Consider the following 41,161-nt stretch of genomic DNA (forward strand, 5'->3'; position numbering starts at 1 on the left):
AGCTTCTTTAAAGGAAAAATAAAGGTTTATAAAGAGAATATAAAAAACTATAAACAGCTAAAAAACAAAGTTAAAGGCTGTTGCCTGGGTATTGACACCCGGCAGCAGCCTTTAACTTTGTTGTAAAAGAAGATATGCAAAAATAAAGTCAGCGTTGTGCCGCCCGGGGAAGGCTGAATCTTATCCCCAAACCGCCATATTCGGAAGAGTAGGCAATAATTTCGCCCCCGTGATGTTCAATAATCGATTTACAGCTTGCAAGCCCCAGCCCCAGCCCGCCCTTTTGGATTTGCCGCGATTTATCCACAGTGAAAAATTTGAGGAACAGAGAAGAAATATCCTTATCCGGCACTCCCATTCCATTATCTTCGATTTGGAAATAGGCATAACGTTCTAGCGGGTATCCGGTCATATACACTTTCAGCTTATTCTTCCCTCCATATCTTACAGCATTGCTAAAGAGGTTGCCGAAAACCCGGCGGATCATCGGTTCATTGACCATTAGCAATATATTTTCCGTGAATGAATGACGGCAAGTCAGCTCGTAGTCAAGTCCCGCCAACTCGTACTCATATTCAAGAGCAATTTTTTCAAATAATATTGATGCTTGTACAGGTTTAGCTACCATGGATTCCAACTCCAGTTTTTCTTTGGTGAAGCTGGAGAAATCATTGATGAGTTCGACCATATATTCTGACTTCCCTTGAATCAAATCATAATATTCCTGCTTTTCAGTTTCCGGTAGGTCCTTGTGTGTAGCCAGCAGTTCAGTAAAACCGTTAATAGATGTCAGGGGTGTTTTCAAATCGTGGGCGATTGCCGCAATCATATCGGCTTGCTCTCTGTGGGCGAGTTGAAGCCTATGCTCCATCTTATTGAAGTGCTTATAAAGTTCTCCGATCTCGTCATTACTCCTCAATGCTAACGGAGGCATGGGATGTACAATATTTACTTCTTCCAGCCTGGTATTCAGAAGCCGAATGGGCTTCTCTATGCAAAAATAAATATAGATAATCAGAATAATAAATATACAACAAGCGATGGCGAATATGGGCAAAAGCAATGCTATATATCGTGAGTCCAACAATGTACCGCGTATAGGGGAATATACTGCAAAGACAAACTTTAAGTACATTCCAATGGAAAACATAAGAATTAGAAGCATCAGCAGGAATAAGAGGGGAAGTTTTATTTTCAGTTTCATACTATTGCTCTCTTTCCGTATATTTATATCCTATGCCCCATATGGTTTTAATAAAGTTATGATCAGGCCCTAGTTTCTTACGGATATTTTTGATATGGACCGTTACGGTATTTATTTCTCCGTATTCGTCTCCCCAGACCTTCTCATAGATCTGCTCACGACTCAATACCTGATTGGGGTGACACATAAGAATAGACAAAATTTGAAATTCTTTCGTTGATAAGTCGAGCTTCCTGCTATGCAGGAATACTTCAAACGTCTTATCGTTCAAAATGAGCGGAGCATCCGCCTTTTCGCTACTGGGACTAAGTTCATCCCACTCTTTAAACAGTCTGTCCATTTTTCTGAAGTGGGCCTTTATCCTGGAGGCAAGCTCCTGAATACTGAAAGGTTTGGTCATGTAATCGTCTGCTCCTATTTCGAGCCCAACGATTTTATCAATGTCCTGATCACGCGCACTTAAAAACAGAATTGGAACATTATAAGATTTTCGGATACATCTGCAGACATCAAATCCATCCATATCAGGCATCACTATATCAAGAACGATGAAATCAATATGGTTTTCTTCCAATGCAGATAGGGCTTCTTTCCCAGAACATGCCGAAATTATTACAAATTGCTCGTACCTTAAACTCTTTGTGATGAGTTTTACAATTTCTTCATCGTCGTCTACAACTAATATCGTTTTTGGCATCTTTATACCTCCCAACCTCTTTAAATAGACTTCATTTATAACACAAGAGCCGTATGGACTTGAATTGACAAAAAAATGGAGCTCAAAGCGCCTTCCAGTTCCGGATACGCTTGAATAAGAGCTTGAGCAACGCCATTTCAAGTTCCAGGATTCTTTGGTACCGGCTATTGTAGGCTATTCTTAAACACTTGATGATCAGAATTACGCAAACGAATCTGGTATAAATAATATTCTCTTCATCTTGTTGATGCAATCGTCCACTTCGTAAATAGAATCAAAGCATAAATATTGAATTACCAAGATTTTATTTCTCCTTGTTAATCTATCCAGAGTGTCTCTGTGCTCTGTATACACATACTCCATTAACGAGATCTCATTTAGTATTATTAGGTCAGCCAGATTACAGGGATGAAATTTTGTATACTTGGAGAGGAATTAATTCAATAAATGGTGTTTAGGGACCAATCAGAATGGATAGAAATAGGGGGAATTTTGATCATTATTTAGAGGAATAAAGCCTAGTTTAAATAATTCGAACAAAAAAACCCTTATTAATCAAGGGTTTTAGCATTTTAGTATGGTCGAGACGACAGGATTTGAACCTGCGACCTCTTGCTCCCGAAGCAAGCGCTCTACCAAGCTGAGCCACGTCTCGTCATTCCAGGTTAACTGGTTGTTAACCGCAGGGTTGTTCTAAACAATCCACATTATACGCCTGCAAGTAAGCGCTGTAAATAATCATTTTGCTGCTTCATTTCGTCCTATTCTCTACCCGAGATTGACAGAAATAGGGGCGCTGGCTATACTTGAAATGTTAAAATGCAAATCGGAAAAAACGTTGATGAAATGAAGTACGCCGGAGATTGGCTTGGATCAGAGAAGAGGTTCCTTTACGATAGTTTTCGTAATTGGCTGTGAGAACCTTGAAGACAGGCCGGCAGAAAGCTGATTTCGGAGTGCGGGGACAATCCCGCCGGGGGCGCCCGTTAACAGCCGCACAAGGCGATCGTCTGATCATGGTCCGTGACTTCACGGATATTGGCGATAACCAGGGTGGTACCGCGATAATCATCGTCCCTGAATTTATTCAGGGGCGTTTTTTTGTTTTTAATAACTATGAGACAGGGGCTGTACATGATGAAAGCAAGTGAAATCCGTTCCAAATGGCTGCAGTTTTTTGAGAGCAAAGGCCACCGTATCGAGCCGAGCGCATCGCTCGTGCCGCATAATGACCCGTCGCTGTTGTGGATCAACGCCGGGATGGCTCCGCTGAAGGCGTATTTTGACGGCCGGGAAATCCCGGAGAATCCGCGTCTGACCAATTCGCAAAAATGCATTCGTACCAACGATATTGAGAATGTAGGCAAAACGCGCCGCCACCATACATTCTTTGAAATGCTGGGTAACTTTTCCATTGGTGATTATTTCAAGGAAGAGGCTATAACCTGGGCTTGGGAGTTTCTGACCGGCAAGGAATGGATTGGCTTTGATCCGGAACGTATTTCCGTAACGGTATATGCTGAGGATGAAGAAGCCTTCAAGCTGTGGAATGAAAAGGTCGGCCTGCCCGCAGAGCGCATCATTAAGCTGGGTGACGACAACTTCTGGGATATCGGTGAAGGCCCTTGCGGCCCCTGCTCGGAAATCTTTTATGACCGCGGCGAAGCCTACGGCAGCGACATGTCCGATCCAGAAATGTATCCGGGCGGGGAAAATGAACGCTGGCTCGAAGTGTGGAACCTCGTATTCTCGCAGTTCAACCATAACAAGGACGGCAGCTATACGCCGCTTCCGAACAAGAACATTGATACCGGTGCAGGTCTGGAACGCTTCGCGTCCATTCTGCAGGATGTGGATTCCAACTTTGACACCGATCTGTTCCAGCCGATCATCCAGAAGACGGCCAAGCTTGCAGGTGTAACCTACAAGGACAACCTGGAACAGGATATTGCACTGAAAGTAATCGCCGACCACATCCGGACTGTAACGTTTGCTGTAGGGGATGGCGTGCTTCCTTCCAATGAAGGCCGCGGCTACATTATCCGCCGTCTGCTCCGCCGCGCGGTGCGATACGGGAAGACACTTGGTCTAGACCGTCCATTCCTGTTCGACCTTACGGAGACTGTGGGCGAAGTGATGGGTGTCTACTATCCATCCGTTGTCGAGAACCGAGAATACATCGCCAAAATCATCCGTACTGAGGAAGAGCGTTTCCATGAAACGCTGTCTGACGGTCTGGCCATCCTGGGCGAGATCAGCGCCAAAGCAAAGGCTGACGGGCTCAGTTCCATTGCCGGCGCCGATGCGTTCAAACTGTATGATACTTATGGCTTCCCGTTTGATCTGACTGAGGATTTCGCCTCCGAGCAGGGCCTCACCGTGGACCGCGAAGGCTTCGACGCCGCCATGCAGGAGCAGCGCGACCGTGCCAGAGCCGCCCGTCAGGACGGCGGTAGCATGAAGGTTCAAGGCGGACCGCTGGCTGAGCTGACGGTTAAAAGTGAATTTGTTGGTTATACTGACACCGTAGCAGAGTCTAAAATATTGGCTATTGTTGCAGGCGGTACATTGGTGGACATCGCAGGCGAAGGTACCGATTGCCAGGTTATCCTGGAGTCCACGCCATTCTATGCTGAAAGCGGCGGCCAGGTCAGCGACACCGGTCTTCTGACCGGAGGTTCGGTGACAGCCAAGGTAACAGGACTGTTCAAAGCTCCGCACGGTCAGCATGTTCATATGGTTACTGTGGAAGCCGGGGAGCTGAGAGTGGGCGACAGTGTCCGCGCCGAAGTGAACCGGGAGCAGCGTGAAGATATTGTTAAGAACCATACGGCAACTCACCTGCTGCATAAAGCACTCAAAGAAGTGCTTGGCGGTCACGTGAATCAAGCCGGCTCTTTAGTAGAAGGCGCACGTTTGCGTTTTGACTTCTCACACTTCGGCGCAATTACGCCGGAAGAGCTGAGCGACATTGAACACCGGGTGAATGCGCAAATCTGGCGCGGCCTGGATGTAGTCATTGAGAACAAGCCGATTGACGAGGCCAAGGCTATGGGTGCCATGGCACTCTTCGGCGAAAAATACGGCAACATCGTGCGCGTGGTTCAGGTTGGCGATTACAGCCTTGAGCTGTGCGGCGGTATCCATGTTTCGAACACCTCGCAGATCGGGATCTTCAAGCTGGTCAGCGAGAGCGGCATTGGCTCCGGGGTCCGCCGGATCGAAGCGGTAACCGGACGTTATGCGTACCAGTTCACCGAAAGCCAGCTGGATCTGCTGAAGCAATCGGCAGGACTGCTGAAGTCTTCGCTGAACGATGTGCCAAAACGGATTGAAGCGCTGCATGCCCAGGTCCGTGAGCTGTCCCGTGAGAATGAATCCCTGCAATCTAAGCTGAGCGCAACCTTTGCTGCCGAACTGACCAGCAGTGTGAAAACGGTAGGCGGCGGTACACAGCTGCTCGCGGTTGCCGTTCAAGCTGGTAATATGGACGCGCTTCGCTCGACTGCCGATGAATTGAAATCTAAGCTGCCGGATGCTGTACTTGTGCTGGGTGCGGCTATGGACGACAAAGTCAACTTTGTTGTATCGGTTCCGCAGGACCTCGTCAAAAAAGGCTTCCACGCCGGTAAGCTGGTGAAGGAAATCGCAGCGGTATGCGGCGGCGGGGGCGGTGGACGTCCGGATATGGCGCAAGCCGGAGGCAAGGATGCATCCAAGCTGGGCGAAGCTCTTCTGAAAGCCGAGGAGCTTGTAGCCGCTCAAGGTTAAGCGGTAAAAGTGACGGAGCAGGTTTCGGGTCTGCTGCATAACGCCAGGAATCACTGGATTTTGCAGCTGCAGACAGATGGATATGGAAATCGGAAATGAGGGTTACCGCAGCGGTACTGAGAGCAATATATCAGTACCGCTGCTTTATTCACGCAAAGCTGGAAAATGTATATTTTTTGTCAATATTCACTTTCAGCGAACATCTGCAATAGCTTAAAACCCAAAAAAATCTCTATTTTTGTAGATGAAATACCAAAAAAAGCGTTACCATGATGGCAGGATTTCCTCGTTGGGCCATGAATATGTTATGATGAGGGCAGCAAGTCAGCTGTACAGCAGCAACTTTGCGAAGCCGCCCAATAAGCGGGTGATTTTGCAGAAGGAAGGTGTCACAAATGGACTCCATGGACAAAACGGTCAAATTCAATGTAAAGGGCGATGAGAAGGAAGCCTCCTCCCAGGAAATACTGCTCGCAGTATACGATGCGCTGGTGGAGAAGGAATACCATCCCATCAACCAGATCGTAGGGTATCTTATTTCTGGAGATCCGGCTTACATTCCGCGCCACAACAATGCGAGAAGTTTGGTCCGGAGGAAAGAACGTGATGAGCTGATTGAGGAACTGGTTCGTTTCTACCTCGCCAATCATCGGGTGGATCATCCGAAATGATGAAGAAGCTGGGTCTGGATTACGGCGACCGCAGAATCGGAGTTGCCACAAGTGATATTTTTGGATGGACAGCACAAGCTCTAGAGACGATTGAGCGGCGCGGCAACGGAAATGAGTTCCTGCGTATCCGCGAACTGGTCAAGGAACATGAGATTGGAGAGATTGTAGTTGGCCTTCCGAAGAATATGAACGGCTCAGTAGGACCCCGTGGTGAAATCTGCATCGAATTTGCCGATAGGCTTCGGGAAGAACTCGAAATGCCCGTACACCTTTGGGATGAGCGTCTGACGACGGTATCTGCTGAGCGGATGCTGATTGAAGGGGACGTCAGCCGGAAGAAACGCAAAGGGATTGTAGACAAAATGGCTGCAGCCCTGATTTTGCAAAATTTTTTGGATGCTAACAGTAAAAGGTGAGGGGTGTGTTAGATTGACAAACGAGCAGATTGGCCAAGAAGAAGAACCGGAAATTATCTACATTCCTGATGAGGAAGGTAATGAAGAGGAATTTGAGGTCATTATGAAATTTGAAGTCGACGGTTCGGATGCCAAGTATATGATGGTGGTTCCGCTGGATTCCGAGGATGAAGAGAGCGATGAGGTGTATGCGTTCCGTTATGAAGAAGACGGTGATGATCTTCAGCTCTTTATGATCGAGAATGATGAGGAATGGGCAATTGTTGAAGAGACCTTCAATACGTTGGTAGATGAGCTAGACGGAGGAGCGGAGAATGACTGATTTTTCCGCCGATCAGGTAGTTTGGACTTCAAAGCTCAAAGAAGTATATGGAGAAACAGTGGAACTGGAAGACGAGCAGGGTAAATCTTCCGTTTACGATATTATTGCCGAATTTGAAGTTGGTGACCGCGCGTATGCGGTGCTTACCGGTTCCGGGAGAGCCGCCGAACAGGAGATTCTGCGGATTGTGGTTTCGCCTGACGGGCTTCCCGAACTGGAGAGCATCGTGGATGACGAGGAATGGGAAAATGTCAACGAGCTGTATGACGAGCTGACTTTTCCCGCTGACGTGAGCGAATAAGCTTCCATATGTACGCTATAGCAAGGAGTGGCACGGAAGAGGGCGGGGATTTTTCCGCGCTCTTTTTGCTTGAAATAGAAGTTTTGGAGAAAAGGAAGCCGCTTCTTTCGGAGGACGGTGAAGCCGTTTCCACTTGTGCAATGCATATGTCCGCAAAAATATATGTTGAATTTGAGACAATACAATTTTATACTTTATAGTCGGAAAGTGAGGAGTGACATTTGAAAGCTGCAATCCGCACCTTGGCTCTTATTATCCTTTTGCTGGCTGCAATCGGCGGGGGAGGAGTCTGGTACATCTGGAATGGCATGCAGCCGGTGAAGCCGGCAGGCCCGCCGGTAACCTTTACGATTGAGAAGGGTATGGGCAGCGCGAAAATTGCCGACCTGCTCGAACAAAACGGCATTATACGCAAAGGATTATTTTTTAGAGGCTATCTGAAATGGGTCAAGGAAGGGTCCAGCTTCAAGGCAGGCACATATACCGCCAGTCCAGGCGACACCTATGATTCACTCATTGCCCGCCTGAATGCAGGGGATGTGGTGAAGAAGGATACTGTTTCATTTACGATTCCGGAGGGATATACGGCCAAGCAGGTTGCTAAAAAGCTTGCTGCAGCCTGGAATCAGAAACCCGAAGTATTCCTGAAAATTATAGATTCTGGAGCGGGTCTTGAAGCCGTGGGCAGACTGGGTATTCCTGAAGACAGCAAGCTTCGCCACCGCCTGGAGGGATACTTGTTTCCGGAGACGTATGAGCTTGTGAAGGAGAGTACACCGGAGCAGGTTGTTGAAGCGATGCTGGAGCAGCTTGAGAAGAAGCTGGACAGTATTAAAGGCTGGCAAGGCAAGCTGAAGAACCGCGGACTCTCCTTGCATGAACTGCTGACAGTGGCCTCGCTTGTAGAGCGTGAGGTCGTAGTGGACAGTGAACGTCCGATTGTGGCCGGAGTGATCTATAACAGGCTGGATAAAGGGCAGAAACTGGAGATCGATGCGACTGTTCAATACCTGCTGGACAAACAGAAGCAACGGCTGTATGAGAAGGATCTGAAGGTCAATAGTCCTTATAATACCTATAAAAACGAAGGTCTGCCGCCTGGGCCGATCAGCAGTCCCGGTCTTGCATCCATTGAGGCGGCCCTGACGCCGGAAGCTTCGGATTATTATTTCTACGTAACCAAAAAGGATGGCTCACAGGGTCATTTATTCGGCAGGACCTATAAGGAACATTTAGCCAATATCAAAAAAAGTGAACAAAATTCGCAGTAACCTATTAAAATAGAGTGTGATGCGGTTTGAACCGCGAAGTAGGAGGGTGCAACATGAATAACAAACCGGAGCTGCTGGCGACAGCCGCTTCCTTGGAAGAAGCAGCGGTGCTGCTGGAGGCCGGGGCAGATGCGCTGTTGATTGGCGATGACCGCTTTGGCATGCGTCTGGCAGGCCATTTCTCGCTGGAGGATACCGCGAAGGTCGTCAAGCTGGCTCACGCCAAAGGCTGCAAAGTCTACGCAGGCCTGGGCGGTCTAATGTCGAACCGGCTGCTGGACGAGCTTCCCACTTATGTAAAAGCCATTGGGGTACTGGGTGTAGATGGCATCGAATTTGGTGATCCGGCTGTGCTCGCCGCAGTGAAGACGGAAGCGCCGGGACTGAAGCTGCACTGGAATGCAGAAATGACTTCAACCAACTATGCAACCGCCAATTACTGGGGCCGCAAGGGTGCTTCGCGGGTTGTTCTAGCCCGTGAGCTGAACATGGATGAAATGACAGAAATGGTGCCCCTGCTGGAAGTTGAAGCCCAGGTGCAGGTACACGGCATGACGAATATTTATCATTCCAAGCGCAAGCTGGTCGCAAGCTACATGGCCCACCAGGGCCGTCCGAGCGACGGCGGAAGCCTTGGCAAGGAGCGCGGACTGTTTCTGATCGAAGCTGAACGCCCCAATGAAAAGTTTCCGATATACGAGGATGAGAATGGCACGCATATTATGAGCTCCGATGATATTTGCATCCTGGAGGATGTTCATTTTCTCCTGAAGGCAGGAGTGCAGAGTCTGAAGATTGAAGGACTCCTGAAGCCGGTTGCCTACAACGCAGCCGTCGTTAAGGCTTATCGACATGCGATTGACCTCTACACTGCCAATCCTGAAGGCTATGCCTTCCAAGAGGATTGGATGGACGGCATACGTGCGCTGCAGGACCCTGAGCGTGAGCTGTCCTTCGGCTTTTTCTACAAGGAACAGGTATATTGAAAAATAATAAAAAAGTCAATGACTCAGCTTTTTAAAATAGATCTATAAGCAACATTCAGGTGTAGCAGCGGAGGGGAAGTTTGGAACTGTAGGAGCGTCAGAGCCCGCCTTTAGGTTTGGATTTCTACTGCGGCCAGCGGTTAAATTCAGGAAATCCAAACCTAACAGCGGCCGGAGGTCCAAACATTCCCCGCAGCTGCGTTCAACACCAAAATGTAAGGTTTTTAGCTATTTTAACTGGTGAGACAATGGAGGGGAGAACAGGAATGGGAACCATGACCAAGCCGCAGCACAAGGGCAAACGTTACCGTCTGGACAAACCGGAGCTCCTTGCTCCGGCGGGCAATCTGGAGAAATTGAAATTCGCCGTGCATTATGGTGCGGATGCAGTATATATTGGGGGACAGAAATACGGCCTGCGCTCGGGAGCGGATAATTTCAGCTTCGAGGAGATGCGCGAGGGTGTGGAATTTGCCAAAAAATACGGCGCCAAGGTCTTTGTCGCTACGAATATTTATGCCCACAATGAAGATATCGCAGGGATTGAAGAATACCTGCGTAACCTATATGAAGCGGGGATCGCTGCCATTATCGTGGCCGACCCTGCCATCGTCGATACCGCCCGCCGCCTGGTGCCGGGCCTTGAAGTTCATCTGAGCACCCAGCAGTCCACACTCAACTGGCAAGCCGTATCTTTCTGGAAGGAAGAAGGGCTTCCGCGTGTCGTCCTCGGCCGCGAAACGAGCCTTGAGGAAATCGCCGAAATCAAACAGCATGTCGATATTGAAATCGAGAGCTTCATCCATGGAGCGATGTGCTCCTCGTACTCCGGCCGTTGCGTGCTGTCTAACCACTTCACGGACCGCGATTCGAACCGTGGGGGCTGCTGCCAGTCCTGCCGCTGGAAATACGATCTGTTCGAGGATGCCCGCCCTGAAGGCACTTGGGTATCCGAGGAGGAACAGGCCCAGGCACAGCAGTCTCCTCTGCCGCTGCAGCCGGGAGTAACCCAGCTTCCCCTGCATCAGCCGGAGGATAACCCGTTCTCGATGGGTTCCAAGGATTTGTGTATGCTGGAGAGTATTCCCGAGCTGATCGAAGTCGGCATAGACAGCTTCAAGATTGAAGGACGGATGAAGTCGATCCACTACGTGGCGACGGTTGTCAATGCCTACCGCAAAGCCATCGATTCCTATATGGCTGACCCTGAAGGGTACGTACTGAAGCCGGAATGGCTGGAAGAGCTGCAAAAGGCGGCGAACCGTCCGCTGAACACCGGATTTTTCTACGATACGCCGGATCATGAGGATCATATTTATGAGCCGGAAGAAAAGGCTGCGCCTTATGACTTCGCCGGACTGGTGCTGGAGTACGATGCGGTTAGCGGAACCGCGCTGATTCAGCAGCGCAATCACTTCAAGCCAGGGCAGGAAGTGGAGTTCTTCGGACCTGACAATACGTTCTTCAAACAAACAGTAGGCGAGCTGTGGGACGAGGAAGGTCAGCCGCTTGATGCGGCACGTCACCCGCTGCAGCGGGTACGAATGAAGGTCGATCAGCCTGTGGCTTATTTCGACATGATGCGCAAGAAGAAATAGTGTGTTTGTGAGTTTGTTTTGTGTTCTTTACAGGAATGCACCTCATATTGAGGGGCATTCCTTTTTGGTATATAGAATAAAATGGAAAATGACTAAAATATATAAAGATTCTGTGGTAATTTCTAAAGAAAACTAAGAAATTGTACCTACACTGCCGATATAAATAAGAGCGAACGCTTACATATGTCTTCTAATCTAACTGGCAGGTGATTATGATGGTTGCTCCTAAACGGGAGAGCAATGGGGAAGAGCGGAAAGAGAGAAGGATGAAATTGACAAAGAAGAATAAGACCAACAAGAAACAACCGTCGAACGTCCAGAAATCTGATACAAACCTTACAGATGAAGTACAGGAAACAGTAAAGAAGGCTGCCCCAACTAATAAACGTATAGGCTCAGGTCTTTCTGCTAAGGGAATGCTGCATGGTTCCGTAAGTCAGATCAAGAGGGTCAATCCTAATAAGTCGGTTGGGGTCAAGCTGTTCTTGATCTTTTTATCCTCCATTGTGGTAGTTGTACTGGCTCTGGGGCTATTGTCCTATAGTAAAGCTAAGAACACGATTAAGAATAATGTGTCGGAAGCTAACCGCCAGACGATTATTCAGACCTCGGAGAAGCTTGATATTACACTGAAGCAATATGAAAATTTGGCCATGCAGCTCTTTTTTGATCCGCAAATGCAGAACAATCTGACAGATCTGGCCTCTGCAGAATCCAGTTACGATAAATTCGTGGCTACGGATGCGATGAATAAAAAGCTTTCCAGCCAGACGACTACAGACTCTAATATTGTAGCGATTACACTGATTCCGACTTCCAAAGATTTTGATATTGTTTCAAGTGGAAGCTCCAGCATGAAGCTGGACAGTGTCAGAGATCAGGCATGGTTCAAAACAGTGGTTGCAAATGCCGAGAGCTACAAGAGCTATTATTCCGGTGAGGAAAAATCGGCACAGAACTATTGGTTCCCTACATCCGTAGCAGGAGAAAACGGGAAGAATATTGCGATGGTCAGATCACTAAAAAATCTTGGAGCCAATTCAGGATATGTGATTATGCTTGAACTGAAGAATACACTGCTGGAGGAAGCCTTCAAGAGCGTAACACTTGGAGACGGCTCACGGATTCAGCTCGTTGCACCTGACGGGACCGTAGTGGCTTCCTCCATTCCTGAAGAGGATGGCAAGGTATCGGAGCTTGGATTTATTAAAGAGAGCAAGACCAACAGTAAGAGCCAGGATGCCACGGACGCAAAAGGCGAAGATGTTCTGGCTGTCTACAGTCCTATGGCCAAAGCGGACTGGAAGCTGACAGGTATTGTCCCTACCGGTGAACTGGTGAAGGCTGCAACTCCAATTCTGTTCACAACCTTTCTGGCTGCTGCTGCTGCTGCGCTACTGGCCGTGCTGGTCGGTATTGGGATGGTACGGATGATTGCCCGCCCGCTGGCCCGGTTGAAGGATCTTATGGTCGAAGGTGCAAAGGGCGACCTGAGCGTACGCACCGAATATGTATCCAAGGATGAAATTGGTGAACTGTCGGCATCCTTTAATACGATGATGGAGCGGATCACCGAACTGGTTGCCCAGACAACGGATACCGCACGTGAAGTGCTGGAAACCGCTGGTGAACTTGGTGATGCTTCACGCAAGACAGCGATTTCCGCGAAGGAAATTGCGGCAGCTACGGAAGAGATTGCCGGTGGCGCAGGAAGCCTTGCACAGGAGGCTGAACGTGGCAATGAGCTTACGGATCTGATCGGAACTCAGATGCAGAGCGTCATCGCAGCGAACGCCGAGATGGATGAAGCAGCCCGCGGAGTGGGAGAAGCCAGCGGTCAAGGTGCGAAGCAACTGGAAGAGTTGCTGACGCAGACCAGCCGTACTGGTGAGATGACTACTGCACTGGTTGATCGGGTCAACAATTTGAAAGAAACGGTATTCTCGGTCATCAAGGTGCTGGATGTGATGAAGAATATTACACAGCAGACGAACATCCTCTCGCTCAATGCGACGATCGAGGCAGCAAGAGCTGGTGAAGCAGGACGCGGATTTATGGTTGTAGCTGATGAGGTCCGGCAGCTGGCTGACCAATCCAAACAGTCCATCGCCGTTGTAGCCGGCATTACCGATAAGATTATTACGGAAATGAATGAGACAGTGGCAGTGTTGTCCGAGGTTGCACCACTCTTTAAACAGCAGATGAGTTCGGTGAAGAGCACCAGTGATATCTTCGTATCCGTACAAGGGCAAATGGAAGATTTCATCTCCAGTCTGGAGTCGGTTACCGGAGCCATTGACAGTCTGAATCATTCGCAGGGCGTCTTGTCGGATGCCATGGGTAATGTAAGCGCAGTGGCCCAGCAGTCCTCGGCCACTTCGGAAGAGGTTGCTTCCCTAAGCAATGAACAGCAGAATGTCAGCGATCAGCTCGTTGCACTCTCCGGCAAACTGGAAAGCGTCTCAACCCAGCTGAAAGATAAGCTCTCCCTGTTTACGATTTAATAAAGATTAAGAGTTTCTAACCTCTAGTGAACAAGCGTTCCGCAAGCCGGCAATCGGCAGCGGGGCGCTTTTTTTTGCAAGATATTCAACGCTTGGTAATGTAATTTCCTTGTACATCAGGGAACTAACACGTATAATTATTTTGTTAGGGGATTGTTATTTTTTCTTGAATTGTTAGGTGAAGCTGGAACAAGGAGAAGGACCGAATGAAAGTAAAACGCAGTCACACCTGGTGGTCCTATGTGGGGGACATGAGCATGGAACGTAAGCTACTCCTCGTCTTCCTGATTATTATTACACTTCCGCTTTCGTTCATCAGTGTGATCAGCTTCAAGAGCTACTCCGAATCGATTCAGGCGAACACAGTTGCCTATTCAGAGAAGCTGATTGATCAGATGATGGATTCTATTGATGACTATATTGAGGATATGAAACGGATTTCGTCCATGCCTGCCTATGTTAACGATATCAAGCAGAATTTGATCCGCTCGAACCGCTATTATGAACAACAACAGATGATGGAGAGCAAAGGGAGCAGCACACAGGTTGCTCCTGGCGATTTTGATTTGCTGCTGTCCATTCAGCGGGGCATTGAAGGGAATATCTCTTTCATTAACAATATTAAGCGGGGAACCAACTCGGTATATATTTTCGACGGCTACGGCAATGGATATTATTCTGCCAAGGATGGCGGTGTACGTCTGGACCTGAAACAGAGCTACAAATTTTGGAGCGAGAAGGCCAAGAATTCCAGTGGCGAGGCGCTGCTCTTTGGCACCCAGGCGTATACGAGCAATCTGCAGAGCACCCGCTATGCTTTTACTGTGGTCCGCAAAATTGTTGACGGGCTGTGGAATCCGATTGGACTGATTGCAGTGGAAGCCAACATCAGCAATCTGGAAAATCAGGTGGCCGAACTGGATACCGTAACCCACGGGAAGTCAATCATAGTGGATGAGGACGGCAAAGTGATTTTTGACAGCGAACAGAGACTACTCACGACCGATATTTCCCATACCAGCCTGTTCCGTCAGGCTTCAGGCAATGCCGGGAGTTTTTATGATACCGTGTCAGGCAAGGAACGGCTTAATATTTATTCAAGCTCTTCCAAGACCAATTGGAAGGTCATCATTTCTATTCCTGTGGATGAGCTAACGCGCGGGGTGAAGCTGACCCGTAACGCTACCTTTGCCGCTACCCTGATTATTATCGTGCTGGCGCTGATCATTTCGATTATTCTGTCGTTTGCCTTAACCAAACCGCTAACCCAAATGATCGAGCTGATGAAAAAGGTGCAGAACGGCGATCTGGATGTGACTTTCCGCGTCAGACGGCGGGATGAGATTGGCCTGCTCGGCCATCAATTCAACCGGATGCTGGCCCGTATCCGGCAGCTGATTCAGGATATATACCGGATTGAGGAACAGAAGAAAGAGGCAGAGCTGCAGGCGCTGCAGAGCCAGATCAATCCGCATTTTATATACAATACATTGGAATCCATCCGTATGACTGCAGAGATCAATGATGACGTGGAAGCCGCGGATATGATCTCCATTCTGGGCAAGCTCCTGCGTTACAGTACCAGTGAGTTGTCCGGTATAACGACCATGAAGCAAGAGCTGCTGTATGTCCGTAATTATGTCGAGCTGCTGGGCTGCCGGTATCCCGGAAGGTTCGTGCTGCAGATCGATGTTCCCGAGACGCTGGACAACTACTCCATGATTAAGCTGGTTTTTCAGCCGATCATTGAGAATGCCGCCTACCATGGATTGGATGATACCAAGGACCAGATGCATCTGAGCATTAAGTGTGAAGTCACAGAGCAGAAGCTTCTGTTCCATATCCGGGATGACGGCTGCGGGATGGAACAGGCTACACTCGATAAGCTGAGCGACAGTCTGAAGCGTGAAATGCCTCCGAAGAAAAGCATCAATGGGGGCATTGGGATGAAAAATGTTCATCAACGGATTCAGCTTCATTATGGAGCAGCCTATGGCATTGAGGTCTTTAGCAAGCTGGGGGAAGGGACGGATGTGATTTTATCCCTGCCGCTTCTGAGTCCGCTCGACCAGGAAATGAAGGGAAGAGAATAGAGGAGGAGTCCGCTTGAAACGGATGAAATTACGTTGGCCCATGCACACCATTCTGCTGCTATTCCTGCTGTCTGCCGGCTGTGACGGCCGAGGCAATCCACAGGCCCTGCCCTCGCCAACCCCTGCCGGAGGTGAGAGACCATCGGAATTGTCCGGTACCATCGTAATGCTGACGAACCGGATTGATTTGATTGAGAATGGGACGTTCAAAGGCTACGCCGATAAGTTCAAAAAGAAATATCCGGGAGCTAATGTGGAATTTGAGGGGTTGTCCAATTATGCCACTGACATTCTGGTCCGTCTGTCCACCAAGGATGCGGGGGATGTGCTGCTGCTTCCGGTGAACCTGCCGGCTAAAGAGCTGGGACTTTTTTTTGAACCCCTGACCGATGAATTGGCTGCACAGGAGAAGTTCACCACCTTCGCCACGTATGACGGCAAAAGATATGGGTTGTCCACCGGCACCACTACGAGCGGAATTGTCTACAACAAGCAGGCTTTTAAAAAAGCCGGGATTGAGAAGGTGCCTCAAACGCTTAATGAATTCTATGCAGCCAGCGCCAAGCTGAAGCAGGCAGGCATTATCCCGCTCTATATGAATTACGGTGCTGTCTGGCCGCTGCGGGATTGGGGCGACAACCTGGTTAATTATATGTCAGGCAATCCTGATTACCTGAACAATATGGTGCATGAGGACAGTCCCTGGAGGATCGGTAATGAATGGGGCCGGGCGCTTGAGATTGCCAGGACGATGCTTGCCAAAGGTTATGTGGAGGATCAGCTGTTCTCGAATAACTGGGAGATCTCCAAGACCATGCTGGCCAAGGGGGAGGCAGGGATGTATCTTCAGGGCAACTGGACGATCCGCCAGATTCTGGATGCCGGTGCGAAGTCTGAGGATATTGGCTTTTTCCCGTTCCCTTATGATAATAATACCAGCCATAACGCCTTGTTGAATCCCGATTGGTTCATAGGAGTAAGCAGGTACAGCAACAACAAGGAGCTTGCGATGGCCTGGGTGAAGTTTTTTGTAACCGAAACCTCTTATACCACGAAATCAGGGTTTCTGCCGGCTGACGATACGGAGGAGCCCTCGATGCCGCAATACAGCGAGTTTCTCTCCTATCATCCCAAGCTGATCGAGGCTACTGTGCAGTCAGACGCCTTCATCGACATGTCGAACCGGGCGAAGCTGTCCTTCTGGTCGGGAGATTATATCCAGGAGCTGCTTGCCGCACCGGATTTACAGAAGGCTTTTGACGAATTAAATGAGAAATGGAAAGAAGCACGGGCAGGCCAGCAGGCTTCTCCCGGACCGCAGGCGGCGGCTGTACAATAAAGATAATCTGGAGGTATTTTCCTATGGCAAAAAAAGTGACCATGCAAAAAATCGCTGACCACCTCGGTGTATCCAAGTTCGTAGTCTCCAAATCGCTCTCCGGCAAAGGCGGCGTGAATGAAACCACCCGGGAGCGGGTCATTCAAGCCGCATCACAGCTGGGGTATTTTACCCAGAAGAATGCATATGTGCAAAATGTCAAACGTCCGTCTCCGGCGTCCGGCAGTGACCGGGGGAAGCAATCTGTGCTCGTGCTGATGCCGAATATCCGGGCGCAGACCCAGGACTCCCTTTATTGGGGGAAAATTATCGATGGCATCGCGCTGGCTCTCGATCAGGAGGGTCTCGGCATGGTCATTGTCTCGGAGCACCGCGCCGATAACTTTATCCATATTCTCAATCCGGGTGGTCTGCTCGGTCTGGTGGGGGTGGGGCAGATTTCCACTTCACTCCTGCTGGAGGTGCACCGCATCGGTCTTCCGATGGTGCTGATTGACCATGAGGACCCGCTGATTCCCAGCGATACTGTGTTCGCCAACAACATTGATTCTATGACCCGGCTCAGCAACCATCTGATGGGCATCGGACATACGCTGTTTCATTTTATCGGCAATATCCGTTATTCCCGGAGTTTCCGTGACCGCTGGATCGGCTTCCGCAGTGCCCTTGAGGAGAATGATATGAGAACGCCAGCCGGTGACGACGAGATGCTGCTCCTGGAGGGCATGGATGACGGCTCGTTCCGTGATGAATTCAAGCTCTGGATCACAAAACGCAAAAAAGCCAAAAGCCTGCCGACCGCACTTATCTGTGCCAATGACTCCACGGCCCTGGCCGTGTGTGAAGTCCTTAGAGAAGAAGGGATATCCATCCCCGCTGATATTTCAGTTACGGGTTTTGATAATATTGAGGATGCCATGCGCGGCGTTCCGCCGCTCACAACGGTACATGTACCCAAGGAAGCTATGGGCCGGGCCGCGGTAGAGAAGCTGCTGGGCCGTATCCACAACCCTTCTGCGCCACTGGAAAAAATTCTGATCTCCGCTGATATTGTCCACCGGGATTCGGTGACAGGACCGCGGGAGTAGCAGGTGCGGAATATGGAATTCGAGAAAATAAAGGAGGGGTGGATATGAGTTATGATGTACATATCACCAGGGCGGATCATTGGACCAATAGTGAGGCTAAGCCGATTTCTATAGAAGAATCCAAAGTCTATTTTGCCGCAAAAGCGGATTTCGAGTATATGAATAAGTTCTCGCACCAGACCCCCTTCGGAACTTTGACTATGGGCGGAGAGTTTTTCGTCTGGAATAGTAAGGATGGGAAGGTTCCATTTAGCTACCACGAGGGACGAATTACGGTTTCGCGAGCAGATGATTTTATTATCGGTAGGATGAAGCAGGTGGCACAAGAGCTGGATGCGATCGTTCAGGGTGATGAGGGGGAACTATACTAATTAGGATATTGAATAGTCCATCTGCTGCAGAAAGTACAATAGAACCGCCCCATTTTACCGCTAAAAGTGAATCTATTGTATTCTTTACATTATTCCGAAATCTGTTGTAAGAAATACAGCAGAAGTTGCTTAAGCATCGCTTGAAGCGCCTGTAGGATGCAAGCTTGCTATTTATCGTTCATGCACAGGGAGGTTGATAGAATGACAGCAGCACTTATAGACCCGACAACACACAAAGACTGGATGATGCCGCATTCGTTCCAGTGGTATGCCGGGCTGGGAAGTCTCACCGGGAAGTACGCCTATCCCTGGAATTCAACGATCACGGGGCCGGATGCAGAGCAGATATTTGCGCAGGAGGTCGCCGGAATGGTTCCGGGGAAAAAAGTGCTCGACGTTGGTTGCGGCCATGGCGATTTTACGGTTGGGTGGAGTCCTGTTGTCCAGCGCATAGTCGGCCTTGATGTTACAGCCGATTTTATACATACCGCTAACAGCACTGCCCCTGCCAATGTGTCCTTTGTTACGGCTAATACCAAGATCAGGCTCCCTTTTGAGCAGAATGAGTTCGATTGTGCTTATAACCGTAAAGGGCCTACATCCGCATACCCTGAGCTAACCAGAATTATTCGAAAAGGAGGACAGCTGATCGCCCTCCACCCCGGTGACCGGTTGTCTCCTGAATTGTCAATCCTGTTCCCTGGGTTGTATGGTCCACGGCAGGAAGGGACTCCCGTATTGGACAAGATTAAGCAGCGGCTTGATGCGAGCGGATTTGCTGAAGCTGAAATAGAGACGGTGCTCAGTACACAGTACCTGCATGGGCCTATAGACCTTGTACGCCTTCGCTGCTTTGGGCAAACGTCTGCCGTACATGAAATGGTTATGGAGAGCAGTCTGCCAGAGATCAGCCGGATCTTCGCTCAGCATCAGACTGCCCATGGCCTGCCGACCACGGTAGAATATTACATCGTGCGGGCTACAGTTTAGAGTAGTCGATGGCCGGGAAACGCTGCTGAAGCAGGATGGCAAATGGAGGGGGGAGATTATGAAACCGAAGTTAGTTCTGGTTGAGGGGCTACCAGGTTCCGGGAAAACAACAACGGCTCAAGTGGTTCATGAAATCCTTACGGAAATGAATCTTAAATCCCAACTGTTTTTAGAAGGGGATCTGGAGCATCCGGCTGATTATGATGGAGTCGCCTGTTTTACGAAAAGTGAATTTGATGAGCTATTGAGTACCCATGAAAAGTATAGGGATTTGTTGAGTAAACATGTGAATATACAAGGTAATAATTACTTCCTGGAATATCGGAAAATGAAAAATAAATTCGGGTCAACTTTCCCGGATGAATTACTGGATACAGTCGCCAAAACTGATGTGTATGAATTGCCGCTGGATCAGCACAGGAAAATCATAGCAGAGCGATGGGAGAAGTTTGCGGCAAATGTGATGAATGGCTCAGACACCTATATTTTTGATTGTTGTTTTATACAAAACCCTGTAACCATGGGGATGATTAAATATGGCACAAGGAGGCAAGACGTTATTAGTTATGTTACAGAACTGGCTACGATTGTTGAACGTCTGAATCCACTGTTGATTTACGTGAAGCAGAGCGATCCTGATTATTCATTCAGAAAAGCTGTTGAGGAAAGGCCGAAAGAATGGTCTGAGGGATTTATTGAATATTATACAAGCCAAGGGTATGGGAAAAAACAGGGTTGCACAGGGTTAGAAGGAACTTTACAGGTCCTGAAGGCAAGAAGTGGATTGGAAGAAGAAATAGTGAACAGCATCAAAATGGCCACGGAAATAGTGGATAACTCTTCTTATGATAAAAATGAATATAAGCAAATTTTAATGGGGATTGTATCACAACATTTCACTAACTTATAACAAAGGCGGCCCAGTGGAATTCCACGGGGGCCGCCTTTTACCTCTTCTTACTCTCTTATAAAAGAACTTCAGAAAACAACATTAAGGGTGAAGTAACGGAGGGGAAGTTTGGAACTGCAGGAGCGATAGCGACCGGAAGTCCAAACATTTCCCCGCAGTTACGTTCAACACCCGATATGCTAGGCTTTCAGGTTCATTTTAACATTCCGGTCAATCATTGCAATCCGCTGCTGCACGCACGCATAGGAGCGAAGCGGGTCTTCAGGTGTATTCAGCACATAATCCAGCATCTGGTCAACCGTTGTGGTAGCCACGTGGATGCGGGTGTCGGAGGATGCATAATAGATGTAGATGTCTCCGTTATCCCGTGCGATCACGCCGTTGCAGAATACAACGTTGGATACATCGCCAACACGTTCTTCGCCATCGGGAGCGATGAAATGTCCGCCTGGTGCATGCGTGACTTTATTAGGCTCTTCCAGATCGGACAGGAAGGCATACAGCACATAGCGCAGCCCTGCGGCGGTGTTACGGACACCGTGAGCAATGTGCAGCCAGCCGCGTGCTGTTTTGATTGGCGCCGGGCCTTGGCCGTTCTTCACTTCTTTGATCGTATGGTAATAACGCTGGTCCATGATGGACTCGCTGGTAATTACAGCGTTCTCGATGGTATCTGACAATCCCCAGCCAATGCCGCCGCCGGAACCGGCGTCGATGAATCCATCCTGCGGACGGGTGTAGAAGGCATACTTGCCGTCAACAAACTCAGGGTGCAGCACCACATTGCGCTGCTGTGCAGAGCCGGTCTTCAGGTCAGCAAGGCGTTCCCAGGTCTTAAGATCCTTGGTACGGGTAATACCGCATTGGGCGACTGCGCTGGACAGATCACCATGAGGGGCATCCGGGTCTTTGCGTTCGGTGCAGAACAAGCCGTAAATCCATCCGTCCGCATGCTTCACGAGGCGCATGTCATAGACGTTGATATCCGGGTCTTCCGTTTCAGGCAGCACTACCGGGTGATCCCAGAAGCGGAAGCCGTCCACGCCACTGTCGCTTTCGGCTACAGCGAAGAAGGATTTGCGGTCATTGCCTTCTACACGGGCAACAATATAAAATTTGCCGCTGAGCTCAATGGCTCCGGGATTGAAAATACCGTTAACCCCGATTCTTTCTGCGAAATAGGGGTTGGTCTCCGGATTGAAGTCGTAGCGCCAGATCAGCGGTGCGTGTTCAGCAGTGAGCAGCGGGTGCTGGTAGCGGTCATAGATGCCGTTGCCGTAAGGAACCTTCTCATTTTTGCGGCCAATCAATGCCTCGTAGCGCTCCGTAAGCTTCTGTTTGCGTTCTTGAAAGTTTGCAGTCATTTTATTTTGTCTCCTTTATAGTGGATGTTGAGGTAAGGCGTCCGATCATTTCAAAGCAGGCTCTGCTGTTATGATATGGACATTTCCAGGCGCTGACCTTGGGTGCATGGGCCAGCGGCTGTAGGGCTTCGTCAATCCCCCAATACCATTCGCCATACTTGTGGTCGACGATATATTTGTCAGTGAACGCCCAGGCATTCTCGGCAGCTTCCAGGAAGCGTTGATCACCCGTCAACTGGTACGCATTATAAAAGCCCACAATGGCTTCAGCCTGCGGCCACCAGTCTCTGGACTCTTCAGACTTGTCAATGAATCCGCTCTTGTCCGCTTCATTCCAGATTCCGCCATCCTCAGCAATGCCCTCGGCAAGCACGGCGTCGGCCATGGAAATAGCTACCTTGCGCACACGCTGAAGCAGATCTTCATCTCCAAGCACTTCTGCGGCTTCAACCAGCAGCCAGCTGCCTTCGATATCGTGGCCAAAAGATATGCTCTCGGATTTGACATGCCACTCTTCGTCCAGGAATAGGTGGAAATGTTTGCCGTCAGCATCAATGATGTGCTCCAGCATCGTTTCAATCAGTTCAGCCAGCTTGCTCTTCAGCTCTTCCGATTTCCATACCCGGTACAGGCCGGTGTAGCCCTCCAGCACATGCAGATGGGTATTCATAGATTTCTTCTCGTTCATATCCTTCGAGCTGAGACTCAGATTATCTGTCATTTGCCATTCACGGGACAATGCTTCAATATAACCTTTATAAATGGGATCATAGCCGTACTTCTCTACCATATGGAACAGGTCAACTGCTTGCTGCAGCGCATCAGCACGTCCCGTTGCATGATGGAATTCAGCAAGCGCATAAATGGCAAAAGAATGGCCGTAGATTTGTTTTTTCGGCTGGGAAGGGACTCCATACGCATCTACCATCCAGAACAAACCGCCGTGTTCTTTATCTATGAAATGCTGGTTCAGATAGTCGAAGGCACGTTCAGCCATCTTTAAGTATTCTGCTGTGCCATACAGGCGGTAAGCGCTCGCAAATGTCCATAGAATCCGCGCATTGAGCACAAGGCTTTTCTCGGCACCGGCAATGACATTCATCTGGTTGTCGATCTCGCCCACAAAGCCGCCATGTGCTTCATCCAGTGTGTGTTCCATCCAGAAGCGCAAAATATTGCCCTTCAGCTCTTCCTCCAGCTCGTTCAGCCATACCTGAGGTGAATTCTTCATTTTGTGGTTCACTCCTTAAAGTTTTGTAAGCATCTGCTTACAGCATTACTTCGTACAAAACCCGCTTCGGAAGCAAAAACTTAAGTGGTGGTCTTGGAGCTGTAATACTCCTTAATAACACCTGCCGCCGATTTCCCGTACATGCAGTAGTCATCGTTCTCTGCTGCAGCCTCCAGTGGATACAGGCGTGCCGGCCAATCCCAGAGCATAAAGCCCTGGACCCAATCCCGGCCCTCGCAGCTGCGGAACATGGCCTCATAAAATCGCTTTTGTTCCTCCTCGCTCGGTTCACCCTTAAGTGACCAGTCGTTCGGGATGGCTGCACTGCCGGTGCGGCTTGGGCAGCCTGCTTCCATGAAGAAGAAGGGCTTGCCGCAGCGTTTCACCACTGCCTCAATCCGGTCAAGCTGTACTTCCCAGTCCAACTCGGGGTAATAGCCACTGGAGGAAATTACATCAAGGGCATCCCACCAGGTCACATTGTCCTCTTGATACTTGTCGCAATTATAAGTAAGGATTCCGCTGTACACTGTGCGGACTTCTGCAATCAAGGCCCGCCACTCCGCAGCCCGTCTGTCAGACATGACCAGCTCGCAGCCGATGCAGAACATCTCGCAACCGCTTTCTTCTGCAATCGCGGCAAAATGCAAAATAAAGGCAGTGTAAGAACTGAACCAGTCCGACCATTTGGGCTCGCAGGGAACATCCTTATCGAAGAAATTGATGTGAGCGCGCCAAGTGCCGTCTGCACAATTCACAATCGGTTTCAGGCATACCTTCAGACCAAGCGACTGCGCCTTGCGGATTGCCCATAAGACCTCATCGTCGGTAACCGTGGGGTTCTCCGCATAAGGAATTTCCGTGGATTGCGGAGTAGCCTGAACCGCACTGAAGGCGATAGCCGTCCAGTTCGCTCCAGTGACCGATTTCATAAGCTCCATTGAAGCTTCAGCTTCTTCATTTGCCCAGGTCCCGCGTGTGCCCATGAAACCCCAGGTAACGCCTCCGACATATTCATTCTGCAGTGACATCTCAGTAACCTCGCTTTGTCAGAATAGTAGGATAAAGGGATCGAAACATTTAGGCGTTTTGTTATCTTGTTATTACTAATTTGTTATTTAACAATAACAAGAATATAATTTAGTTATAACCCTTTTCGGGAGTGATTTCAAGGGTAAAATGGGTAAAGTAAATTCAAGACTAGAAAAGTACAATAGAGCACATATGCTAATGAGAAAATGAAGCTTATAATTGATAATGATAGCGCAAACATTTGTGGATGCAACTAGACTGGAGGCGATTTGTGGTGATCAGGGTCATGATTGCGGACGATGAGGAAGTGATTCGCCGCGGGCTTGAGAAAATCACTTCCAGAATGGATTTGGAAGTTGAGGTTATCGGTTCCTACGGCAATGGGCTGGAGGCCTGGAATCATCTCCGGGATCTTAGCCAGAATGATATAGACCTTCTTATTACAGATATTAAGATGCCGAGAATGGATGGCTTCAAGCTGATTGAAGAAGTGAGAGGGCATCTGAAGCAACTCCCCATAGCGGTATTGAGCGGGTTCAGTGAATTCGAATATGCCCGCCGGGCTATGCGGCACGGAGTACTCGATTATTTGCTTAAGCCCATTGAGAAGGCCCAGTTGTATGATTTGCTAAAAAGTGTGGAAGAGAACAAAAAGCTTCAGCTTGCAGAGGTAGAGCCGGAAAGTGAAGTGCAACTGGCCCCCGAGGGTGGGGAGCATTATGTGGTTGAACAGACCAAAAGCATTCTGGAGAAGGAATACGGCCATAACTTTGAACTTGAACGGTTGGCGGAGACGGTGGGTATGAACGCGAGCTATATCAGCCGGTTGTTCAAATACAAGACAGGCCAGACGATTACAGATTATCTGATAGGCATTCGCATCGCCAAGGCCAAGGAACTGCTGATCGGTCAGCCGGATTTGAAGAATTACGAAATTGCTGAACGGGTCGGCTACAGTGATCCGGTATATTTTAATAAGCTGTTCAAGAAAATGTGCGGCATGACGCCGAAGGATTATAAGAGCCGCTGCAGATAGTGAGGAGTGGCCGAGATAATCATGGCAGAGAAAATCTTATATTATAAACTAGCTCCGCAGCAAAGCGGGGCTATTCTGCGTGCACCGAGTGAAGGGGGACTCCCTGCAATGGGGAGACTTCCTTTTTCTTCATATAATGATAGATAACAAATTTTATATATAAAAAACAAAAATAACAAATTGAAGACCAGAAAAAACAATTGAAACCATCGTTTTGGGGTTGGTAACGATTTATAATGTGTTTGTAAGCGATAACATCATCACTTTTCAAACGAAATGGAGAATTAACTGATTTTTCTGGAGTATAATCGTTAATCTGTGGTGCTTGTTGTTATTGTTTTGTTATTATTCGGTTCAAGGTTCAAAATGAAGAGAGGGGTCAAAAAAACAATGAAGAAGACCAAAGCAGTTACTAGTCTGGCAGCACTGACACTGATGGCGGGTTTGTTCGCAGGTTGTTCATCGAACAACAATAACTCAGACAATGCTGCAGCAACCAATGCAGGCAATACTGGAACAAATACCGAGGCGACAGCAGCGCCTGAAGGTGACGCAGCCAAGGATATCAAAGGGGATATTACGGTCATCACACAAAGAACGGATATTGTTGATACCGTATTCAAAGACTATGCAGCCAAATTCAATGAGAAATATCCGAATGTCAAAGTAAACTTCGAAGCGCTGTCCAGCTACGAGGATCAGATTAAAATCCGCATGAGCACAAATGATTACGGCGATGTTCTGCTGTTGCCTACAAGTGTAGCCATTAAAGATCTGCCGGACTTTTTTGAACCGCTGGGTAAAATGTCCGATCTGGAGAAGCAATATACCGGGCTGGAAGAACGCAGTGTAGATGGTATTTCTTACGGGATTCCGATCACGGTTAACTTCTCCGGTGTCATCTACAACAAACAAGTATTCAAGGATGCCGGAATTACTGAGATTCCAAGAACTTTTGACCAGTTCTCTGCTGCACTGAAGAGCATCAAGGACAAGACGGACGCGGTTCCTCTCTACACGAACTATGCTGCCGGCTGGACACTGACACAATGGGAAGCGGATCTGGCTACCGTAGCCGGAAATCGTGATTATGTGAATATCGGCCAAGTGGCATCGGATGATAACTTCGTTAAAGGACAGCCGCACTATGACTTGTACAAAGTATTGTATGACGCTGCCAAGAATGGCCTGATTGAAGAAGACCCTACAACTACGGACTGGGAATCTTCCAAGGCTGACCTGGCTAACGGCAAAATCGGTACCATGATGCTGGGATCTTGGGCAATCGGTCAAATCAAAGGCCTGGCAACTAACCCTGACGATGTAGGCTTCATGCCTTTCCCGACCAACGCCGACAAGGTTCTGGTTCCACTGTCTGACGACTATAACCTGGGTGTAAGCATCCACAGTAAAAATAAAGAAGCTGCAAGAGCTTGGGTGGACTGGTTCATCAACGAATCCGGCTATCCTACCACTGAAGGCGGCGGCATGAGCCCGGTTAAAGGCGCTGAGCTTCCGGAAATCCTGAAACAATTTAATGGCACAGATGTAACGTTTGATACGATTGCCCCTGCAAAAGCCGGTGAAGAGGGCTGGGTTGATGCCATCGACAAAGAAGCTGAAATCGGCCTCTGGCAGCCTGACTTCAAGAAAGTGATCATCGAAGCGGCGATTGGCAACAGAAGAGATTCCTATGACGACATTATGAAAGACCTGAACGATAAATGGAAAGCTGCAAGAGCCAAAGTAACGGCAGCTAAGTAAATTTTGATTAAACGCAGGAGTGAAGACAGATTGAAGAGAACGGGGGGATGCCGGCAGCGGCGTTTTCCCCTTCACTTTTGCGGTGTGGAGAAGGATTTGGAGTGCTAAGCAGTCTTCTTAGGAGGTGTGGAGAGATTGTCCAACTTAAGTTATAAAAATCAGCGGATATTGATCATTGTTTTATTCTCATTAGTTCCCGTAGTTCTGTTGCTGACGTTCTCATATTTGCCTGTATTCAAAATGTTCCAGTACAGTTTCACAAGCTGGAATGGTCTAAGCAAAAACATGGAGTATATCGGCTTTGACAACTACAAGACCATTTTCACCAAACCGGAGTATTTCGCCGTATTCAAGGTGAGCTTGTATTATTTCTTCGCCACCTTCGTCCAAATGGGGCTGGCGCTGTATTTTGCCACGATCTTAAGCTTTAATGTCCGTATGAAGAACTGGTTCAAAGGAATTCTGTTCTTTCCGACACTCTTGAACGGTGTGGCCATCGGATTTATTTTCCTGTTTTTCTTCAAGCCGGAAGGCACCCTGAACACCATCCTTGATCTCGTCGGACTTGGAGCCTGGCAGCAGAAGTGGCTGCTTAACCCCCATCTGATCAATATCTCCCTCGCCTTTGCATCGGTATGGAGATACATGGGAATGAACTTTATCATCTTCCTTGGAGCGATATCCTCCATCGGCAGTGATATTTACGAAGCCTCTGAAATTGACGGAGCCAACCGCTGGCACCAGTTCAGACACATTATTATTCCGAGCATCAAACGGATTCTGCAGCTCAATCTGATCCTCGCGGTAAGCGGAGCGATCGGTGTATTCGAAATTCCGTATGTCATGACCGGTGGTTCCAATGGCAGCGGTACATTTGTCATCCAGACCGTCGATGTGGCCTTCAAATACAGCAAGCTGGGTCTTGCTTCGGCAATGGCCGTAGTGCTCCTGGGTATTGTTGTTCTTGTCACCATTCTGCAGCGTGTTCTGATTAAGGAGGAGAAGTAAGAACTATGCATACTTTAAAATACAACGTAGCCTCTTTCTTCAAATACCTCAGTTTGATTTTGGGAGCGCTGATGGCCCTTATTCCGATCGCTGTCGTCTTTTTCGCTTCATTAAAAACGAATGAAGAGTATGCGACAACGGGTCCGCTTACCCTGCCGGAGAACTGGCTGAATTTCGCTAACTATACCAAAGCTTTTGTGGACGGGAATATGCTCCTGGGCTTCTTGAACACTCTTATTATTGTAGTCATTTCTATTGCCGGTGCTACACTTACCGGATCGATGATGGCATACATTCTGGCACGTTTCCGGTTCAGGGGCAGCAAGCTACTGATGGGCGCTTTTCTGCTCGCGACGCTGATTCCCGGAGTTACGACACAAGTAGCCACCTTCCAGATCATCAACTCGCTGGAATTGTTCAACACCCGCTGGGCACCGATTCTGATGTACCTGGGTACGGATATTATCGCCGTCTATATATTCATGCAGTTCCTGGACTCTATATCCGAATCGCTTGATGAATCGGCAATGCTGGATGGAGCTTCATACTGGACGATTTACTGGAGAATTATCCTTCCGCTCCTGAGTCCGGCCATTGTAACGGTAATTATTGTGAAGGGCGTAAACATCTACAACGACTTCTACACCCCTTTCCTGTATATGCCAAAAAGCAGCCTGCAGGTGGTCTCCACCGCGCTGTTTAAATTTAAAGGTCCGTATGGTTCACAGTGGGAGGTTATCTGCGCCGCTATTATGATCGCCATTATCCCTACACTGATAGCCTTCATAGCTTTGCAGAAGTATATTTACAACGGTTTTGCCCAAGGGTCGGTAAAATAAAATCGGTTCTTCATTTAAAATAATCGCAGCACTGCTGCGCTCACGGAGGGAATTTTACTTATGAAAGAAGTTAAGTTGATAGCAAGTCAGAATATTCCGAATATACCTTGGCAGGACAGACCGGCAGGCAATGATAGTCCGGTATGGAGACACAGTGATAACCCGGTGATCAAACGCAACCCGGCTAAAGGCGTGGCACGTATTTTCAACAGTGCGGTTATTGCCTATGACGGCAGCTTTCTGGGGGTATTCCGTGTAGAGGATAACACTACCCGTCCTCATCTGCGCATGGGCCACAGTGCAGACGGCCTGGACTGGAAAATTGACGATGCACCGATTCAGTTTATAGATGAAGCAGGCAATCCGTACATGCCTCGTTATGCATACGACCCGCGTCTGGTCAAAGTCGAAGATACCTATTACATCATCTGGTGTACGGATTTCTACGGTGCCGCGATCGGTGTTGCCAAAACCCAGGATTTCAAAACCTTCATCAGCCTGGAAAATCCGTTCCTGCCGTTCAACCGCAATGGCGTGCTGTTCCCAAGAAAAATAAACGGCAACTTCGTGATGCTGTCCCGTCCGAGCGACAGCGGCCATACGCCTTTTGGCGATGTGTTCCTGAGCGAAAGCCCTGACTTTGTATACTGGGGCAAACACCGTCATGTCATGACCAAAGGCGGTCAAGGCTGGTGGCAGAGTACCAAAATCGGCGGCGGCCCTGCCCCTATCGAGACCACCGAAGGCTGGTTGATGTTCTATCACGGCGTTACCGGAACCTGCAACGGCCTCGTATACAGCATGGGTGCTGTCATCCTGGACAAGGATGAGCCATCCAAGGTCAAATACCGCTCCAAGAACTTCGTGCTGACACCGGAGGAATGGTACGAAGAAAGAGGCTTCGTGAACAACGTGCTCTTCCCTTGCGCTACCCTGAATGATGCTGAAACCGGCCGGATCGCCATCTATTATGGCGCAGCAGACACCTATGTTGGCGTTGCTTACACCACTGTTGAAGAAATCGTCAACTACGTAATCGAAACCCATGAGGAAGTCGGCGACGACGCCGGTTTGGGCAAGATCTAAATTGTCAGTTGCAGTTGAAGCAGATGAATCTATAAATGTCTGCGAAGCGGTATTAAGGAATCTATGAGGTAGTTGAATCTGTGAGATGCAGGGCGTGAAGAACCCTGTGTACTTGATTGCGGTGATGGGACATTCTATTGCAGAATGTGCAGTAGTTACCGGGTTTTGCCCTTACCTTTGCAGCGAGTGGCGGCCATCTCTGTGGCCGCCACGTTGCTGCATCAACCCCAAACCCATTGCTTAATGGGTTTTTCATTTTGTTTTTGATCTAAGGTTTTTGATCTTAAAGGTTTTGATCTTAATGGTTAAATCCGACTTATTGGATTTAACTTGTTCTTGCAAACCCCTGTTGGTGGATGGGGAGTGGGGAGTAACGGAGGGGAATGTTGAGTGGAGAAGCGGAGCGTTCGCCTGAAAGCTTTCCGAAGGAAAGCTCGCTTCGAAAGCATATGCAGTTCCCGGATTTCTACCGCCTGGCGGTACAAATCAGGAAATCCGGGAACAACAGCGATCGGAACCAACATTCCCCGCAGTTACGCCGTACACTCCCCATGCCTGCAACCAACGCATTTTGCCAACACAATTCAATCCAACCCTAAGGAGGATTTCTTATGTCCGAAAGATCCCTGCCCCAACTAAAAGCCTACCAAGGCTCCAGCCCGAAGCCTGCCGATTTCGACTCCTTCTGGGAACGTGCCCTGGCTGATCTCGATACTCAGACGATGGATTACGAACTGGTACCTGCGGAGTTTACCAGCGAGCTGGCGGAATGCTTCCATCTGTATTTTACCGGAGTAGGCGGTGCCAAAGTGCATTGCAAATACGTGAGACCGAAGAAATCGGAACAAGTGAAAGGACCAGGCGTGGTTATGTTCCACGGCTATTCTTGCGATAGTGGCGATTGGATGGAAAAGGTTACCTACGCCGCACACGGCATCAGTGTACTTGCTATGGATTGCCGCGGACAAGGCGGTTTGTCCGAGGACAACCTTACGGTCCTGGGCACAACCATACGCGGCCATATCATCCGTGGAATCGATGATCCGAGTCCGGACAAGCTGTACTACCGGAACGTGTTCCTGGATACCGTCCAGACGGCACGGATTCTAATGAATATGTCCGAAGTGGACCCGGCACGGGTTGGCGCATTCGGCCTGTCCCAAGGCGGCGGGCTTACCGTAGCCTGTGCTGCCCTTGAACCACGGATTAAGCTGGCCGTTCCGGTCTATCCGTTCCTTTCCGATTATAAACGGGCATGGGAGCTGGATATTGCCACTTCCGCCTATGAAGAGATTAACTATTATTTCCGCTTTTTTGATCCGCATCATGAACGGGAAGAAGAGATTTTCAACCGGCTCGGGTACATCGACATTCAGAATCTGGCAGGCCGAATCCAGGCCAAGGTGTTATGGGTAACCGGACTTGTGGATAGAATCTGTCCACCTTCGACACAATTCGCAGCATACAATAAAATCGCAGCAACAAAAGACCTGATGGTATATCATGAATACGGTCATGAGTATCTTCCATATCTTTCCGATCGGACGCTGCAGACCTTCATGACCTTGTAACGGGAAGCCGTGCAAGATTATCGTAGATCTGGCGCGGCAAGGGATTCACAGTGGTGGCCGATGAAATCCGCCAGCTGTCTGAACAGTCCAAGCGCTCCATTGCCATGGTAGCTGAAATTACCAATAAAATCGTGTCGGATATGAATGAGACGGTAGCTGCACTATCGGATGAAAGAAAGACTCTCGAAGTTTAATGTATAGGCAAGGTACAAAGGCTGTGGGCTGATGCCTATATCTGAACATTTCAAGGAAAATTCGCCTCTTTCCAATTGGGAAGGGGCGTATTTTTGCATGCAGGAAGCGGAATGGAAATGTCCTTACGAAAGGAGAGATGTGGGTGGAGCCTTTTGACCGCTGCAGGTAATATATCCGCCATGTGGGCATAATAGATACCATGAAGTTCTTAGTGAGTCAACAAACATCAGGAGGAATGGCTTTGCACAAGCTTGCTCATAAACGTATCATTTGGGGTTCGCTCATCCTGTGTATTTTGTTGGGGGTGTTGATTCTAAGGCTTGCATGGGTCCAACTGCTGCTTAAGGACCGTAAAGTTCCGGGGGCGGAATACACTATGGCCCAAATGGCTGCCATTCAGAGCGAGCGGGAGATGGTGCTGGACAGCGGCCGTGGCCGTCTGTATGACCGCAGTGGGCAGCCGCTGGCGGGTGAAACCGTGTGGACTGCGGCTTTTTTTCCGCAGGAGGAGGCTGAAGCTGCGGCGGACAGCGAGGCGAGTAAGGAACAGTTGCAGCGTCTTGCCACTGTACTGGGTGTGACCTACGAGCAGCTTCAAGCAAGGCGCAAGGGGCTAAAAGAACCGCTGCTCTGGCCGTCCGGCAGCGGCAAGAATCCGCTGGAGCTGACCCCGGGACAGGCTGAAGCTGTGGAATCACTTGCCATCGGCGGTGTGCGGGCGCTTCCCTTTGCCCGCAGGTATGAAGGGGAAGAGACTGGGCGCCAGTGGCTGGGGTACATGTCAGAAGCTTCGGCAGCTCAGTTGGAGAAATCGACAACGGGTCTGAGAGTTCCAATGACGGGAACCGACGGGCTGGAGAAGACGCTTGAACCCCTGCTGCAGGGGGTGGGCCATACCGAAGTATATGCGCAGGTGGATGCGCGGGGGAACCGTCTTCCGGGTAGTCCTCTGAAGGTTAGGGCGCCGGGGAATCCGTATTATCCATTGTCTTTGTATACAACAATAGATAAGCAGCTTCAGGAAGGCATTGAGAAGCTGGTTATGAAATCCGGAATTAAGGAAGGCGCAGTTGTTGTGCTGGATACGAAAAACGGGGATATTGAGGCCATGGTGTCATTCCCATTCTATAATCCGGGGCACATCTCGCCTGAGGGTGGAGAGTGGAATAACCGGGCGCTGCAGGCGGCGGTGCCTGGCTCGATCTTCAAGATAGTTACAGCTGCTGCGGCACTGGAGGCCGGAGTAACCTCTCCCGAAGAGAGGTTTTATTGCTCAGGACATTACGGGAAGTACGGACTCTCCTGCCGGAAAGGCGAAGGACACGGCTCCCTTACCCTGGCGCAAGGGTTCGCCGTGTCCTGCAATACCGTATTTGCTTCGTTGGCTGAGCGCCTGAACGGGGCGCAGCTGGAGTCCGCAGCCCTTGCTCTGGGGCTGGGCAGGGATATCAGCTGGCAAGCGGAGAATACGCTTGGCCTGCCGCTCCTCCGTCCGTTGTCCGGAGAGCAGCCCGGAAGCATCTTCACCACCCTGCTGCCGGATGACGGCGGGGCCAGGGTACAGACCGCGATCGGCCAGCGGGATGTCCGGGTTACACCGCTGCAGGCAGCTAATCTGTTAGTCACGCTGCTGCATGGTGGTGAAGTGCGGGCACCGCGTATTCTGCAACGGGTGGCATTTGCCAACGGGCAAACGCTCCAGGAGCTGCCGTCGCATCTGTCTCCGGTTCGGCAGGGCAGAATCTCCCCATCGACAGCTCGGGTGCTCCTGTCCCTAATGCGCAAGGTTGTAACGGATGGAACGGGCAAAAGCCTGCTGGGCACGAAGTGGCCCGTAGCAGGCAAGTCAGGGACAGCTCAGACATTGGTGAAGGGTGTGTCCCGCAATAACCAATGGTTCATCGGTTATGGGCCGGTCGACCATCCCAGATATGCTGTATCCGCTCTGGTAGAGGATGTGGCTCCTGGGAGTCCGCATGCGGCCACCCGGCTGTTCGGTCAGGTGTTTGAGCTCCTGTCGGAATCTACGGGAGCCTGAGCTCCGTCCCCTTCCCCTGAAACCGCTGCTCCTCCCGGTGTTGAAGGTTCACCGGAGGCAGCAAATGGCGAGACGATGAACTCTTCCTGCGGCAGGAAGATCCAGCTTTGGAGATAGCCCTGCTGTAACAGCTCTTTGAGCAGAATGAGCAGGATCGGCGAGAGGATTAAGCCCGCAAATCCGAAGAGAGAGCTCGACAGAATCACGAACGACAGCATCAGGAACGCCGAAGATACACCGATGGAATTACCTGTGATCTTGGGCTCCAGCAGCTGCCGCACAATCAGCACTACTACAAGCAGCACAAGCAGCCCAATGGCAAGCGAAGTATTTCCGACAATGAACAGATATACAATCCAGGGAATCAGAATCGTTGACACCCCGAGCAAAGGAAGCACATCGAACACGGCACAGACCAGTGCCATGGTGATTTCATTGCCGCTCCTAAGAATAAAGAGTCCGACCAGAACAATCACGAAAGTAATGCTGATCAGAATCAGCTGCGCTTTGAGATAGGAGCCGATAGCTTTGAAGACATTGCCCTGCAAAAAGGCGAAAGCAGTCTTGAAGGTCTTCGGCATTTTGTCATGAGCGATTTTGCGCCAGTCTTTAATTTCCATACTGAGAAAGAAGGCTAAAATAATGGCAATGCCGAAATTAGCCATAAATGACGAGAAGGAGCCAAGAACTCCGATCATATATTTAAGGAAGATCACCAGCCAGCCCGAAAGAACATTGGTGGCCTCTTTGAAATAACCGTTGATTTTGTTAGTAAGATCTGGCGGGAGCGCATCGACCTTATGCTGCAAATAAGTGGTTGTCTCAGCAAACTGCTGCTGGACTATATATGTATACCGGGGCAGATCATCCTGGAACTGTAACGCTTGCATCGTAATGAGAAGTCCGGCGCCGAACAAAACGCCCAGCAGTACAATCAGGAACAGGATCACCGAAATGGCGGAGGCAAACGATTTGGCTATTCCCCGGCGGTTAAGGAAACGGGCCAGCGGCTCGATCAGGAGAAATACGAAAAAGGATAAGAATACAGGCGCTGCTAAGCGGTAAAGCATACTGAAAGCCAACATAACAAGATATACTGTCAGTACGACCAGACCGATGTCGAAGAAGGTGCGCCAATATTTTTTGTACAGAGGCAGCATAGGTATAAACGACTCCTTTTAGATAAATTTACAAATTTAACTTGAATTCATTGTACACGATTTTAACAAAAAAGCGTCTATTTCTTTGATACCTGTGTTAAAATAGGGGGTAACGTTTTTTCGTGGGACTCTGCCTACCTAAAAACCGCGAGTCATACTTTACTCTACTTGGCCGTATCACAGAATCTGCTTGCAGACGTATAGGCGAGCCAAAGTCAACTCTGGAAAAGCGGGGAATTTATATGCAGACTTTGCTGCTCTGGTTATTTTACATTTCATCCTTCTATGCATTTATCCCTGGTATGATCAGCCGGATCTTTGGATATCGTGTCTTTCGCAAAGGGACCGGCCGTACTGAATTTGCCCTTACCTTTGATGACGGGCCAGACCCGCGGTATACCCCGGTTTTGCTTGATTTGCTGAAGCGTTACGGGGCTAAGGCTACTTTTTTTGTTGTCGGTTCCCATGCGGAGAGCAATCCGGAAATTATCAAGCGCATGCATGAGGAGGGGCATTTGATCGGGATTCATAACTACGTGCACAAGACAAACTGGCTCATGCGTCCGCCTACCGTGAAACGCCAAATCCAGCGCACCGACGATATCATTTACAGCATTACCGGTGAACGGAGCACCTATTACCGTCCACCCTGGGGAATCGTCAATTTATTTGATTTTTCCAAGCGCCGTCAGGTGCAGATCGTGCTCTGGTCAGCCATGTTCGGTGATTGGAAAGAGAAGGTTGGCGCGGACCGGCTGACGGAGAAGCTGATCAGCAAGCTGAATCCGGGCGAAGTCATGCTGCTGCATGATTGCGGTACTACGCTTGGTGCGGATCTGAAAGCGCCTGAACATATGCTGATTGCCCTGGAACGGATGCTCCAGGAGGCGGAACGGCGCGGGCTGCACAGTATTCGGATCGACGAAATGATCAAGGGGGGGCAGAGTTCTCCCATTCAGCGGATTTCTTTTGGTAAAAGACTGATTGTCGGCTTGTGGCTGGCATGGGAACACCTTTTCCAACTAATGTTCCGGCTGAAGACCCTCTCTCCGGCAGATCCGTTCCTGCATTACCGCATACGCAAATATCAGGGTGAACCCGTGCAGATGGAAGGCGGGGAGCATCTAAGTAAAGGCGACAAGGTGATTGAGCTCCATATCGACAACAGGCAGTTATTCGAGCTCGGCATGCATTCCCGTTCCTCGGCGCAGCTGGCGATCCGTATGATCCGCCGTATGGAGAAGGATATGCCGGTGCTTGCGCAGCGGATTGCTGCAGATGTGGACCTCGCTGAAGCGAAAGCGCTGTACGGTGTCAGTATGATTAACCGCGGGCCGGAGAAATTCGGGTTTATGGTGCTGGATCTGCCAAACGGCTGGTTTGCCCGGTCAACCAAGTTCTACCTGAGTATTCTGCTGAGTGTCATTCATCCTGCTGGAGGGGCAAGGCTTAAGGAACGGAGCGAGGTACTGGTTCCCAAAATGATGCTGATGCCCATCTCCCAGCTTCTGGACCAGATGAATCAACAGCGTCCTCAGAAACAAGTCAAGCCGCGTGAGCGGGTAAGGGAAGAAGAGATGACCCTGGAAGCCGAGCTTCCCGCAGCCACGGTCGTACATTAGCAACTCGTAACATAATGAAATAGCAATTATAAGCTTCAGTGGCCTTTGGGTCCTGGGGCTTTTTGATGTTTCCGCATGGGTTTCTGTCAGCCCAGCGGTTTGTTTATGGATGTCCTGCTATGCATACAATGGCGAATCACCGCAAATAGTATACACAGGGGAGGAGGCTAGTTATGCTAAAAGACTGGATTAAAAGTGTATTGAAGCCAGCGAAAGGTTCCAGCCAAGATGTGGAGAAGTCCAAACATCAGGCCTTGAATGAGCCTATAAATACATCATTAGCCAGTACCCTAAGCACTCTTAAAAAGAGACTGGGTCAAAGCCCTGACTTTACCATCCGGGACTTTTCCGGTGATCCTGATCCTGAGCATACCGGACCTCTTGCTATTTGTTATATTGAAGGGCTAATTGATCCAGGTCTGTTATCCGATCTTATTGAAAGTTTAGTTAAAGAAACTGCACACACACCCTCTAACCGGTTAGAAGAGTATCTTGCTGCTTCTTTATTAAAAAAGACGCTGCCTGCAGGAAATATTCAAATCATTGATTCGCTAAATCAGATCTATCAAGCTGTCCTTACAGGCAATGCCGTCATTGTAATAGACGGGTTACAATCTGCTCTGGCCGTTTCCATTGCCGGCGGGGTAAGAAGGGCCGTGGAGGAACCCACTTCACAAGGTGTGGTCCGGGGGCCGAAAGAGGGTTTTACAGAGGATATCTCAACCAATATTACTCTGATTAGAAGAAAACTGCGGACACCTGATCTTAAGTTTGACAGCCATATTATCGGACAATATTCACAAACCACTGTAATTGTAACCTACATAGAAGGAATTGCCGATCTCGGTGTGGTTCAGGAGATCACTAAACGGCTTCAGACCATTGATACCGATAGTATCCTTGAAAGCGGCTATATCGAAGAATTCATTCAAGATGCGGCGCTCACTCCCTTTCCCACAATGCTAAATTCAGAACGCCCGGACACCGTTGCCGGAAGTCTTTTAGATGGACAAGTAGCTATTTTGGTGGATGGGACACCATTCGCATTAATCGCCCCGGTAACTTTTTATAACTTTTTCCAGACAGCGGAGGACTATTACCAGCGCTACGATATTTCTTCTTTTTTACGTGTGATCCGATTGATATCGTTCCTGGTATCCTTGCTGCTTCCTTCCTTATTCATTGCTTTGACAACGTTCCATCAAGAAATGATTCCTACGATCCTGTTAGTAACTCTGGCTGCACAACGGGAAGGGGTCCCATTTCCAGCACTGCTGGAAGCATTGCTGATGGAATTAACTTTTGAAGTGATTCGTGAAGCAGGCGTCCGGATGCCCCGTGCGATTGGTCCTGCTATATCCATAGTAGGAGCTCTGGTTATTGGGCAAGCGGCTGTGGAAGCAGGTCTGGTCTCGGGAGCAATGGTAATCGTTGTTTCCTTTACGGCGATATCCAACTTTGTCATTCCATATTTCAGTATGGCAACTGCTGTACGATTATTGCGCTTTATTCTCATGCTGCTGGCAGGAACTCTCGGTTTATTCGGGATCATGGCAGGGGTTGTTCCTATTTTAGCTCATCTGCTCTCTCTTAAGTCGGTTGGTATTGACTATCTATTGCCATACAGTCCATTTTACAAGTCAAATATGAAGGATCTAATTATTAGGGCACCCTGGTGGGCAATGAAAACAAGACCTAATTTAAAATCAGGAACGAATAAAAAAAGACAGGCTTCTCATCAATATCCTGTCGGTTCGAATAATATTGTCCGCAACTCAGACGAGCCTGAACCCCATGCGTAAAGGAGGAGATGTATGTGCACCGATGCCGGGTAATTGCCATTTTGCTGGTTACAGGTCTAATGCTTGCGGGGTGCGGAAACCGTATTGAAATGAACGAATTAGGCATCACAACAGCAACGGGATTTGATGGACATCAGGGGGACTGGACCATTACTTACCAGGTCATCATTCCACCGGCAATGTCTTCCGGTGCAGGCGGATCATCCGGCGGGGCCGGATCTCAAGCTGCTGTGCATACCTTCTCTGCACATGGCAAAACCATCAGAGAAGCTTTAGCGTCCAGCAGCCGGGAAAATCCGCGTAAGCTGTATTTTGCACATACTAATATTCTTATTATTGGCAAAGAAGCAGCAGAAACCGGAATTGAAGAAATTCTAGACACGTATTATCGGAATCCGGACGCGCGGGAAACCGTTAAAGTCTTAATAGCCAACGGCGTAGCCAGAGATTACTTGAATAAGCTGATTCCCCCGGAGAAGCTTCCCGGCAGAGCGTTATCCAAAATACTGGAAAAAAATAAGCAATTAAGTTCATATTATCCTTCGGTATCCGTACACGAATTAGCGCTCGGCATCAGCTCGGACAGCGCTGCCGCCGGAGTTCCACAAATATCCATTAAGGGCACTGACAGCTCAAGTTTGGAGTCAGCAAGTGTATTTCAAAAGACCTCTACCAGCAGCAACTTAGAAATTTCCGGGTTAAGCGTCTTCCACAAAGCAAAAATGGTTGGAACTCTGGACCAAAACGAGAGTTTGGGAATCTCCTGGCTGACCAATCATATCCATTTAACCACAATAAGCTATAACAGTAAGGATGCTACCGATGTGTCCGCATTCCTGGTTCGTAACGCTAAGGTTAAAGTTACTCCAGTAAAAGGAGCCCTGCATTATACATTAAAAGTTAAGGCTAAAGTGGTTGTAGGTGAGTTTTTGGAGACCACAACCCATGAAGATCTTTTAAAAACGCAAAGTATAGGCAAGCTGGAGCAGCGGGCAGAAGAGATCATCCGCTCGCAAATCCTGGAAGGCTGGAAAGCTGTACAGCACTTAAAAATCGACCTTGTAGGAATAGGCAATAAAATCCACCGTAAATCCCCTAAGGACTGGAAAAGATTAAAAAAAGATTGGCCCGGAGAAATAGCAAACATGGACATTGACATCGATGTAAAAGTGAACCTGAAACGGCCGGGTTTATTTCAAAGTTCATTTAGCCGGCTCCTCCAATCTGATGAGGATTAATGATTACACACACCTAAACAGGAGATGAAATAAATGAGCCAACGCACTTCAATTCGGCTATCGGAGCTGGCCATATGTATTTCATTATTCGAGGTAGGCAGTACAACTTTATTTTTTATTGGAGGGGAAGCTAAGCAGGACGCCTGGTTAGCCATGCTGGTAGGGGCATTAGCGGGTCTATTTGTACTCCTGATGCACTTAAGTATTCATCATCAGGAACCTCTTTTAGATCTATTTTTATTGTTTCGGCGTTATATGGGGAAGTATCTCGGGACATTCGTAAATCTTTTGTTTGTGGGCTATTTCTCGTATGAAGCTTCGCGGAATTTGCGCGATTTTGGCGAAATCACTGTAATGACATTGTTAAACCAGACATCACTGTGGATTATTATGCTGATCGTCATCCTTGTTGTATCCAATTCGATCCGTTATGGATATAGAGTAATGTTCCTGATGTGTGTCATTTTTTTTCCTATTGTGTTAGTTAGTTATGCCCTAATCAGTATTCTGATTCCTGTCACGGGCCTCTTCCACTTTGAATTTATGTTTCCAGTTTTGGAATCCGGGTGGAAGCCCGTGCTAAATGCGGCTTTACCGGAGATTGTCTCTTTTCCGTTCGGACAAACTGTATTATTTCTTGTGTTTTATCCCTATGCCCGCACAGGAAAAGGACTCAACAGAGCTGTGATTATCAGTTATGTGCTTACGGCACTCTCACTAACATTCATTAATCAATTGAACATTTTTGTTTTGGGTCCAAAGATTGCACTATACAGCACTTTGCCACTTCTGGAGACCGTTCAATTGATTGACTTGGCAGAAGTATTTGAGCGGCTGGACGCTCTATTTACCTTACTGCTTTTTCTTGGATTAGGTGTGAAGATGGGAGCTTTTTTTAATGGTGCCGTAATCGGACTCGAAAAAATAACGGGTATTTCTTATAAAAAGTGGGTGGCCCCGGTAGCCATTCTGACTTTCGGATTGGCCTTCTTATCTCCAAACTATACCCATCATATCGTTACAGGCCGAAGAATTGTCCTGAATTATCTTTTTCCAGTTTTTCAGATCCTTCTACCCTTGTTGCTGCTTATCATCATCCTTATCAGAAAGCGGACAAAGCAGGATTAACGTGAGCACTTGGGTGTACGCTCCGCGAACGAAACGTTGTTCCAATCGCTGTGCTCTCCAGATTTTTTTCATTCCCCTTAGCGGTGAAAATCCGGAGACCAAGGCGACCGCTACCGCTTTTCCACAATCATTTCGTTCTCTCCGCTGTTTAAGCGGGATATGTACCTTTCACTTACCCACAATCTAATGAAGCAAGCCGCAAATGACCAAAAACGCAAAGGGGCTGTCTCAAAAGCCATGAAATGGCTACTTGAGACAGCCCCGCTGTTTTTGAGTTGGATGGACTTGCGCACTTGGTGCGGACGCTCCGCGAACGGACCGTTGCTACAATCGCTGTGCTCTCCAGATTTTATTTATTTCCCGTAGCGGTAAAAATCCGGAGAGCAAGGCGACCGCTACCGCTTTTCCGCAATCAGTCCGTCCTCTCCGCTGTTTAAGCGGGGGAACGTTCCTACAATTCTTTCAAAAATCACAAAAAGAAATCGCCCTTTGGTAAAATGGAAGTGTCGAGCAAC

Annotated in this window: 34 protein-coding genes and 1 tRNA gene; 28 read left to right on the plus strand and 7 right to left on the minus strand. The window is 48.8% G+C overall.

The window, feature by feature from the left end:
• Positions 1 to 148: 148 nt before the first annotated feature.
• From A3844_RS24130 to A3844_RS24140, 3 genes are all read right to left on the minus strand, one after another.
• A complete protein-coding gene (locus tag A3844_RS24130; protein ID WP_074108705.1) occupies positions 149 to 1,204 on the minus strand; it encodes a HAMP domain-containing sensor histidine kinase in 1,056 nt (351 codons plus the stop codon).
• Between the two features lies 1 nt (position 1,205).
• Positions 1,206 to 1,901, minus strand: a complete 696-nt coding sequence (locus tag A3844_RS24135) for a response regulator transcription factor (protein WP_074084727.1) — start codon at positions 1,899 to 1,901, stop codon at positions 1,206 to 1,208.
• Between the two features lie 578 nt (positions 1,902 to 2,479).
• Positions 2,480 to 2,556: transfer RNA gene (locus A3844_RS24140), tRNA-Pro, on the minus strand.
• A 268-nt stretch (positions 2,557 to 2,824) separates the two neighbouring features.
• Here A3844_RS24140 and A3844_RS24145 point away from each other — a divergent pair.
• The 16 genes from A3844_RS24145 (at position 2,825) to A3844_RS24225 (ending at position 20,532) form a co-directional block, all read left to right on the plus strand.
• Entirely contained in the window at positions 2,825 to 3,052 is a 228-nt protein-coding gene (locus A3844_RS24145) for a hypothetical protein (RefSeq protein WP_167374732.1), read from the plus strand.
• Positions 3,039 to 5,672 carry an alanine--tRNA ligase gene (gene alaS / locus A3844_RS24150; RefSeq protein WP_074108706.1) on the plus strand — a complete coding sequence of 878 codons (2,634 nt, stop codon included), beginning with the start codon at positions 3,039 to 3,041 and terminating at the stop codon, positions 5,670 to 5,672. The genes A3844_RS24145 and alaS overlap by 14 nt, the downstream gene beginning before the upstream one ends.
• Before the next feature lie 395 nt (positions 5,673 to 6,067).
• Positions 6,068 to 6,343 carry an IreB family regulatory phosphoprotein gene (locus tag A3844_RS24155; RefSeq protein WP_074102099.1) on the plus strand — a complete coding sequence of 92 codons (276 nt, stop codon included), beginning with the start codon at positions 6,068 to 6,070 and terminating at the stop codon, positions 6,341 to 6,343.
• Positions 6,343 to 6,759, plus strand: a complete 417-nt coding sequence (gene ruvX / locus A3844_RS24160; protein WP_178381952.1) for a Holliday junction resolvase RuvX — start codon at positions 6,343 to 6,345, stop codon at positions 6,757 to 6,759. The genes A3844_RS24155 and ruvX overlap by 1 nt, the downstream gene beginning before the upstream one ends.
• Positions 6,760 to 6,772: 13 nt before the next feature.
• A complete protein-coding gene (locus A3844_RS24165; protein WP_038588104.1) occupies positions 6,773 to 7,081 on the plus strand; it encodes a DUF1292 domain-containing protein in 309 nt (102 codons plus the stop codon).
• The gene (locus A3844_RS24170; RefSeq protein ID WP_074084722.1) at positions 7,074 to 7,382 is read left to right on the plus strand and encodes a DUF1292 domain-containing protein; all 309 of its coding nucleotides are present in this window, start codon (positions 7,074 to 7,076) and stop codon (positions 7,380 to 7,382) included. The genes A3844_RS24165 and A3844_RS24170 overlap by 8 nt, the downstream gene beginning before the upstream one ends.
• A 221-nt stretch (positions 7,383 to 7,603) precedes the next feature.
• Complete coding sequence (mltG, locus tag A3844_RS24180; RefSeq protein WP_074108707.1) at positions 7,604 to 8,653, plus strand: endolytic transglycosylase MltG; 1,050 nt, start codon at positions 7,604 to 7,606, stop codon at positions 8,651 to 8,653.
• Between the two features lie 53 nt (positions 8,654 to 8,706).
• Positions 8,707 to 9,639, plus strand: coding sequence for a peptidase U32 family protein (locus A3844_RS24185; RefSeq protein ID WP_074084720.1), 933 nt, complete (start codon positions 8,707 to 8,709; stop codon positions 9,637 to 9,639).
• 266 nt (positions 9,640 to 9,905) lie between these two features.
• Positions 9,906 to 11,237 carry a peptidase U32 family protein gene (locus A3844_RS24190; protein ID WP_074084719.1) on the plus strand — a complete coding sequence of 444 codons (1,332 nt, stop codon included), beginning with the start codon at positions 9,906 to 9,908 and terminating at the stop codon, positions 11,235 to 11,237.
• Between the two features lie 266 nt (positions 11,238 to 11,503).
• Positions 11,504 to 13,741: a methyl-accepting chemotaxis protein gene (locus tag A3844_RS24195; protein WP_244169841.1), complete on the plus strand. Its 2,238-nt coding sequence runs from the start codon at positions 11,504 to 11,506 to the stop codon at positions 13,739 to 13,741.
• Between the two features lie 206 nt (positions 13,742 to 13,947).
• Positions 13,948 to 15,834, plus strand: a complete 1,887-nt coding sequence (locus A3844_RS24200) for a sensor histidine kinase (RefSeq protein WP_074108708.1) — start codon at positions 13,948 to 13,950, stop codon at positions 15,832 to 15,834.
• Between the two features lie 22 nt (positions 15,835 to 15,856).
• Positions 15,857 to 17,173: an ABC transporter substrate-binding protein gene (locus tag A3844_RS24205; RefSeq protein WP_074108721.1), complete on the plus strand. Its 1,317-nt coding sequence runs from the start codon at positions 15,857 to 15,859 to the stop codon at positions 17,171 to 17,173.
• A gap of 23 nt (positions 17,174 to 17,196) precedes the next feature.
• Positions 17,197 to 18,261: a LacI family DNA-binding transcriptional regulator gene (locus A3844_RS24210; RefSeq protein WP_074108709.1), complete on the plus strand. Its 1,065-nt coding sequence runs from the start codon at positions 17,197 to 17,199 to the stop codon at positions 18,259 to 18,261.
• 44 nt (positions 18,262 to 18,305) lie between these two features.
• Positions 18,306 to 18,632 carry a hypothetical protein gene (locus A3844_RS24215; RefSeq protein ID WP_074084715.1) on the plus strand — a complete coding sequence of 109 codons (327 nt, stop codon included), beginning with the start codon at positions 18,306 to 18,308 and terminating at the stop codon, positions 18,630 to 18,632.
• A 201-nt stretch (positions 18,633 to 18,833) separates the two neighbouring features.
• Positions 18,834 to 19,622 carry a class I SAM-dependent methyltransferase gene (locus A3844_RS24220; RefSeq protein WP_074108710.1) on the plus strand — a complete coding sequence of 263 codons (789 nt, stop codon included), beginning with the start codon at positions 18,834 to 18,836 and terminating at the stop codon, positions 19,620 to 19,622.
• 58 nt (positions 19,623 to 19,680) lie between these two features.
• The gene (locus tag A3844_RS24225; protein WP_074108711.1) at positions 19,681 to 20,532 is read left to right on the plus strand and encodes a P-loop NTPase family protein; all 852 of its coding nucleotides are present in this window, start codon (positions 19,681 to 19,683) and stop codon (positions 20,530 to 20,532) included.
• A 179-nt stretch (positions 20,533 to 20,711) separates the two neighbouring features.
• Here A3844_RS24225 and A3844_RS24230 read toward each other — a convergent pair whose 3' ends face one another.
• The 3 genes from A3844_RS24230 to A3844_RS24240 form a co-directional block, all read right to left on the minus strand.
• Positions 20,712 to 21,896 carry a glycoside hydrolase family 130 protein gene (locus A3844_RS24230; protein ID WP_074108712.1) on the minus strand — a complete coding sequence of 395 codons (1,185 nt, stop codon included), beginning with the start codon at positions 21,894 to 21,896 and terminating at the stop codon, positions 20,712 to 20,714.
• 1 nt (position 21,897) lies between these two features.
• Complete coding sequence (locus A3844_RS24235; protein WP_074108713.1) at positions 21,898 to 23,127, minus strand: AGE family epimerase/isomerase; 1,230 nt, start codon at positions 23,125 to 23,127, stop codon at positions 21,898 to 21,900.
• Positions 23,128 to 23,207: 80 nt separating this feature from the next.
• The gene (locus A3844_RS24240) at positions 23,208 to 24,158 is read right to left on the minus strand and encodes a glycoside hydrolase family 113 (RefSeq protein ID WP_074108714.1); all 951 of its coding nucleotides are present in this window, start codon (positions 24,156 to 24,158) and stop codon (positions 23,208 to 23,210) included.
• Between the two features lie 272 nt (positions 24,159 to 24,430).
• Here A3844_RS24240 and A3844_RS24245 point away from each other — a divergent pair, with 272 nt between their 5' ends.
• The 8 genes from A3844_RS24245 (at position 24,431) to A3844_RS24280 (ending at position 33,696) form a co-directional block, all read left to right on the plus strand.
• On the plus strand, positions 24,431 to 25,195 hold the full coding sequence (locus A3844_RS24245; protein WP_244169842.1) for a response regulator transcription factor: 765 nt from the start codon (positions 24,431 to 24,433) through the stop codon (positions 25,193 to 25,195).
• 390 nt (positions 25,196 to 25,585) lie between these two features.
• A complete protein-coding gene (locus A3844_RS24250) occupies positions 25,586 to 26,959 on the plus strand; it encodes an ABC transporter substrate-binding protein (RefSeq protein WP_074108715.1) in 1,374 nt (457 codons plus the stop codon).
• Positions 26,960 to 27,085: 126 nt separating this feature from the next.
• Positions 27,086 to 27,967 (plus strand): carbohydrate ABC transporter permease, encoded by an 882-nt coding sequence (locus tag A3844_RS24255; protein ID WP_074084708.1) that lies wholly within the window; start codon positions 27,086 to 27,088, stop codon positions 27,965 to 27,967.
• A 5-nt stretch (positions 27,968 to 27,972) separates the two neighbouring features.
• The gene (locus A3844_RS24260) at positions 27,973 to 28,806 is read left to right on the plus strand and encodes a carbohydrate ABC transporter permease (protein WP_074084707.1); all 834 of its coding nucleotides are present in this window, start codon (positions 27,973 to 27,975) and stop codon (positions 28,804 to 28,806) included.
• Positions 28,807 to 28,866: 60 nt separating this feature from the next.
• Positions 28,867 to 29,892 (plus strand): glycoside hydrolase family 130 protein, encoded by a 1,026-nt coding sequence (locus A3844_RS24265; RefSeq protein WP_074108716.1) that lies wholly within the window; start codon positions 28,867 to 28,869, stop codon positions 29,890 to 29,892.
• Between the two features lie 611 nt (positions 29,893 to 30,503).
• The gene (locus A3844_RS24270; RefSeq protein ID WP_074108717.1) at positions 30,504 to 31,463 is read left to right on the plus strand and encodes an acetylxylan esterase; all 960 of its coding nucleotides are present in this window, start codon (positions 30,504 to 30,506) and stop codon (positions 31,461 to 31,463) included.
• 26 nt (positions 31,464 to 31,489) lie between these two features.
• A complete protein-coding gene (locus tag A3844_RS24275; protein WP_083607000.1) occupies positions 31,490 to 31,657 on the plus strand; it encodes a methyl-accepting chemotaxis protein in 168 nt (55 codons plus the stop codon).
• Between the two features lie 242 nt (positions 31,658 to 31,899).
• The gene (locus A3844_RS24280; protein ID WP_244169843.1) at positions 31,900 to 33,696 is read left to right on the plus strand and encodes a peptidoglycan D,D-transpeptidase FtsI family protein; all 1,797 of its coding nucleotides are present in this window, start codon (positions 31,900 to 31,902) and stop codon (positions 33,694 to 33,696) included.
• On the opposite strand, the gene A3844_RS24285 is transcribed toward A3844_RS24280, so the two are convergent.
• The gene (locus tag A3844_RS24285) at positions 33,657 to 34,856 is read right to left on the minus strand and encodes an AI-2E family transporter (RefSeq protein ID WP_074084702.1); all 1,200 of its coding nucleotides are present in this window, start codon (positions 34,854 to 34,856) and stop codon (positions 33,657 to 33,659) included. The two genes, A3844_RS24280 and A3844_RS24285, sit on opposite strands and share 40 nt — an antisense overlap.
• Positions 34,857 to 35,098: 242 nt before the next feature.
• Here A3844_RS24285 and A3844_RS24290 point away from each other — a divergent pair, with 242 nt between their 5' ends.
• The 4 genes from A3844_RS24290 (at position 35,099) to A3844_RS24305 (ending at position 40,646) form a co-directional block, all read left to right on the plus strand.
• Positions 35,099 to 36,478: a polysaccharide deacetylase family protein gene (locus A3844_RS24290; RefSeq protein WP_074084701.1), complete on the plus strand. Its 1,380-nt coding sequence runs from the start codon at positions 35,099 to 35,101 to the stop codon at positions 36,476 to 36,478.
• A 173-nt stretch (positions 36,479 to 36,651) separates the two neighbouring features.
• A complete protein-coding gene (locus A3844_RS24295; RefSeq protein WP_074084700.1) occupies positions 36,652 to 38,280 on the plus strand; it encodes a spore germination protein in 1,629 nt (542 codons plus the stop codon).
• 14 nt (positions 38,281 to 38,294) lie between these two features.
• Positions 38,295 to 39,518 (plus strand): Ger(x)C family spore germination protein, encoded by a 1,224-nt coding sequence (locus A3844_RS24300; RefSeq protein ID WP_244169844.1) that lies wholly within the window; start codon positions 38,295 to 38,297, stop codon positions 39,516 to 39,518.
• 33 nt (positions 39,519 to 39,551) lie between these two features.
• Positions 39,552 to 40,646 carry a GerAB/ArcD/ProY family transporter gene (locus A3844_RS24305; protein WP_074108720.1) on the plus strand — a complete coding sequence of 365 codons (1,095 nt, stop codon included), beginning with the start codon at positions 39,552 to 39,554 and terminating at the stop codon, positions 40,644 to 40,646.
• Positions 40,647 to 41,161 lie beyond the last annotated feature (515 nt).

Origin of the sequence: Paenibacillus helianthi (assembly GCF_001909055.1) — a bacterium.
GTDB lineage: Bacteria > Bacillota > Bacilli > Paenibacillales > Paenibacillaceae > Paenibacillus_AQ > Paenibacillus_AQ helianthi.

Coding starts and splice junctions, on each gene's coding strand:
- A3844_RS24130 (WP_074108705.1), bottom strand. CDS start 1,204: ATGAAACTGAAAATAAAACTTCCCCTCTTATTCCTGCTGATGCTTCTA.
- A3844_RS24135 (WP_074084727.1), bottom strand. CDS start 1,901: ATGCCAAAAACGATATTAGTTGTAGACGACGATGAAGAAATTGTAAAA.
- alaS (WP_074108706.1), top strand. CDS start 3,039: ATGAAAGCAAGTGAAATCCGTTCCAAATGGCTGCAGTTTTTTGAGAGC.
- A3844_RS24155 (WP_074102099.1), top strand. CDS start 6,068: ATGGACTCCATGGACAAAACGGTCAAATTCAATGTAAAGGGCGATGAG.
- ruvX (WP_178381952.1), top strand. CDS start 6,343: ATGAAGAAGCTGGGTCTGGATTACGGCGACCGCAGAATCGGAGTTGCC.
- A3844_RS24170 (WP_074084722.1), top strand. CDS start 7,074: ATGACTGATTTTTCCGCCGATCAGGTAGTTTGGACTTCAAAGCTCAAA.
- A3844_RS24185 (WP_074084720.1), top strand. CDS start 8,707: ATGAATAACAAACCGGAGCTGCTGGCGACAGCCGCTTCCTTGGAAGAA.
- A3844_RS24190 (WP_074084719.1), top strand. CDS start 9,906: ATGGGAACCATGACCAAGCCGCAGCACAAGGGCAAACGTTACCGTCTG.
- A3844_RS24195 (WP_244169841.1), top strand. CDS start 11,504: ATGAAATTGACAAAGAAGAATAAGACCAACAAGAAACAACCGTCGAAC.
- A3844_RS24200 (WP_074108708.1), top strand. CDS start 13,948: ATGAAAGTAAAACGCAGTCACACCTGGTGGTCCTATGTGGGGGACATG.
- A3844_RS24205 (WP_074108721.1), top strand. CDS start 15,857: ATGAAATTACGTTGGCCCATGCACACCATTCTGCTGCTATTCCTGCTG.
- A3844_RS24210 (WP_074108709.1), top strand. CDS start 17,197: ATGGCAAAAAAAGTGACCATGCAAAAAATCGCTGACCACCTCGGTGTA.
- A3844_RS24215 (WP_074084715.1), top strand. CDS start 18,306: ATGAGTTATGATGTACATATCACCAGGGCGGATCATTGGACCAATAGT.
- A3844_RS24220 (WP_074108710.1), top strand. CDS start 18,834: ATGACAGCAGCACTTATAGACCCGACAACACACAAAGACTGGATGATG.
- A3844_RS24225 (WP_074108711.1), top strand. CDS start 19,681: ATGAAACCGAAGTTAGTTCTGGTTGAGGGGCTACCAGGTTCCGGGAAA.
- A3844_RS24230 (WP_074108712.1), bottom strand. CDS start 21,896: ATGACTGCAAACTTTCAAGAACGCAAACAGAAGCTTACGGAGCGCTAC.
- A3844_RS24235 (WP_074108713.1), bottom strand. CDS start 23,127: ATGAAGAATTCACCTCAGGTATGGCTGAACGAGCTGGAGGAAGAGCTG.
- A3844_RS24240 (WP_074108714.1), bottom strand. CDS start 24,158: ATGTCACTGCAGAATGAATATGTCGGAGGCGTTACCTGGGGTTTCATG.
- A3844_RS24250 (WP_074108715.1), top strand. CDS start 25,586: ATGAAGAAGACCAAAGCAGTTACTAGTCTGGCAGCACTGACACTGATG.
- A3844_RS24260 (WP_074084707.1), top strand. CDS start 27,973: ATGCATACTTTAAAATACAACGTAGCCTCTTTCTTCAAATACCTCAGT.
- A3844_RS24265 (WP_074108716.1), top strand. CDS start 28,867: ATGAAAGAAGTTAAGTTGATAGCAAGTCAGAATATTCCGAATATACCT.
- A3844_RS24270 (WP_074108717.1), top strand. CDS start 30,504: ATGTCCGAAAGATCCCTGCCCCAACTAAAAGCCTACCAAGGCTCCAGC.
- A3844_RS24285 (WP_074084702.1), bottom strand. CDS start 34,856: ATGCTGCCTCTGTACAAAAAATATTGGCGCACCTTCTTCGACATCGGT.
- A3844_RS24290 (WP_074084701.1), top strand. CDS start 35,099: ATGCAGACTTTGCTGCTCTGGTTATTTTACATTTCATCCTTCTATGCA.
- A3844_RS24295 (WP_074084700.1), top strand. CDS start 36,652: ATGCTAAAAGACTGGATTAAAAGTGTATTGAAGCCAGCGAAAGGTTCC.
- A3844_RS24305 (WP_074108720.1), top strand. CDS start 39,552: ATGAGCCAACGCACTTCAATTCGGCTATCGGAGCTGGCCATATGTATT.